Origin of the sequence: Acinetobacter sp. YH12254 (genome assembly GCF_013417415.1) — a bacterium.
Classification (GTDB): Bacteria; Pseudomonadota; Gammaproteobacteria; order Pseudomonadales; family Moraxellaceae; genus Acinetobacter; species Acinetobacter pseudolwoffii.
Map to the genome: position 1 here is coordinate 57672 of NZ_VPEB01000009.1, position 57671 is coordinate 115342.

The 57671-nt window shown below is 43.9% G+C and carries 50 protein-coding genes and 8 tRNA genes (2 of these 58 cut by a window edge); 38 read left to right on the top strand and 20 right to left on the bottom strand.

The window, feature by feature from the left end:
* The 3 genes in view from FTV29_RS08620 to FTV29_RS08630 are tightly spaced (at most 33 nt apart) and all read left to right on the top strand, a layout consistent with a single transcriptional unit that may run on beyond the window.
* Positions 1-304 carry the 3' portion of a hypothetical protein gene (locus FTV29_RS08620; protein WP_180075368.1) on the top strand. It extends 419 nt beyond the left edge of the window, so the window shows 304 of its 723 coding nt (coding positions 420-723); its start codon lies off the left edge, out of view; it ends in the stop codon at positions 302-304.
* Positions 305-337: 33 nt separating this feature from the next.
* Positions 338-2623, top strand: coding sequence for a DUF6160 family protein (locus FTV29_RS08625; protein ID WP_180075369.1), 2286 nt, complete (start codon positions 338-340; stop codon positions 2621-2623).
* A 16-nt stretch (positions 2624-2639) separates the two neighbouring features.
* Positions 2640-3926, top strand: a complete 1287-nt coding sequence (locus FTV29_RS08630) for a hypothetical protein (RefSeq protein ID WP_159516130.1) — start codon at positions 2640-2642, stop codon at positions 3924-3926.
* Between the two features lie 57 nt (positions 3927-3983).
* Here the strand turns inward: FTV29_RS08630 and FTV29_RS08635 are convergent, their stop codons facing one another.
* The 4 genes from FTV29_RS08635 to FTV29_RS08650 form a co-directional block, all read right to left on the bottom strand.
* Positions 3984-5699, bottom strand: a complete 1716-nt coding sequence (locus FTV29_RS08635; protein ID WP_159138278.1) for a proline--tRNA ligase — start codon at positions 5697-5699, stop codon at positions 3984-3986.
* A gap of 96 nt (positions 5700-5795) precedes the next feature.
* Entirely contained in the window at positions 5796-8903 is a 3108-nt protein-coding gene (locus tag FTV29_RS08640; protein WP_005169687.1) for an efflux RND transporter permease subunit, read from the bottom strand.
* Between the two features lie 24 nt (positions 8904-8927).
* Positions 8928-10055, bottom strand: a complete 1128-nt coding sequence (locus FTV29_RS08645; protein WP_180075370.1) for an efflux RND transporter periplasmic adaptor subunit — start codon at positions 10053-10055, stop codon at positions 8928-8930.
* A gap of 51 nt (positions 10056-10106) precedes the next feature.
* Entirely contained in the window at positions 10107-10754 is a 648-nt protein-coding gene (locus tag FTV29_RS08650; protein ID WP_180075371.1) for a hypothetical protein, read from the bottom strand.
* A gap of 287 nt (positions 10755-11041) precedes the next feature.
* On the opposite strand from FTV29_RS08650, the gene pilG reads away from it, so the two are divergent.
* From pilG to FTV29_RS08680, 6 genes are all read left to right on the top strand, one after another.
* Positions 11042-11425 (top strand): twitching motility response regulator PilG, encoded by a 384-nt coding sequence (pilG, locus tag FTV29_RS08655; protein WP_005097851.1) that lies wholly within the window; start codon positions 11042-11044, stop codon positions 11423-11425.
* Between the two features lie 25 nt (positions 11426-11450).
* Positions 11451-11819: a response regulator gene (locus FTV29_RS08660; protein ID WP_005097847.1), complete on the top strand. Its 369-nt coding sequence runs from the start codon at positions 11451-11453 to the stop codon at positions 11817-11819.
* Positions 11820-11824: 5 nt separating this feature from the next.
* Entirely contained in the window at positions 11825-12361 is a 537-nt protein-coding gene (locus FTV29_RS08665) for a chemotaxis protein CheW (protein WP_005097846.1), read from the top strand.
* 46 nt (positions 12362-12407) lie between these two features.
* Positions 12408-14480, top strand: coding sequence for a methyl-accepting chemotaxis protein (locus tag FTV29_RS08670; protein WP_005097845.1), 2073 nt, complete (start codon positions 12408-12410; stop codon positions 14478-14480).
* A 168-nt stretch (positions 14481-14648) separates the two neighbouring features.
* Positions 14649-19094 carry an Hpt domain-containing protein gene (locus tag FTV29_RS08675; RefSeq protein ID WP_180075372.1) on the top strand — a complete coding sequence of 1482 codons (4446 nt, stop codon included), beginning with the start codon at positions 14649-14651 and terminating at the stop codon, positions 19092-19094.
* Positions 19095-19097: 3 nt separating this feature from the next.
* A complete protein-coding gene (locus FTV29_RS08680) occupies positions 19098-19556 on the top strand; it encodes a hypothetical protein (protein WP_005169706.1) in 459 nt (152 codons plus the stop codon).
* 65 nt (positions 19557-19621) lie between these two features.
* On the opposite strand, the gene dapE is transcribed toward FTV29_RS08680, so the two are convergent.
* From dapE to FTV29_RS08695, 3 genes are all read right to left on the bottom strand, one after another.
* Positions 19622-20758 (bottom strand): succinyl-diaminopimelate desuccinylase, encoded by a 1137-nt coding sequence (dapE, locus tag FTV29_RS08685; RefSeq protein WP_180075373.1) that lies wholly within the window; start codon positions 20756-20758, stop codon positions 19622-19624.
* Between the two features lie 121 nt (positions 20759-20879).
* Positions 20880-21032 (bottom strand): entericidin A/B family lipoprotein, encoded by a 153-nt coding sequence (locus tag FTV29_RS08690; RefSeq protein ID WP_004280704.1) that lies wholly within the window; start codon positions 21030-21032, stop codon positions 20880-20882.
* Between the two features lie 112 nt (positions 21033-21144).
* On the bottom strand, positions 21145-22020 hold the full coding sequence (locus FTV29_RS08695; protein WP_180075374.1) for a DUF1853 family protein: 876 nt from the start codon (positions 22018-22020) through the stop codon (positions 21145-21147).
* A gap of 87 nt (positions 22021-22107) precedes the next feature.
* Here FTV29_RS08695 and FTV29_RS08700 point away from each other — a divergent pair, with 87 nt between their 5' ends.
* From FTV29_RS08700 to FTV29_RS08750, 11 genes are all read left to right on the top strand, one after another.
* Positions 22108-22566, top strand: coding sequence for a YbaN family protein (locus FTV29_RS08700; RefSeq protein WP_180075375.1), 459 nt, complete (start codon positions 22108-22110; stop codon positions 22564-22566).
* The gene (gene elsL, locus FTV29_RS08705) at positions 22563-23096 is read left to right on the top strand and encodes a cell wall-recycling L,D-carboxypeptidase ElsL (protein ID WP_180075376.1); all 534 of its coding nucleotides are present in this window, start codon (positions 22563-22565) and stop codon (positions 23094-23096) included. Before FTV29_RS08700 ends, elsL begins: the two co-directional genes overlap by 4 nt.
* Before the next feature lie 496 nt (positions 23097-23592).
* Positions 23593-23668, top strand: a tRNA-Val gene (locus tag FTV29_RS08710).
* A gap of 28 nt (positions 23669-23696) precedes the next feature.
* Positions 23697-23773: transfer RNA gene (locus tag FTV29_RS08715), tRNA-Asp, on the top strand.
* 48 nt (positions 23774-23821) lie between these two features.
* Positions 23822-23898: transfer RNA gene (locus tag FTV29_RS08720), tRNA-Asp, on the top strand.
* Positions 23899-23919: 21 nt separating this feature from the next.
* A tRNA-Val gene (locus FTV29_RS08725) sits at positions 23920-23995 on the top strand.
* Between the two features lie 14 nt (positions 23996-24009).
* Positions 24010-24086, top strand: a tRNA-Asp gene (locus FTV29_RS08730).
* Between the two features lie 70 nt (positions 24087-24156).
* Positions 24157-24232: transfer RNA gene (locus tag FTV29_RS08735), tRNA-Val, on the top strand.
* A gap of 12 nt (positions 24233-24244) precedes the next feature.
* A tRNA-Asp gene (locus FTV29_RS08740) sits at positions 24245-24321 on the top strand.
* 99 nt (positions 24322-24420) lie between these two features.
* A tRNA-Val gene (locus FTV29_RS08745) sits at positions 24421-24496 on the top strand.
* Positions 24497-24567: 71 nt separating this feature from the next.
* On the top strand, positions 24568-25026 hold the full coding sequence (locus FTV29_RS08750; RefSeq protein WP_005097833.1) for a DUF2750 domain-containing protein: 459 nt from the start codon (positions 24568-24570) through the stop codon (positions 25024-25026).
* A 24-nt stretch (positions 25027-25050) separates the two neighbouring features.
* On the opposite strand, the gene FTV29_RS08755 is transcribed toward FTV29_RS08750, so the two are convergent.
* From FTV29_RS08755 to yccS, 4 genes are all read right to left on the bottom strand, one after another.
* The gene (locus FTV29_RS08755; protein WP_005097832.1) at positions 25051-25845 is read right to left on the bottom strand and encodes a YdcF family protein; all 795 of its coding nucleotides are present in this window, start codon (positions 25843-25845) and stop codon (positions 25051-25053) included.
* Between the two features lie 95 nt (positions 25846-25940).
* The gene (locus FTV29_RS08760) at positions 25941-28520 is read right to left on the bottom strand and encodes a sulfite reductase flavoprotein subunit alpha (protein WP_180075377.1); all 2580 of its coding nucleotides are present in this window, start codon (positions 28518-28520) and stop codon (positions 25941-25943) included.
* Between the two features lie 170 nt (positions 28521-28690).
* Positions 28691-29251, bottom strand: a complete 561-nt coding sequence (locus FTV29_RS08765; RefSeq protein WP_005169724.1) for a YcxB family protein — start codon at positions 29249-29251, stop codon at positions 28691-28693.
* An 85-nt stretch (positions 29252-29336) separates the two neighbouring features.
* Positions 29337-31511, bottom strand: coding sequence for a YccS family putative transporter (gene yccS, locus FTV29_RS08770; protein WP_180075378.1), 2175 nt, complete (start codon positions 31509-31511; stop codon positions 29337-29339).
* Positions 31512-31650: 139 nt separating this feature from the next.
* Between yccS and FTV29_RS08775 the strand changes: the two genes are divergently transcribed.
* Entirely contained in the window at positions 31651-32868 is a 1218-nt protein-coding gene (locus tag FTV29_RS08775) for a multidrug effflux MFS transporter (protein WP_100355565.1), read from the top strand.
* Between the two features lie 79 nt (positions 32869-32947).
* Here FTV29_RS08775 and FTV29_RS08780 read toward each other — a convergent pair whose 3' ends face one another.
* A complete protein-coding gene (locus FTV29_RS08780; RefSeq protein ID WP_005097826.1) occupies positions 32948-33655 on the bottom strand; it encodes a nitroreductase in 708 nt (235 codons plus the stop codon).
* 913 nt (positions 33656-34568) lie between these two features.
* Between FTV29_RS08780 and gltS the strand changes: the two genes are divergently transcribed.
* Together gltS and FTV29_RS08790 are read left to right on the top strand one after the other, a co-directional pair.
* Positions 34569-35807, top strand: coding sequence for a sodium/glutamate symporter (gene gltS, locus FTV29_RS08785; RefSeq protein ID WP_180075379.1), 1239 nt, complete (start codon positions 34569-34571; stop codon positions 35805-35807).
* A 45-nt stretch (positions 35808-35852) separates the two neighbouring features.
* Complete coding sequence (locus tag FTV29_RS08790; protein ID WP_180075380.1) at positions 35853-37328, top strand: sodium:alanine symporter family protein; 1476 nt, start codon at positions 35853-35855, stop codon at positions 37326-37328.
* 54 nt (positions 37329-37382) lie between these two features.
* Here FTV29_RS08790 and chrA read toward each other — a convergent pair whose 3' ends face one another.
* Positions 37383-38588: a chromate efflux transporter gene (chrA, locus tag FTV29_RS08795; protein ID WP_180075381.1), complete on the bottom strand. Its 1206-nt coding sequence runs from the start codon at positions 38586-38588 to the stop codon at positions 37383-37385.
* Positions 38589-38710: 122 nt separating this feature from the next.
* Between chrA and FTV29_RS08800 the strand changes: the two genes are divergently transcribed.
* From FTV29_RS08800 to FTV29_RS08830, 7 genes are all read left to right on the top strand, one after another.
* A complete protein-coding gene (locus tag FTV29_RS08800; protein ID WP_005169741.1) occupies positions 38711-39715 on the top strand; it encodes a patatin-like phospholipase family protein in 1005 nt (334 codons plus the stop codon).
* A gap of 345 nt (positions 39716-40060) precedes the next feature.
* A complete protein-coding gene (locus FTV29_RS08805) occupies positions 40061-40237 on the top strand; it encodes a hypothetical protein (protein WP_005169744.1) in 177 nt (58 codons plus the stop codon).
* A gap of 289 nt (positions 40238-40526) precedes the next feature.
* On the top strand, positions 40527-41048 hold the full coding sequence (locus FTV29_RS08810) for an acyl-CoA thioesterase (RefSeq protein ID WP_004280680.1): 522 nt from the start codon (positions 40527-40529) through the stop codon (positions 41046-41048).
* Positions 41049-41545: 497 nt separating this feature from the next.
* On the top strand, positions 41546-42109 hold the full coding sequence (locus FTV29_RS08815) for a TetR/AcrR family transcriptional regulator (protein ID WP_005169748.1): 564 nt from the start codon (positions 41546-41548) through the stop codon (positions 42107-42109).
* 31 nt (positions 42110-42140) lie between these two features.
* On the top strand, positions 42141-43340 hold the full coding sequence (locus tag FTV29_RS08820) for an MFS transporter (RefSeq protein ID WP_159138263.1): 1200 nt from the start codon (positions 42141-42143) through the stop codon (positions 43338-43340).
* A gap of 1 nt (position 43341) precedes the next feature.
* Complete coding sequence (locus FTV29_RS08825; protein ID WP_180001662.1) at positions 43342-44235, top strand: LysR substrate-binding domain-containing protein; 894 nt, start codon at positions 43342-43344, stop codon at positions 44233-44235.
* Positions 44236-44368: 133 nt separating this feature from the next.
* Entirely contained in the window at positions 44369-44983 is a 615-nt protein-coding gene (locus FTV29_RS08830) for a glutathione S-transferase family protein (RefSeq protein WP_180075398.1), read from the top strand.
* An 82-nt stretch (positions 44984-45065) separates the two neighbouring features.
* Here the strand turns inward: FTV29_RS08830 and FTV29_RS08835 are convergent, their stop codons facing one another.
* A complete protein-coding gene (locus FTV29_RS08835; RefSeq protein ID WP_180075382.1) occupies positions 45066-46670 on the bottom strand; it encodes a bifunctional 3-(3-hydroxy-phenyl)propionate/3-hydroxycinnamic acid hydroxylase in 1605 nt (534 codons plus the stop codon).
* Between the two features lie 348 nt (positions 46671-47018).
* A complete protein-coding gene (locus FTV29_RS08840) occupies positions 47019-47249 on the bottom strand; it encodes a hypothetical protein (RefSeq protein ID WP_180075383.1) in 231 nt (76 codons plus the stop codon).
* Between the two features lie 389 nt (positions 47250-47638).
* Between FTV29_RS08840 and FTV29_RS08845 the strand changes: the two genes are divergently transcribed.
* From FTV29_RS08845 to FTV29_RS08865, 5 genes are all read left to right on the top strand, one after another.
* Complete coding sequence (locus FTV29_RS08845) at positions 47639-48646, top strand: GTP-binding protein (protein ID WP_180075384.1); 1008 nt, start codon at positions 47639-47641, stop codon at positions 48644-48646.
* A gap of 101 nt (positions 48647-48747) precedes the next feature.
* Positions 48748-49278: a YaeQ family protein gene (locus FTV29_RS08850; RefSeq protein ID WP_005169770.1), complete on the top strand. Its 531-nt coding sequence runs from the start codon at positions 48748-48750 to the stop codon at positions 49276-49278.
* Positions 49279-49363: 85 nt separating this feature from the next.
* Positions 49364-49987 (top strand): MgtC/SapB family protein, encoded by a 624-nt coding sequence (locus FTV29_RS08855; RefSeq protein ID WP_005097799.1) that lies wholly within the window; start codon positions 49364-49366, stop codon positions 49985-49987.
* 84 nt (positions 49988-50071) lie between these two features.
* Positions 50072-50410 (top strand): FKBP-type peptidyl-prolyl cis-trans isomerase, encoded by a 339-nt coding sequence (locus FTV29_RS08860; protein WP_180075385.1) that lies wholly within the window; start codon positions 50072-50074, stop codon positions 50408-50410.
* A 229-nt stretch (positions 50411-50639) separates the two neighbouring features.
* Complete coding sequence (locus FTV29_RS08865; protein WP_180075386.1) at positions 50640-52442, top strand: diguanylate cyclase; 1803 nt, start codon at positions 50640-50642, stop codon at positions 52440-52442.
* Here FTV29_RS08865 and FTV29_RS08870 read toward each other — a convergent pair.
* A complete protein-coding gene (locus FTV29_RS08870; protein WP_081273089.1) occupies positions 52439-52906 on the bottom strand; it encodes a GNAT family N-acetyltransferase in 468 nt (155 codons plus the stop codon). The two genes, FTV29_RS08865 and FTV29_RS08870, sit on opposite strands and share 4 nt — an antisense overlap.
* A gap of 371 nt (positions 52907-53277) precedes the next feature.
* On the opposite strand from FTV29_RS08870, the gene FTV29_RS08875 reads away from it, so the two are divergent.
* Positions 53278-53763 (top strand): hypothetical protein, encoded by a 486-nt coding sequence (locus FTV29_RS08875; RefSeq protein WP_180075387.1) that lies wholly within the window; start codon positions 53278-53280, stop codon positions 53761-53763.
* Between the two features lie 53 nt (positions 53764-53816).
* Here FTV29_RS08875 and FTV29_RS08880 read toward each other — a convergent pair whose 3' ends face one another.
* Positions 53817-54701 carry an alpha/beta fold hydrolase gene (locus FTV29_RS08880; protein WP_180075388.1) on the bottom strand — a complete coding sequence of 295 codons (885 nt, stop codon included), beginning with the start codon at positions 54699-54701 and terminating at the stop codon, positions 53817-53819.
* A gap of 170 nt (positions 54702-54871) precedes the next feature.
* On the opposite strand from FTV29_RS08880, the gene FTV29_RS08885 reads away from it, so the two are divergent.
* Positions 54872-55147, top strand: a complete 276-nt coding sequence (locus FTV29_RS08885; RefSeq protein WP_005097790.1) for a hypothetical protein — start codon at positions 54872-54874, stop codon at positions 55145-55147.
* A 147-nt stretch (positions 55148-55294) separates the two neighbouring features.
* Complete coding sequence (locus FTV29_RS08890) at positions 55295-55792, top strand: DUF2505 family protein (RefSeq protein ID WP_005097789.1); 498 nt, start codon at positions 55295-55297, stop codon at positions 55790-55792.
* A gap of 280 nt (positions 55793-56072) precedes the next feature.
* Here the strand turns inward: FTV29_RS08890 and FTV29_RS08895 are convergent, their stop codons facing one another.
* From FTV29_RS08895 to adeK, 3 genes are all read right to left on the bottom strand, one after another.
* Positions 56073-56591 carry a YbjQ family protein gene (locus FTV29_RS08895; RefSeq protein WP_005097787.1) on the bottom strand — a complete coding sequence of 173 codons (519 nt, stop codon included), beginning with the start codon at positions 56589-56591 and terminating at the stop codon, positions 56073-56075.
* Positions 56592-56594: 3 nt separating this feature from the next.
* Positions 56595-56951 carry a YbjQ family protein gene (locus FTV29_RS08900; RefSeq protein WP_005097785.1) on the bottom strand — a complete coding sequence of 119 codons (357 nt, stop codon included), beginning with the start codon at positions 56949-56951 and terminating at the stop codon, positions 56595-56597.
* 106 nt (positions 56952-57057) lie between these two features.
* Positions 57058-57671, bottom strand: partial view of a multidrug efflux RND transporter AdeIJK outer membrane channel subunit AdeK gene (gene adeK, locus FTV29_RS08905; protein ID WP_180075389.1) — the final stretch only. The gene runs 859 nt beyond the window's last position; 614 of the gene's 1473 nt are visible here — the last part of the coding sequence; its start codon lies off the right edge, out of view; it ends in the stop codon at positions 57058-57060.

The following is a 57671-nucleotide window of genomic DNA, read 5'->3' on the forward strand; positions in this document are numbered from 1 at the left end:
CAGCTTTTATGATGACAAACCTTTGAAAATCAGAAACTTGGGTTTCAGTACAGTGTCGATTGAAACGGGTACAGGGGGTGGTGCACTAGAAGGTTATGCCAATACAGGTACTTATGACACTTATACAGCACGCACCTATAATACCGAAGGCGGTTTTTCTACCTCGACACAAGATGTGCCTTCATTTGATAAGGGGGCTGAAAAAGGTTTTATGGGATTGAATATTCATGGAAATCTGCATATGTCCGGTAATTTGAAAATATTTGGTTATAACTGTACAGGTGGGGCACAAAGTCGTTGTTAATTGCAGCGTCAAGTACAGCATAAGGATATAAAAATGAAAAAAACAACAATAAAGTTGAAGTTACTAACAGTATGCATGTGTCTTATACAGCAAGCTTATGCACTTGAAACCATTGAAGAGCAGGAATTGAGCGAAGTCACTGGACAAGATGGTATGGTGATTACTCATGAAATTTCTAAAGCCAACATTGCTCAAGTCAATTGGTATGATCCCAATCCAGATGCCAGTACTAAAATGGGTTTAGGTCTACATAATGTTGAAATTATTGGAAAAGATAATAAGCCAATTATTAGTCAACTTGAAATAGATGTAGGTGCTACTTCACAAGGGGCAGGACTTCGGCTTGCTGCAAGTGTTTCACCATTTCAAGCCACTGCAGATTTAAAACTGGTAAAGACAGCCTGTACGACCAATCCATGTAGCCAGTCTGCGAATAGTATTCGGACTGCTGGCGTACAATCTAGTCAAAGTCTAGGTGCATTAGGGATTAGTACCTCTACGCCGCTTAGTGTTCTATTACAAACTACTGCAGGTTTATTTAATAAAGAGGCAATTGCCAGTATTGACTTTCAACTTAAAAATGCCACCATTAGTCATAAATTAGGTGAAAATAGCCTGATTTTAAATGACTTTAACTTTAATTTTGCGGGTCAAGGCTATATGTACATTGACCCCAATGAAGGTGTTGTACTCACTACCCGAAATGGCAATCAAGACCATTACGTGGATTTAAAACGTGTTGAAGATACCACTGATATTGCTATTGGCCGGGTTAATCCGACCAATCCTGGCGTTAATATTGACTTGCGTTATAACACGCCAAATAACGAACGTAAAAATATTATGCGTCTTGGGGCTTCAGGTGCGGTGACCAATGCCAGATTATCCATGAATGCCGATCAAACCCAGATTGGTACTTTTGATGTAAGTAACAAGTTAAATGGTGTTTTACAGCGTCAAGACAAAACTGCAGCAGGATATAGCGATCTGGTGGGTGAAGGGGGGTTGCATCTGGGCTTATCTGCCGACTTTACTGGTGCTGCTAGTGGTCACCCAAGCAACATCGTGCCTACCGTGCTTGAAATTGGTCATACTGGCCATGGAAGCTATGCAGTCCAATTCTCCAATATTAGGCCCCTGACAACACGGAATGCTGATGAAAATTTACATGGTAAAAATGCCTATATCGATTTTGGTGATATTTATATAAATACTATTACGGCTAAAAGTCTCGATTTTATCATCAATGAAAATATGCGAAAAACCTTGGGGCATAGTAGTGATGTACTGAAACAGACATTGAGTACAGCAGGAGATGGAGAGGATTTTGCTTTTATTGCAGTACGAGGAATGGACTTTCAGGCAATTGCTGCGAAAGCACGTTTTATTTCAGATAACTCCTTGACAGAACTTGGTGGGGATGGCGGTTCATGGGGGATTGGTATTCCTATTTATAATTTAAATGCCAATGTCGCGTTGTCTGGAACAACTTATGGAACAGATAATAAGCAGGCAATTGCTTATAACATCATGGCCTCTACTGAAGGATACGGGGTCGACAAGAAAACCGGTTTGCCAAGTACAACTTCAATTATATTGATTGATGGTCAGGACGGTGTACAGGGTGAAGCTGTTAACTATTATGCAGGCTTTAGAAATATCGATGCTTTGATTAAATCTGAAGGGATTATTGGCTATGAAGATGAAGGGATTTATATTCGTGCCGATAAATTACTGATTGCAGCAAAAGCAGAGCTCGCAATGGGGCAATTACCAGGATCTAAATATAACTGTAGCACTGCATCAGTCAGTAAATGCGGAGGCTATGTGCCTCACGATAACTTTTCTAAACGTGATGATGTACTGACCAATATTGCCTTTAAGCTCGATGGAAATGGTGAGCTTCTGATTATTCCTGGGGTAGATCCAACCGCAAGTTCACCAGATACCAACTTTTTGTCATTTGATGCAAACTTTAAATTTAGGCCACTCACATCAGAAGAAAGTGCAGATAAAGCTAATCTGGGTAGCTACTTCAGTATCTCCAATGAAGATATTGATTTAACAACAGAAGCATTAAACGTTTCTTCGATCAACTTTAACCGGATGGAAGGTCATTTGGGTGTTAATGGGAAAGTTCGTGTCAGTGCTGATACCGTAACGTTGGATAATCAGGTCAAACTCAATTATGAAAATAATATCGCGACACCATTTAAAACCAATTTTGCGATGGCGACCAATGGCAATATGCAAAACATGGCAAGTATTGCACTGACTGGTGGCACTATTCGTAGCACGCTGGGAATCACACCACGCTAAATTCAGGATGAGAAAAATGAAAAAAATAATATTAAAGAGTCTAGTTGCGGCGATGGTGGGATTGAGTGGTCATGTATCTGCATTAACCTCATTAGAAGATCAGGAGCTTTCAAATATTAATGGACAAGCTTTATTGTCAATGGAGGTTCAGGCCGGATTTAACCAAGTTGATAATTTGGGAGAGGCATATGACCAGAGAAATATCTCATTTTATAAATTGGGTCTAGAAGCTGAAATGGAAATTAATGCCAATATTAAAAAACTGCAACTTGGTTGTGGAGGAATTAATGGTGCAACTGGTTGTGATATTGATATTGATCATATTTCCTTAAGTGGTAATTCTGCAAATGGAATGGATCGTGCTGCGACCTCTGCTTTGATTACTAATCCTTTTGTTCAATTTGCTATAAAAAATCCAAATCAGGCATCTACACGTGAAGTTTTGGGTTTCCGTTTAAGTGCAGAAAAGATTTCAGGTCTACTGACTATGGGTACAGAAAATACGGCCACACCAAATGGTATTAATAGTTTTAGTGGATATATGAAGACTAAAGAAGCCAAAGGAACAGCTGTAACTAATCCAAGAACAATGACCTATGCATCAACTGGCAATAAATATATTGAAGGTGCTGTTACGGGAACAATATTGGGGCAGGATCTGGAACTTCATTATAAATCGAATGATTATACTTTTAATTTAACAAGTACCAATGCGCCATTTGTGATTCCAGCCACTATAGTTTCAGGAACACGAATGAGTGAAGTTAAATTAAAGGGGACTGGTACAGTTGACAGAATTGATTTTAGTGGCCCATTAAAGGCCATTTTAAAGCCACTGGATTTATTTGAGCTTACACTGGATAAACAAATTACAGGCTATATGACAGGCCTTAGAACAGATATTACAGTGGATCAAGATCTTGGCTTAATCCATGCATTGTATTTGAATAACCCAGCATCTTTATCATTACAATCGCAAAAAATACTTTGGCCGGGTGCTGCCGTTGCTGCTAATCAAGGTTGGTGGATGGCAATCGAGGATGAGGTAAATCTTGGTGATATTAGTCCAAATAAAGGTGTGGATATTACTAATGCGGTATTAGCACAAACCATTGCAGGGATTAATCATGATTTAACATCAAAACCCAGAGCATGTGGAAGTCTTTTGAATTGTGTATTTGATGGAGCTTTAGATGTGAAAGAAATTAAAAACCCGGCACTTCTTGATTTTCCTTTGAAAAATTTAGAGCTTAAAGGCCAGAACTTTCAACCGAACTGCTTCGGTGGACATAAATTCTGTTAAGTTAAAAAGAATAAAAAATCCCGCACTTGACGGGATTTTTTTATTAAGAAAGCAAAATTATTTCGCGATTTTAGCCAACAACTCTTCTTTGGAAATATTTACAGATTCAGCATCACGGCGACCTTTATATTCAAAAGTACCTGCATCCAAGCCTTTTTCACCAATCACAATACGGTGTGGAATACCGGTCAACTCAAGGTCAGAAAATTTAACGCCTGGACGTTCGTTACGATCATCTAGAATTACGTCATAACCCGCAGCAGTGAGTTCAGCATAAAGCGCTTCAGCTGCTTCTACTGTGCGTGGTGATTTATGTGCATTCATCGGTACAATGGCCACTTCAAACGGGGCAATGGCAGTTGGCCAAATAATGCCTTTCTCGTCAAAGTTTTGTTCAATGGCAGACGCAACCACACGTGTTACCCCAATACCATAGCAACCCATGGTCACAGTGAATGGTTTGCCATCTTCACCCAAGACTTTACAGCCCAATGCTTCAGAGTATTTCTGACCCAACTGGAAGATATGACCCACTTCGATACCACGTTTGATTTGCAGTGTACCTTTGCCATCTGGAGAAGGGTCACCTTCAACTACATTACGCAAGTCATAAACTTCAGTGAACTGTGCATCACGTTCCCAGTTTATGCCGGTTGCATGCTTGTCAGCTGTATTAGCACCTGCAACAAAGTCAGACAATACTGATGCTGCACGGTCAACAATGACGGTGACACCTTTTTCAACCAGACCTTGTGGGCCTACAAAACCAGCTGTCAAGCCAAGTGCTGCGATTTGCTCTTCGGTTGCAAAAGTGAGTGGAGCTGCAATTTGTGCATGCTTCTCGGCTTTAATTTCATTCAGTTCGTGATCGCCACGAAGGAATAAAGCAACCACAGGAACAGAACCATCCTCTTTTGCAATGCCTTGAACAAGCAATGCTTTTACTGAGTGAGCTGGATCCGTGCCCAAGAAGGCAGATACATCCGCAATGGTTTTTTGATTTGGCGTATCAACCAGTTTAAGTTCTTGAGTTGGTGCCGCACGTTCGCCGACCAGAACGGCTTCAGCCATTTCAATATTGGCGGCGTAGTCTGATTCGGTCGAAAATGCGATATCATCTTCACCGCTTGAAGCCAGTACATGGAATTCGTGTGAACCTGAACCACCAATCGAACCGGTATCTGCTTGAACCGGACGGAAATCTAAACCAAGACGAGTAAAGATTTTGCAGTAGGCTGCATACATGTCGTCGTAGGTTTGTTGCAATGATTCCTGATTGGCATGGAAAGAGTAGGCATCTTTCATGATGAATTCACGTGAACGCATTACCCCAAAACGCGGACGAATTTCGTCACGGAATTTGGTTTGCACCTGATAGAAGTTGGCAGGGAGCTGCTTATAACTTTTTAGTTCATTGCGTGCTAAATCAGTGATGACTTCTTCATGGGTTGGACCCAGTACAAACGGGTTACCGTGGCGGTCATTGAAACGTAACAGTTCAGGACCGTATTGTACATAACGACCTGATTCTTCCCATAAAGACGCAGGTTGAGTCACCGGCATATAGACCTGAAGTGAACCGACCTTGTCCATTTCTTCGCGAACGATCGCTTCAACTTTATTTAATACGCGAACGCCCATCGGCAGCCAGGTGTACAGACCTGAAGCCAACTTACGAATCATACCGGCACGAAGCATCAACTGATGGGAAATAACCTCAGCATCGTTCGGGGTTTCTCTTAACGTTGCAAATAAAAAGCGACTCGCGCGCATGGAAACTGTCCTAAAAAATTAAGCGTTAAAGCAGAGATTATACAATAAAAAATGAGATGAGCATTTGGGAATGTCACCTCATTGTGTTGCATTAAATTATGCCATGATTTTACGCATCTGACGCAGCATAAAATTCTTAAAGTCATCCAGGTAAGTAAAGATCACGGGGACAACCACCAAAGTGAGCAGGGTTGAGGTGATCACCCCGCCAATCACGGCATGGGCCATCGGCGCACTTTGTTCACCGCCTTCACCCAGCCCTAAGGATAAGGGCACCATACCCATGACCATGGCGCTGGTGGTCATTAAAATGGGACGCAGTCGGGTTTTCCCCGCGGCAATAATCGCATCATAACGCTCTTCACCGCGATCCATGGCTTTTTTAATAAAGTCGATCAGCAGAATCGCATTCTTGGTCACCAGTCCCATTAGCATGATAATCCCGATAATCGAAAACAGGTTCATGGTGGAATTAAACAGGAACAGCGCCAGGAACACACCAATCAAGGATAATGGCAAGGAGGCCATAATCGCCGCAGGATGGATAAAGCTATTAAACTGTGAACCCAGCACAATGTAGATAAACACAATCGACAGGGTGATGGCGGTCAGGGCATAGCCTGCGGATTCTGCCATATCGGCATTTGAACCTTGGGTATCAAAGCTATAACCTGGCGGCATATCAAAATTGGCTTGTAGCCGGCTGATATCCGTGCCGATATCTCCTGTAGGACGACCAGCGGTATTGGCTTCTATCAGAACTTCACGTGCCAGATCACGGCGGTTAATTTGTGAAGCACCGAGTTTTTCTTCAAACTTGGCCACACTCGAAAGTGGAATCAGAATCGGCTGATGATTGGCATCGGTTTTATTTGAAGTGATATACATGTTCTGTAAATCACGTGGCAAGCTGCGCTGGTCTTCCGTCAGGCGCAAATTCACATCATAAGTTTCGCCTTTTTCATCCTGCCAGGTGGTGACATCATCACCGGCAATCAGTGGACGAACCACATTGGCAATCTGATTCACGGATAATCCTAAATCACTGGCCAAGACACGATTGATCTGCACGCCGAGTGTCGGCTTGGGTTCTTTCAGTGAGGTTTCCAAATCGACAATACCGTCAATCTTGGCAATCTCTGTCATAAAACGATCGGAAATTTTTTGCAGTTCATCCAGGTCGGGGCCCTTGATCGAGATCATAATTGGCTTTTGACCACCCGAAACGGTTTCATCGGCAGATGCAACCGAGGTAATACTGATCCCGGCAACCGATTGCAGGCGTTGTCGAAACTCATTGTTGAGCTCGGTCAGGCTTTTTTCGCGTTCGATCCGTGGTGTCACGGTCACTCGCAGGCTGACGTGGTTTTTACCACGGTCAGTTACACCATTAATTACGCCATAAGTTGCTTTAACATCAGGGTGTTGACGGATAATCTGATCGACTTGTTGCAGTTTGGCTTGTGAGTATTCAAGCGAAGAATCTACCGGTGTTTCAAACTTAATGCGGATTTCGCCTTTGTCAGGAACCGGTACAAATTCGGTGCCAATCAGTTTCGATAATCCCAAGGCACCAAATAATGAAGCTACGGCAATCATTAAGGTAATGAATCTGAAGCGCAGCGCCAGTTTGAGCAGCTTTTCATAGACATGGCTTAAATTGTCCAGCTTGCCAGAAATCCAGCTAAAGAAACGTTTCACCCGTCCGGGTCTTTTATTTGGATCTTTTTTCTTTTCGGCCCAATGTGCAGAAAGCATCGGATCTAAAGTAAAACTAACAAACATCGAAATCAGCACAGCCACACTAACTGTAACCCCGAACTGATAAAAGAAACGACCAATAATCCCGCCCATAAAGGCCACCGGCAGAAACACGGCGACAATGGTCAGGGTGGTGGCCAGAACAGCTAAACCAATTTCTTTGGTGCCATCCAGTGCGGCAGTCACATGATCTTTGCCCATGTCGGCATGCCGGACAATATTTTCTCGCACTACAATCGCATCATCAATCAACAGGCCAATACTCAAGGATAACGCCAGCAAGGTCATCATGTTGATACTGAAGCCAAAGGCCCAGATGAAGGTCAAAGTACCTAATAATGCAATCGGCAGAGTTAAACCGGTAATCACAGTGGAGCGGAATGAACCAAGGAATAGCAGAACAATCAGCACGGCAAGTACCGCACCTTCAATAATGGTGCGGGCTACATCGCCAATGGTGCCACGGATACTTTTGGAAGAATCCACCACCACTTGCAAGGTCGTCCCCTGAGGAAGCTGGGTCTCAATACTTTCTAAAGTTTTGTAAGTTCTATCGACGACCTCAATCACGTTAGAGTCCGAGCTACGCAGGATATCAATCGCAACTGCGGTTTTGCCATTTAAAAAGGCAGCAGATTCTAGTTCTGCCTGACTGTCTTGGATCTCTGCGACTTGTCTCAGGAAAATTGGTACGCCATTTTTATTGGCAATGATGAGATCGCCGAAGGCCAAGGGATGCAGCACTTTAGAATTGATCTCAATCACCAGTTCCGAGTTGCCAGATTTGAGTGTGCCGCCTGGAACTTCAATATTTTCAGCCTTTAAGGTATTGATGACACTGTCTACACCAAGGCCAAAAGCTTGCAGTTTTTGTGGTTCTACCTGAATCCGGATCTGGCGCTGTGCATCGCCGAGTAAATTCACCGTTCCCACGCCAGCAACTGTGCGCAGTTGGGGTACAATTCGCTGATCCAGATAAGAACTGAGTGCTTTGATATCCATGTTATTGGATTCAAATACGATCGACATGACCGCATTTGCGGTTGGATCATAACGTTCGACAATCGGATCCTGAATTTCATCACGAAATTCAGCAGTTACCGAGGCAATTTTATCCCGCACATCCTGAGCGGCTGTGGTAGAAGGTACATCTAGGTTGAATTCAGTCGTGATCATCGACAGGCCTTCACTGGACTGTGAAATCACCTGTTTTAAACCAGAAATGGTATTGATCTGATCTTCGAGTTTCTTGGTTATTTCTGACTCGACCGTTTCTGGAGAAGCACCCGGGTAGTTGGTATACACCACCACAAAGGGAAAATCGACATCGGGAAATTCTTCAACGCCCATCCGCTGCCAGGAAGCCAGTCCCAATACCATCAGACAGAACATCATCATGATGGTGAAAACTGGATACTTCACACTAATTCGGGTAAACCACATGTCAATGATCCTGTGTGAGGCGCTTTAGTTCGAGCGAAGTGTGACAGTTTTTTGTAGATCGGCTTCGCTAAATTTAATTCGGCTGACCTGATCGGTGCTTTCCAATCCTTTGACCACTGCAATATTGTCGTTATAGCGCTGTTCCAGTATCTGCACATTGGCCTTGATAAGTTTATTCTGGCGAATCACCCAGACATAGGGTTTGTTCTGGATATCCTGCAGCGTATCTAGGGGAATAATCTGCCCACTGATTTGGCGTGAACTCAAAATATTGCCTTCTACAAAGGAACCGATACTTAAAGAGGGAATTGTTTCATTCGGCGTAGCAAAGAATTCGATCTGGCGACTGGCCTGATCGGCGATCGGGGAAATCCGGCTCATCACTGCAGTGAGCCGATTGGGATTGCCTTGAATGCTGTATTCGACTTGACTGCCTAGCCTTAAGTTTGATTGTAGGTCACTAGGCACGCGTGCCTGAATTTCCAGCTGTTTAGGATCGACAATTTCAAACAGGGTTTGTCCAATCGCCACGGTTTGGCCAGGTTCCACCTGACGCTGGGTAATCACGCCACTGATCGGACTGGTCATGGTTCCGTCACGATCTGCTTTCTCGGCAATATCGACATTGGCTTGCTGGGAACGTACATTTTCCAGCTGTGCCTGATAATCGACCTGACTCTGTTCATATTCTACTTTTGAAATAAAGCCCTGATCGAGTAGACGCTTTTTACGTTGCATCATGTTTCGAGCCTGATTGGCCTGAGCTTGGGTAGAGGCCAGATTGGCACGTGCCTGTGCCAGTCGGGCAGCATTGTCCTGATTGTTTAGCCGTACCAGCACCTGACCTTTGGAGACGGTCTGACCGACTTGGGCATTGACACTGGTGGCGGTGGCAGACACCTGTGCCTGAATACTGCTTTGATTGACAGCCCGAATCGTGCCGGTAAATGCTGTTTTTTGAACTGAGTTGCCGGACTGTACTGCAATCAGGTCTTGAGGAATGACTTCAATGGATTTGGGTGTTTCGGCTTGCTGTACGGGTTCATTTTTATCACAAGCCACTAATAACATATTTAAGCAAAGTGCACTCATGATTAGGATAGAGCGCGGAGAAGGCATATTTAAACCATGAGCATGTGGTGCAGTTTGCATAAGAGTCCTTACAGCTTATTGTGGTTTAAAACCAAAACAAGCTATCTGTATTTATTCAAGTGCTTTTAAACGGGCGATAATTTTGTCGTATTCTGCTTCCAGATTTCGATAGCGACTTTGTAAAGATTGAATATTTTCTTTTTGGGAAATGAGATTTTTATGATTACTCTCAAGTGTGGTTTTCAGGTGTGCCGGTGGAGCCTTACCTTTACGTAAATATTCACGTTCTTGGCGTACAAACATCACTCGATCTTTTTGCAATTGCTTCATTTGTTCTTGCTGAAAATCAATTTGCTTTTTTAACTGTAGCAGACTGTCATTTTTTTTCTGTAAGGCGGTCTGACTATTGTTGTACGCTCGCTTCAGTCTATTGTCTTCAGCGATCCGCTTGGCCTGTTGAGCACGTTGGGGAGCCTGTCTGATATCGGCTTCGGCATTATAAGGACGAGCACGTTTAATGACCTGCATATTCTGGTCAAGCGCTTCATAACCGTAACGGATATGATTGGGCGTCACATTAGTGCTGATATTGGCCACGCCTTTACTATCATAATAGCGGTACCAAGTGGCCTTTTGCTGGATTTGGTTATTGTTGGCACAAGCTAAGGTCACCTGTAATAGTAACAGCACAGCAACAATGAATTGACCAGTCATTTTATTTTTATCAATGACAGCAAGTTTTTCTGAAAACTGACCCATCATTGGCTCCCTAAATTTAAAGTTGACTAAATTACTTATTTTAAAGTAATAATCTTGTTATATTAGACTTAAATTTACGAATTAAAAACTACCGTTAGTCAAAAAAAAAACATCGGCGCGGGTAAAATGTGAAGCTGTTGTTAAAAATAACTGATTTTGTCTACTTGTGTAGAAAATGTTCGTTGATAATACAAGTGACTTTATGTTAAAAATGTTTATCGATCGTAATAAAATAATCCTATGAGCCTTATGGCATAATAGTTTCTAAAATGGGAAGGGTTAAACAAATGGACGATAAATTCCAAAATCTAAAAGTTATGGTTATTGATGACTCAAAGACCATTCGTCGTACCGCGGAAACTCTTCTTCAGCGCGAAGGTTATGAAGTGATTACTGCCGTCGACGGATTTGAAGCTTTGTCAAAAATTGCCGAAGCAAATCCAGATATCGTGTTTGTCGACATCATGATGCCGCGTCTAGATGGCTATCAAACTTGCGCGTTAATTAAAAATTCTCAGAATTACCAGAATATTCCTGTGATTATGCTATCAAGTAAAGATGGTTTATTTGATCAGGCCAAAGGTCGTGTTGTGGGTTCAGATGAATACCTGACCAAACCTTTTAGTAAAGATGAATTGCTGAACGCAATCCGTAACCATATTAGTGCTTAATATTTGATTTTTTTGGGGAATTGGCATGGCACGTATCCTAATTGTGGATGACTCACCGACAGAAACTTTTCGCTTTAGAGAAATTCTTTCTAAACATGGCTTTGAGGTGATTGAAGCAGCCAATGGGGCCGATGGCGTCACCATGGCACAGGCTGAATTGCCTGATCTGGTCCTGATGGACGTTGTGATGCCGGGCGTAAACGGATTCCAGGCGACCCGTCAGATTGCGCGTGGGGCGACCACCAAACACATTCCAATTGTGATTGTCAGTACCAAAGATCAGGCCACTGACCGCGTGTGGGGCAAGCGTCAGGGTGCAGCAGACTATCTAACAAAACCAGTAGATGAAAAACAATTAATAGAAGTAATTAAGCAACACCTCAATGCAGGATAAGCTCTATGGCAGCAAATGGATTTATCGAATTGCTTCGCATTGCGAAACGGGGAAATAAAAACTACGTTTCCAATGACAATGAAGTGAACCGATGGTCGGGCATTGCTTTTGAGATGATGGGGCAATATTTTGTTGCTCCGCTGGGGGAAGTATCAGAAGTGATTTATCCCCCAAAATATACGCCGGTACCCAAGACACAAGCATGGGTGTTGGGTCTGGCGAATATCCGGGGAAGACTGTTATCCGTTTCTGATCTTACTCAATACGTATCAGGGCATAGCAGTCAGTTTTCACCGACTCAAAAAGTATTGTGCATCAACCATAATGACCAGTATGTCGGTTTGGTCGTAGATCAAGTTTTGGGTATACAACATTTCAATAAGAAAAGTTTCTTTTCGAAGAAATCTGAATTAGATGAAAACTTACAAGAATACTGTCAAGGATTTTTTCATCAGCACAACCAGCAGTGGCATGTGTTCTTATTCAGTCGTCTGTTGCAAAATCCAAATTTTATGAACGCATCTATAAAATTTATAAATTAAATGTCGCGCACGAAAGTGATCAAGGCGTCAACCGGGGAGAGGCTGCATGGGCTTTAAACTTAAAAAGAAAAATACAGGTGAAAGCACTGGCCGCAAAGGCGGTAATGCTTTTTTCACTAAGATTCAATCGCAAATAGATCAATTATCACGTGTATTTGGTGATAGTGAAAAGTCAAAACCGCTGATCTATGGGGCAGCAGGCTGTCTTTTAGCCGCACTGATCACTTTATTATATCTTTTTTATAGTGTGCCACGTAGCAACGAACTCACTCAAAGTCTGGGTGATTTACGTCTCCTCTCGCAAACGATTTCGCGCCAAGCAACTGAAGCAACCGCTTCGGGTACACCGGAGGCAATGAAAAACCTAACTGACTCGCAAAAATCTTTTGCTGAGAACCTTGAAACAGTTAAAAATATTCATTCAGATAATGAGGCGCTACAAGCTGTTGATAAACAGTGGACAGAAGTTTCTAGCGGTATTGATCTGATTACCTCGCAACAAAAAATCATTAACCAGTTATACGACACCAACATTGCCATTGGTGAAGCAATTCCCGGGATTCAGGCGGAATATAACTTGATGGTTGACCAGATGGCGCGTCAAGATATGCCATCGAGCCAGGTGGTGATTGCCAAGAACCAGGTATTTATTGCAGAACGTATTTTACGTTCAATCAGTCTGGTATTGACGGGTAGTGATGGCTCTCGTGAATCGGCGGATGACTTTAGTGCCGATACCGAAACTTTCGGCTCTTATTTAAATGCACAATTGAATGGTTCTGTTGAACTGGGCGTACAGCGTATTGCTGATCCAGCAATGCGTGAATCTCTAGAAGGTATTAAGGCTGAATATGATGAAGTACTCGAATCAGCATCAGCAATTATTCTGAAGAACTCGACTGAAATTGTAAAAGTTCGTCAGGCCGCTGCATCTATTTTTGCCCAGTCTGATGTGCTTTTAGATAACCTGAACAAATTATCAGGTAACTCAGGTCTTAAAACCGTTATTCCAGCCATCCTGTTGATTGCCTTGTTACTTGGTTTCTTGCTTTGTGTATTCAAATTGCTTTCTTTACGTGGTGTATCGGATAAGCAGCGTGTAGGCCGTTTACAAGAAGAATATGACCGTAACCAGAATGCGATTTTACGTTTACTGGATGAAATCGCCGATCTTGCAGATGGTGATTTACGTTCATACGCAACAGTATCGGAAGACTTTACCGGTGCGATTGCCGACTCGATTAACTTTGCAATCGACCAGTTACGTGACCTGGTATCGCGTATTACTGAAACTTCGCAAGAAGTTGCGCAATATACCGCGACCACACAGGGCATTACCAACCAGTTGGCTGAAGCTTCTGAACATCAGGCTCAGGAAATTGCCGGTGCTTCTGCGGCAATTAACGAAATGGCCATGTCGATTGACCAGGTATCTGCCAACGCCGATGAATCTGCTGTGGTAGCAGACCGTTCGGTACAAATTGCTGCAAATGGTGCGGATGTCGTACAACGCTCGATTGAGGGGATGGACACGATTCGTGAACAGATTCAGGAAACCTCAAAACGTATTAAACGTCTGGGTGAATCTTCTCAGGAAATTGGTAACATCGTTGCCTTGATTAACGATATTGCCGACCAAACCAACATTTTGGCATTGAACGCAGCCATTCAGGCGTCGATGGCGGGTGAAGCCGGTCGTGGTTTCGCAGTTGTAGCCGATGAAGTACAGCGTCTTGCAGAGCGTTCTGCGTCTGCAACCAAGCAGATTGAAGGCCTGGTAAAAACCATTCAGACCGATACCAACGAAGCGGTTATTTCGATGGAGCAAACTACAGCCGAGGTTGTACGTGGTGCGAACTTGTCTAAAGATGCCGGTGTGGCACTGGATGAGATTCAAACCGTATCGAATAACCTGGCGAAACTGATTGCGAACATTTCCGATGCAGCGAAACTGCAGTCTGCATCTGCAGGTCATATTGCGACCACGATGAATGTCGTACAGGAAATTACTTCGCAAACCACCAGTGCCACCTTCGATACAGCACGTTCGGTATCTGAACTGGCAAATATGGCCGATGCATTACGTGAATCTGTAGCTGACTTTAAACTACCAGAATAAAGTTAGCGATGATGGGGAGAATGTGCCTTGATTACGATTGAGGCACATTCAAAAAATACAGATAAAGCCTCGACAAGATGTACTTAACCTCAAACATTAGGTATTGCGTGACGGTCACAATTAAGTTTGAGCGCCCTTCTTGGCGGCATAACGTAAGAAGCATAAGCTATGAAAGAAATATTAAAAAATTTAGTTGAAACGACAACGCTTCCTGAAGATAGTTATCTTGATCAAGATGCAGAAATTCTTGAAATTTTTGTTGAGGAAATCGAAGAAATCTTCGTTGAGTTAAATGCTTTATTTCCAGAATGGCTGGTCAATCCAGATCATCAGGAAAATCTGAAGACCATTCGCCGTCATTTTCATACCCTGAAAGGTTCAGGTCGTATGGTGGGTGCAAAATCGGCAGGGGAAATGGCCTGGGCAGTTGAAGATACCCTGAACCGGGTCTTGTCCGGTTCAATTCAGCTGACAGCGATGGTGCAAAAATTTGCCCAAGCGGTACTGAATGTCTATCAATATGCTTTATATCCAAAATTCAAACATGTACAGGAAATCGATCTCGACCTGCGTCCAATGCTGCTGTTGGGACAACAATTACAACAAAACCTTTCACCTGAACCTGCGCTAGAAGAATTATTAGCATTGGCCGATCATTTGACTGCCGAAGGTCAGACCACAGGGCTGGAAATTGCAGATCATGACCTAAGTGAATCTGCTGCTATTATCGAAACAGCGCCGGTAGAAGTAGCGGTTCGCACTGATATTGAAGAAACCGTGGCCATCTTCATTGAAGAAGCCGAAGAGCATCTGGAAACGATTGCCACCTTCCTGCGTACTGAAGATGAAAAATCACAAGATTATAATGCCCTGATTCGTGCCATTCATACCTTGCGTGGCAGTTCATCGATGGCGCAGATTGAACAGATTTTTGAAGCCAGCTCTAAAGTTGAACAGTTATTTAAGACCTTGTTACAAGATGAAATTGTCTCGACCTCAAAAGAAACAGCCTTACTGATTCAATATGCCGAATTTATCAGTGATTATGTGCATTTATTAGGTCAGGGGGATACCGAAAAACTAGATGCGGTCTATGCCACTTTTGAAGCAGTCTGGAGTGATTATGGCTTTGCGGTCATTGAATCAGATGCGGTTCAAACCCAAGGTCTGGTGTCCAAACTGGTTGAACTGGATATTGACCTGTTGCTCGATGCTGAGTTTGAATTCGATAAACGCGCACAAGTCGATTATCCGGAATATATCCAGGCACTGAGTCAACAGGCTGCAGAATTACTGGCGCATACTGATAGCCGCGCGGCCAAAGGAATTCATGAATTCACGGCAGATCTGAAATCGGCTTATGATGCCCTGCTTAAAAAGCCGGTGCTGTTAAACAGCAATTATGCTTATGAACTGTTTGCACAGGCACATCAGGAATTTATTCATTTATTTGATACCCTGGCTGCAGGACAGCGCGTCATTCTAAATGATGACATTCAAAAAACTTTAAGTGAACTGTCGGCATTTGTACAACAGGATCTTGAGATCTTTGCTGAAGAGACTGAAAAGTCAGGCGTTGAGCCGACCACAGATATTATCCCAACGGCTGACACCTTAACCACAGGCAGCGTAGATTTCGCTGCCTTGAGCCAGCGTATTGCAGCCGATCGTCAACAGCGCGAGAGTGCTGAAACCAACCGTGATTTCGATGAAGAACTGTTAGGTATCTTTCTGGAAGAAGCCGATGAATTGCTGGCAGGTATTGATGAAGATCTGAATACCTGGAGCAAAAAACAGGATGATACGACTTCACTGAACAATCTGATGCGTCATTTGCATACCTTAAAAGGTGGTGCAAACATGATTGCGGCTTCGCATATCGGTTTGATTGCCCATGAACTGGAAAGTATTTATGAACGGGTGATCCGTCAGCAGATTGCCGTAACACCTGCTTTAATCCAGATTGTCCGTCTGGTACAGGATAACGTGTCCGACCGTATTCAGTCCATTCGAGATGATGGCATTGATTATCCGGCGACAGAAGCGGTGGCAATTTTACAAAATATTCAGGCACTACTTTCTGGGCAAACGCTGGCTGCTGTTGAAAGCACAACTGCTGAATTCAACGTGACCGCGTTAGAGATGCTATCGACTCCTGAAGTGCCATTCGAAGAATCAGTGGCGACAGAACAGCCTGCAACTGATCTGGCTGAAACAGAAAAATTAGTTGAAACCCCTGGATTTACTGAAAATCAAGTTGAACGCTCTGAAGAAGATGAGCTGAAATCAATCGTTGAAGAAACCTTCCTCGAAGAGTCTGAAGAAATTCTGGCCAATGCAGAGAAGCTGCTCAATCAATGGTTTGATCAGCGTAGTGACCGTAGTTTATTACTTCAGTTACAACGTGCTGCCCACAGTATTAAAGGTGGTGCACGCATGATTGAAACTGAAGAGGTGGCCAGCATTGCCTATGAACTGGAAACCACTTTCGAGCAGTTTGCAGTTTATCAATTTAACTCGAATGCCTATGATGGCTTATTGCAGAAAACACTGGCCTGGTTAAAACAGGCAATTTTCCAGCGCGACTATAGCGGTTTTGAGCAGCTTCAAAGCAGTCTGAAAAAGATTGCTTATGTGGACGTCACTGCGCAATTGCCTGAGCGTTTGGCAAAAACAGAACATCTGGTGGTCAGCACCGACTTTAGTTTTGTTGAGGGTGATGGTACTGAACCGCCACAGATGATGGGTGAGTGGGCGAATACAGGCAGTAGCGATAGCAATAACGAGATGATTCGTATCTCTGCTGATCTGGTCGAGAAGATGATTGACCTGTCGGGTGAGAACTCGATTAACCGTTCGCGGATCGAGATGGATCTGGGTCAGCTTGGCAATACCCTGAACGAGATGGAACTGGCGATCAAACGACTTGCCGACCAGTTGCGTCGAATGGAAGGCGAGCTTGAATCACAGATTATTGCCAAGCATGGTTCAGAAAATTCGCGCTATGCCGACTTCGATCCGCTGGAAATGGACCAGTATTCATCGTTGAACCAGTTATCTAAATCTCTGGCAGAATCGGCATCGGATCTGGTCGATTTCAAGAGCACCTTGGCCGACAAGATTCGTGAAACTGAAGGTTTATTATTACAACAATCGCGTATTCAGGCCGAGATTCAGGAAAGCCTGATGCGTACCCGTCTGGTGCCGTTTGACCGGATGTTGCCGCGTTTACAACGTATTGTGCGTCAAACCTCAACCACCTTGAACCGTCCTGCCGAACTGATTGTGCAGAATACTGAAGGTGAATTGGATCGTAATATTCTGGAACGTCTGGTTACGCCATTTGAACATATGTTGCGTAATGCGATTGACCACGGTCTGGAAGATACCGCAGATCGTCTGGCATTGAACAAGCCGGAAGTGGGTTCTATTGTATTGAACATCAGCCGTCAAGGAACCGATGTCATCGTTTCTTTCAGTGATGATGGCAAGGGGATCGATGCGGAGAAAATTCGTGAGAAAGCCCTCAGTCTGGATCTGATCAAAGCCGACCAGCCGATTGATCAGGATGAAATACTACAATATATCTTCCATCCTGGTTTCACTACCGCAAAAGCAGTCACCCAGATTTCTGGTCGTGGCGTTGGTCTGGACGTGGTACAAAGTGAAATCAAGTTGCTCGGTGGTCATGTTTCGGTCAGCTCGGAACTGGGTAAGGGCACGGTCTTTACGATTCGCGTACCGACGACAGTGGCCGTTAGTGATGCCTTGATGGTGAAAGCGGGCGATCAGCAATATGCAATTTCTCTGGCGCAGATTGACCGAATCGTGCGGATTGCGCCGACCACATTGGAAACTTACTTTAACAGTAAAGACGATTACTTCAAGATTGATGGTGAAAACTACAAGCTGCGTTATCTGTCTGAATTTGTCGGTACTCAGCCGATTCCACGTCTGAATAATGTCGGTCATTCATTGCCGGTGCTTCTGATTAAAGGCAACAGTGGCCAAACCATTGCCTTGCTGGTCGATCAACTGGTGGGTTCACGTGCACAGATTGTGGTGAAACCGATTGGACAGCAGTTTGCCAACATCGGGGTAGTGGCGGGTGCTACGATTCTGGGTGATGGTCAGGTCTGTCTGATTCTCGATGGCCAGAATATTGCGCGTCAGATTCAGGCGACACAGCGTGTGAAACAGATGCATGATCAGCGTGATGGTTCGCGTCATTCCAATGCACGTCGTCTGGTGATGATTGTCGATGACTCGGTGACAGTACGTAAGGTAACTTCGCGTCTGCTTGAACGTCAGGGCTATGACATTGTGACCGCCAAAGATGGTGTAGATGCGATCGAGCAGCTAGAAAATGTCAGACCGGATCTGATGCTGCTGGATATCGAAATGCCACGTATGGATGGTTTTGAAGTCACCAACCTGATTCGTCACCATGATATTCACCGTGACTTGCCGATTATCATGATTACGTCGCGTACTGGTGAGAAACATCGTGAACGTGCATTCAGTCTGGGCGTGACCCACTATATGGGTAAACCGTTCCAGGAAGCTGAACTGCTGGCCAATATTCAACAATTAATTGCCGAAAAACAGGGGTAATCGATGAGTCAGAGCAATTCGACGAGCAAGATGGCTGATCAGATTAGCCAGCAGGAACTTCAGCATCTGATTACGGTATCGACCGGATTTATTGATGCCTATATTATTGACTGTCATGGCAAAGATCCGATGTTATTGCCACAAAACATTGTGCTGTCAGCGCTGGACAGCACTACCCAGGTCAAGACAGTGGAATGGCATGAAGCACAATTGCCAGTCTATGCCATCAATGAGCCTTCACGTCAACATGGCGTGGCACTGGTGATTGAAGGTGATGAGATCAATCAGCGTTTTGCCCTAATGTGCAATGAAATGCCGAAAACCATCCGGATTCGTATTTCTGAAGTGGTCGATGTCGATCAGCCGGTGAATGACCCTGCAATTTTCCAATATGTACGAATGAATGAACAGCTGTTCCATATTCCGAATATGACGAATATTCAGGCTACAATCGGGCTGTAATGCAAACTATCAAATATCAAAAAGGAACTCCATGGAGTTCCTTTTTTATTGCGTTATGAATTTACTTAATTGGCGAGTAAATTTACCAAAATCTGTTCATAAATTTCAGCCAGTGGCTCCAGATCGGCAATATCAACATGCTCATTGATCTGATGAATGGTGGCATTCAATACGCCAAGTTCCAGTACCTGTGCGCCTGTAGGTGCAATAAAGCGGCCATCCGAGGTTCCACCAGAAGTAGAAAGCTCGGTTTCAGTGCCTGTGACATTTAGAATAGCGGTTTTAGCTGCATTGACCAGCTCGCCGACCGGGGTCAGAAATGGCAAGCCAGATAAAGTCCAGGAAATATCATAATCCACACCGTGACGATCCAGAATTTCCACAGTACGTGCTTTAAGTTCTTCGGCAGTCACTTCAGTTGAATAACGGAAGTTAAATAGCAGATTCATGCTACCCGGAACAACATTGGTTGCGCCTGTACCTGAATTGATATTGGAAATCTGGAAAGTGGTTGCCGGGAAATATTCATTGCCATGGTCCCAGACGGTGTCACACAGCTCGGTAATCGCTTTAGAGGCGCTATGAATCGGGTTTACTGCCAGATGCGGATATGCCACATGGCCTTGTTTGCCTGTTACCGTGAGATTGGCATTTAAAGAACCGCGACGGCCATTCTTGACAATATCCCCCAGTTTATGGGTACTTGACGGTTCACCGACCAGACACCAGGTAATTTTTTCATTACGCGCTTCCAGGGTTTCAATGACCTTGACTGTACCATTAATTGATGGGCCTTCTTCATCTGACGTAATCAGGTAAGCAATTGAACCTTTATGATTTGGGTATTTTTCTACAAAACGTTCTGTCGCTACGATCATAGCTGCCAAAGCCGTTTTCATGTCGGCACTGCCACGACCATAAAGTTTACCTTCACGGATTTCGGGTAAAAATGGATCTGAGTTCCAGTCATCCAGGTTGCCCGTTGGCACCACATCGGTATGGCCAGCGAAACAGAAGACCGGACCTTCTGTGCCTTTGCGTGCCCAGATATTATCGACATCTTCAAAACGCATGGATTCAATATTGAAACCAATCTTTTTTAAACGTTCCGCCATAATATTCTGGCAGTCATGATCAATGGGGGTGACAGAAGGCTGACGTAATAGTTGTAGGCTTAAATCGAGAGTAGCGGAAGAGCTCATGCGGTTTTCAACAGTCGATAATTTTCTCGGCTCTATAATAGGCGAATATCGGCTTGAATGTGAACGATCGATATAAAAAAACCCTATCTGAGATAGGGTTCTATGAGCATTTAAGAAAAAACTAGTTTTGACGGATTTCGTCAGAGGTTTTTTCAGCAGTATTGGTTACCGCATCGCCCGCCTTAGACACGTCTTTGCCCATACCTTTTACGGTGTTACAGCCAGTTAATACAAAAGCCATCATTAATGAAGCAGCAAGAATTTTTTTCATCATCATCTCCGTATAATCAATAATAAAATTATTATGATGTGGAACTTAGAGTAGAAAATATACGCACTAAAAAATATGTGGTTTTCATAGTGCTTCGGTTAATAAATGTAATGCTTTATAGGGGCTTATGTGATGGATACTGGCTTAGTACCGGTTGGCGATACATATAGAAGTCATTGCGATCGATTTTTTTATAGAGACCATCCGTCCACCAGGTCGCAGTCAAACTGCTTGGCTGGGCTTGCGGATAAATCCATTCATGCCGCTGCAGGCGATAGAACGCGTCTTGTGCAGCAGGAATATGCTGTCCCCATAGACCTAGGCGACGCTTGGTATTAATCCAGGTGGGAATAGGCTGGTCAGCATGATGGGTCGGCAGATACAACTGTCCCTTCATCACACAAAAACGTTTTTGAATAGAATGTGCTAAAGCTTCATCAAATTGGAACTGTTTTTGTGTGAAATGGTTCATTTTTCTGATTAAGGTATCGGTGCGGTTCAAACCGTACCAATGCGGCAGACTAAAATCTGCTTCGGCCAGATAATATTTCAGGGCAATTTCCCAGTGTTCAACCAGTCCGGTATCGGTATTAAGGACTAGGAAATCCAGTTCACCCAAGGTTTTTGCACCCTCAATTTGCTGAATACTATGACCGAGTAGCCGATAGGGATGATAAGCATCGTCGAGTAACCAGAACCAGACCAGCATTTCAAAGCGCAGCCCCAAACGCGTGCTTTTCAGTTGCTGCAAAAACTCGATTAATTCTTCTGGATGCTGATCGAGAAATTCCAAACGTGGATGATACTGGCTAAGATATTGCTGCCAAGTCTGGCTGTCATGCAGCTCAAAGCGATGTATGAGTTCAAGCTCCTCGGGAATACCGGACAGAATATTCGGACTGCCGACAGCAAATGCCAGTTGCCGTACCAGAGGATGTTGATAACGATGCCATGCTTCTACAAGATTTTGGTTTAAACTGGAAAAAGACATGGTACAACCTGTGAAAAGTGCAGAAATACAACGGACAGTATCGGAAAACGCTTTATACTACCTGAATTCTGCGGTTAGGGTTGATGTATGAAAGTGTTGTTTTGGCGGAGTCTGGTGGTGCTGTTTGTGATCCTGGGCTTTATCGGTGCAATCCTGCCGGGTATGCCAACAACGGTCTTTTTGATTCTGGCTGCTTGGGCGGCATCTAAAGGTTGGTCACAAATGGATAACTGGTTATTGAACCATCCCAAATATGGCTCGACTTTAAGAGATTGGCGTGCACATGGTACTGTACCGCGTAAGGCCAAATGGCTGGCCAGTATCATGATGCTGATCAGCGGGATTATCATGCTGTTTACTACCGCACCCTTGGCAGTAAAAGCCTTTACCAATATCACCATGCTGATTGTGGCCATCTGGTTATGGCGACGTCCTGAACCGGATCAGGTGATGCTTCATCAAGAAACGATTCATACTGAAAAAACAGAGATAAAGTTAAAGAAAACAGAGTCAAATAAAGTAGATTCAGAGAATAACAAGTCATGAGTACCTTGCATCTGGATCAAGCAGATATCCTGATTGATCTCGCCCAACAAAAGCTGTATCTGCCACGTCTAAACAAGCAATATCTGATTTCCACTGGTAAAAATGGCATTGGTGAAACTGAAAATAGTGGCAAGACCCCACGTGGCTGGCACAAGATCGCTGAAAAGTTTGGTCAGAATGCACCTTTAAACAGTGTATTTATTGCACGTCAGGCGACGGGTGAAATTCATGATGCTGAACTGGCAGCAGAGTTTCCGCAACGTGACTGGATCTTGACCCGTATTTTATGGTTGAGTGGGCTTGAAGCCGGTTTTAATCAAGGCGAGGGCTGCGATACCTATCAACGTTATATCTATATTCATGGCACGCCAGAAACAGAAATGATGGGAGAGCCACTTTCTCATGGCTGTATTCGTATGCGTAATCTGGAGGTCGCTGAACTCTTTGACCTGGTGGGTGAGAATGCCTTGGTGTATATCTCGGAACATGCATTAGATTCAAAAATGCTGAAGGGTGTGCATACTGAATAATGAATCGATCTTTAATGTCATGTGAAAATGATTTTGTTTTTACGGGCGGGATGAGATGATTTAATACAGTTTAAGACATTTATTAATCTGATCCAGATCCTATTTTTACAGCATGAAACGGGTTGAATCATCGTCTAAAGCTAAACTTTATCGCTATTTTTCACATAAAAATAAATGACAGTTGAAAGATTACATGAACACAACGCCGAGTAATTTTAAAGCTTTGTATAATTCTTGATCGGAACTAAAGCATACTGCCTGAGTGAGTCTGAAATCTCGCAAGAGAAGACAGGAAATTTTGTTGTGATTTTCATTTTGGAAATTAAAAAATTTCGGTAGAGACTTAAAAAATAAACAAAAAGTGTTGTTTTTTTTAACAAACAACCTATTTTTTAATCACTCACACCTAAAAAGTGGAAAACATTCCGAAAAGCGTTTGACAGGCTGTGCAGATTCTCTATAATGCACCCATCAAACGATGATAGACGTTTAGAAAGGGCGCTTAGCTCAGTTGGTAGAGCGTCTGCCTTACAAGCAGAATGTCGGCGGTTCGATCCCGTCAGCGCCCACCAAGCTCTTTCATGTTGAGACCTTATAGTTGCAGCGGTAGTTCAGTTGGTTAGAATACCGGCCTGTCACGCCGGGGGTCGCGGGTTCGAGCCCCGTCCGCTGCGCCACTTTAAGATCTTGATTCTCGTTTGCCACAATAGCGACATTGTGTAAATGCAGCGGTAGTTCAGTTGGTTAGAATATCGGCCTGTCACGCCGAGGGTCGCGGGTTCGAGTCCCGTCCGCTGCGCCATTTATACAATAGACCTTTTGAGGGCGCTTAGCTCAGTTGGTAGAGCGTCTGCCTTACAAGCAGAATGTCGGCGGTTCGATCCCGTCAGCGCCCACCATAATCTTTTGCGATGCAGCGGTAGTTCAGTTGGTTAGAATACCGGCCTGTCACGCCGGGGGTCGCGGGTTCGAGCCCCGTCCGCTGCGCCATTTCAAAAGAAATTAAATTTAGGTCCCTGAGCTTAAATTTGATTAAACTAAAGATTGACACTCTTTATCAGGGCGCTTAGCTCAGTTGGTAGAGCGTCTGCCTTACAAGCAGAATGTCGGCGGTTCGATCCCGTCAGCGCCCACCAGATTCTTACGATGCAGCGGTAGTTCAGTTGGTTAGAATACCGGCCTGTCACGCCGGGGGTCGCGGGTTCGAGCCCCGTCCGCTGCGCCATCCTAAGATGAGAAGCTTGGATTCCTGAGATCTGAGTGTTCAATATACCAAGACATTCCTTGTCTTGCGTCATTAAAAACAACGCTGTTGTTTTTCTCAGGGCGCTTAGCTCAGTTGGTAGAGCGTCTGCCTTACAAGCAGAATGTCGGCGGTTCGATCCCGTCAGCGCCCACCATATCTTTCTTGCCTAAACACTGAACATTTCATAGAATTTGAAGTCTATAATAATTTGAAGGTTTCACGACGATGAGAAATCCATATCAGCGCAAGGCAGCGACCAAATCTCAAACTACATACGACCCCCAACACCTTTATAAACAGTATATTGAATCGATTGTCGCGAATGCCGGCATTTTTGCGCTTTATCAGGATGGCTGGGCTTTGTGTGCGACCCCTACTGGACAGCGTGCATTTGCTTGCTGGCACAGTAAAGGTCTGGCTCGTCTGCTGATTAAAGACAATTGGGTGAATTACGATATTCAGGAAATTGGTCTCAAGGATTTTGTAGAGAAAGTGATTCCGTTTTTACGTCAGGAAAGTACCATTGTGTCTCTTGATCTGACGCCAGAAGGGCAGAATATTCTGGTGGCACCGGAAAAATTATTACTGGATATCAAAAATTATCTGTATCAGATCTATGTGCAAAAGCCGGAACTTTTTAAAAATCCGGATATGCCTTTGCCAAGACACATTCGTTTAAATTAATTTTCTTGTTGTTAAATAGCTTGTTTATTGGAACAGTGAATATTCATTCAGCAGCCAGCCATTAATCAACGCAAAATATTCACGTAGCCATGAATGGTAGCGAGCATTCTGAGGAGTGCTGGCACTCAGACTGATTACTTGCTGATAGCCCTGATGTCTGGCAATAGCACGGGCACGCGGGCTATGAAAATCATTGGTCACAATCACAATGGGCTCATTTCGGCCAATATTCTGTTGTTGCAAGATCGCCTGAGAATATTGCAGGTTCTGTTGGGTGCTTCTGCTTTGATCTTCTACGCGAATCGGGTTTTTGAGCTGCGGATAGGTCGTATGAATATAATGTTGCATGACTTCAGCTTCGCTTTGTCTTTCCCGGAAATTTCGTCCTCCGGTCATAATCATCAACGTATCTGGATATTGTTCTGCATATTTTGCTGCAGTATCCAGACGATTTTTTAAGATGGGTGAGGGTTGACCCTGGTTAATCCCACTACCTAATACCAGAATCGCTGTAGCCGGTTGTGCAGGAATATTCGAGTTGATCGACATCTGGATATAAGCGAAAAAAATCGCAACACTGATCATCCAGAGTAAAAATCCGCCCCAGAGACTGTTCCAGAACAATGTTCTGAGTCGAGAATTTTGTTTCCAGCGCTGAATAGATGAAAAAAGCAGAGCATACAGGATCAGTGCCACACCAATGATGATAGACAGCATGATACCAAAATGCCTTTGATCCTGATTCAGTAACCAGACGCTATTGATACAGAGGATCAAGCCAAAGATCAGACTGAGACTTCGTTTAAGTTGATTGAGCATCCAAGTTTCCTTTTTTCTTATTCATATTTTTCTTATTACTTTTGTATTTTCAAAAACCGGGCTATTGCGCCCGGTTTTTAGTATATCAGTTCATCTTAATATACATCACGGCGATAACGGCCATCCAGACGTAATTGATCGAGCAGCGTTTCACCAAGTATCTCGGTCAGGGCCTGATCGACATCACTGGCCATGCCATTGATGCTACCACAGACATAAATCACTGCGCCTTGGGCAACCCAGGTTTTCAGCTCTTCAGCCTGTTCCCGTAATTTATGATGCACATAGACTTTTTCCTGCTGGTCACGAGAGAACGCAAGATCCAGCCGTTTCAGGGTTCCCATTTGCAACCAGGCCTGAATGGTTTCTGCAAAGAAAAAATCATGTTCACGCTGACGTTCACCGAAGATCAGCCAGTTTTGGGTGTATTCCTGACGGTTACGGGAGCTGAGCAGACTCATTAAACCAGCAATACCGGTACCATTCCCAATACAAATGATCGGACGGTTATCATCAATCAGGTGGAACGATTCGTTGCTGCGAATGCGTAGCGCAATCGGTGCATTGAGTGCGGCATGCTGGGTTAACCAGCCTGAACCCAGACCTAGATTTCCATTCGCATCAGCTTGCTGACGTACCACCAGACGCAGGACTTGCTGACTTGGAATGCTGGCAATCGAGTATTCACGTGATGCCAAAGCCGGTAATTGTTTGAGGAGCTGATCCAGTGAATCAAAAGGTTCAGCCTGAGTCAGATCACGATCCCAAAGCGCGCGCTCAATGCTTTGCTGCATAGAAGGCACTTGTGTACCGGCAGCAATATTGTGTTGTTGCATAAATGCCTGAATACGTTCCGGACTGTTAGCTGGCTGAATCTCGGCAATATCACCTGCTTGCCAGATTGCTTCATGCTCAGGAATCAGTTCGATATTAAAGGCAGGAGCGCCCAGACTACCTGGATTGAGGATTTCACGTTGAGTCAGTGTCCACTGATCAAAGGTTTTATCGATACCCATGGCTTGCAGTTCAAGGCGAGTTACTTGTGCTAGTGCAGTATTCCATTGCTGGATGTGCTCATTATTGGCATTATCCACTTCAATGGTAGTGAATAACTGCTGGGCACCATTTTGCTGCAACCACTGGTCAATACGGTGACCAAAACTGCAATAGCTATCCGGATATTCTTGAGAACCGAGCGCCAACACCGCATAATTTAAATGCCGCAAATCAGCTTTGCCAGACAGGATTTTTTTCTCAAAAGAAGAGGCCAGATCAGGTGCTTCACCTGTGCCATAAGTACTGGCAACAAATAATACCTGCTCAGTTTGCTGTAAATCGGCAAGCGTCAGTTGTTGTACCGCTTTTACTGTTGCCGGTTGACGTGCTTCCTGCAGGGCAGTTGCTGTACGCCAAGCCAGTTGTTCTGAGACACCTGTTTGTGATGCATAAGCAATTAGCCAAGGTTTGGCATTTTCATCTAAGTCAACTGGAGTGACACCCTGACGCGCTGCCAGCGTTAAGCGCTTCTGTTTACGACGTTTCAGATACAGCATCCAGCCTGTCACAAAGAATAATGGCATTAACAAGGCTGCGACCATGGCAAAGAACTGGTAGATCGGGCCGAAGAAGCTGCCACGATGCACCGGTAACATGCTGCTCATGATCTTTTCATTGAGCTTTTTATCTTCATAGAGCTCAACTTCGGTAAATTCGGCTGTCTGGTAATTATAAGTGGCACTGTTCCGCGCACGTTCATGTTGGGCAACCGGATCGACAAAGCTGAGCTGCATGCTGCCGTCGGGTTTTTTGGGAAGATTAAAGGTTACTGTGGAATATTTATCTGAAAATTCAGTATTAAAGCCAGTCCAGCTCAAATCTAGCGCGCGGCCAATCTGTTCTGGATTCATGCCTTCTTCGCGTCCTTCACCACGTGGGCCGCGTTCGCCACCTTGACGTCCTTCACCACGATTATTGCCCGCATTGGCTTGCATGGTAGGCTGTGGACGTTCAACGCCGAGAACTTTAAACATCCCGCTACGCCACCAGTCATAGGACCAGTACAGGCCGGTACAAGCCAGAATCAGGTAGAAAATCACCACCCAGGTTCCCACAACAGCATGCAGATCCCAGATAAAATTACGGCCTTTCAGCTTGGGTTTTACAAAGAACCATTGCTTGATCGAATGACGCTTTGGCCAGCGCAGGTAAAGACCGGACAAGACGAAAAAGATCAGCATTAAAGTACAAGCACCGGTAATCTGTTTGCCGACCGGGCCAACCGTTAAATTACGATGCAGTTGCTGAATAAACTGGAAAAATTCCCGACCCTTAATTTCAGGCAAAACTTCGGCAGTATAGGGATTGATCAGGATGTTATGACCACGCCGTGCTCCCTCTTTGGCAATATTTACAGTACTTGAAGCACTTGGATCTTGTGCCACGCTAATACTGTTAATCTTCATCTCTGGAGTGGTATTTTGAAAATGCTGATACAGCTGAGCAGGCGTAAGTTTGTCACCTTGCTGAACCTGAACCGTATAACTGTCGTTATTTATCCATTTTAAGATTTGTTGTTCATAGGAATAAATTGCGCCAGTGACGCCCATCAAAGAGAGGATTAAACCTGCTGTAATCCCCAGAAACCAGTGGATTTGGAAAAATGTTTTTTTAAACATGGTCGTCAGATTAAGGGTGAGCTTTATAAAAGTGGCCAAATTATAACTGAACTTTAATACTGAATTATAAGTGTTGAGGATAATATTTATTCTCATTATCATTTATTGTTTTAGGATTAAAAAAACCTCCATGCCGGGGCAGGAGGTTTTTTGTTGAAACGTGTACAAGTTTAGATTTGTTTGGCTGCGCCAACTTCTGCTTCTAGATGCTTACGAATCGTGTTAAAAGAAAAGTTTTTGCTGTCCAGACGTTTAGGCAGGATATAAGCACCTTGCTGGCCTTTTACCTTGAAATTGACCAACATGAATTCTGGTGTGTTGTACCATTCATAAATGTCTTTCCAGCTGATCGCACCCACACCTTCCTGCATGCCCATTTTCTGACGCATGATGATACCGTGCGGTTGTACGCCCAGACGAACACCTTTGATTTCCTGTACCGGAAATTCATTCATCTTGCGTTTAACATACCATTCCAGACCAAAGGTACGGATCAGGTAATACAACACCACACAGGCAATCGCCACCCAGCAGAACACGGTTGAATAGTTCTTGAGAAGCAGAAGGCCCAGAATAGAAAGTGCAACAACAGCACCCATGATCAGCCATGCTTTCATGCCAATTTTATTGGTACTACGCCAGATCACCAGCTGAGCATGACGCTGCTCGGCTTCTGAAATTTCATAGTTCACAGGCTGTAGGGTATAAGCGTATAAATTTTTCGCGGTCATAGTGAAACTAGCAGATTTAAAACTGTAAAAAGTTTATCATTAATTGTACCAATTCAGTGAGTATATTGTTCCAAAATCATCCAAATTATAATGAACCGAGTTCTGTTGCCTGTTCATCACGCTCATGACTCAAACTTTGTTTCAATTGGCTCAACTGGTTTAAAATACTGAACATTAAAGACAGCTGCTGCAAAATGATCAGAGATTTCTGATCTTGTTCCTGATCATGTGACAGGCGCTGACGAATATGGACGATCATATTTTGCGCCCTTAAATCGGGCGTTTCGTCTCGTAATAATGCACCGCGAATGTTCTCTAATGCATTATCCAGTAAATTCAGAATGTCCTGATCCTCAATTCTTCCCCGGTGCGCACCCAGCGCGGCGATATAACTGATAAAGGTATGGTTCAGACACAGGAACTCAAAGGCCAGCGATTTTTGTACCGGATCAATATCCGGTTCAGTGGCCAGGGTCGAAATGAGTGAAGCCACCTCTGCATCGGTATTGTGGGCAGCACGGCGCACAATCCGATATTTCAGGCCATTATTACGCCCCGATTTATATTGCTCGATCACTTCACTTAAATAGTCCGCTTCTGCCTGCAAGCTGCGTTTGATACTGCGCGGCAAACGTCTGAACTTCCAGTCCGGGAAAATAAAGCTGACCCCGAACCAGGCAATGGCACAGCCAATCAGGGTATCAATCATCCGCGGGATAGCCGCAGCAAAGCCCATACCATCCAGATTGAAGTTGATCAAGGCAAGAATCGTGATAAAGGCCGTGGCTTGGGCATACTGTTTACTACGCAATTCAAAGAACAAGATCCCGCTGAACACCAGCAGTAATAATTGTCCTTCGACAGAAGGTACAAAATATAAAATGGCATAACCGAAAATAATACCGACCAAGGTACCGACAATCCGCAGACGTAAACGCCGCTTGGTGGCGTTAAAGTTTGGCTGGCTGACAAACAGTGCAGTTAATAAAATCCAGTAACCATATTCAATATTGCTGACCTGTACAAAGATATAGCTGATCAGCAGCACAATCGACAGGCGGATGGCATGCCGGAACAGCACCGATTCTGGAGTGAGATGCTGTTTAATTCGAACCTTGATGTCGTCCCAGCCTTTCAGGTCATCATCTCTGAGCTGGTTTTCAATATGTTTAAAACGCTCGGCTTTGATACTTTGCTCGGTTTCCAGGTTACGTAACTGGGCATCAATCGATTTCAGGTTCTGAAATAGTGAAAATAAAGCATTAATCCAGACCTGATCATAATGCTGATCCTGACGTAATTTCTCCAGAGACAGCCGAAGATTGTCAAAAGCATGCTTGAAGCGTTTGTTATGTACATAAGGCTTGCGCAGCAGCAAACTTTCACTCAGGTCCTTGCAGGCTTTGCCCTGAATCGACATGATGCGCTGAAAGCGGAACAGGATGTCGCTGTGCTGGAAAATCTTGGCCAGTTTCTGATAATCAATATGGGCTGAATCGGCACGTTCATGAATATCCTGCGCCACAAAATAATATTGCAGACTGCGACGGGTATCTTTTTGCCCACGGTCGCCTTTTAGACGGGTCAAGAGCGCCGTTTTCATTTCGTTAAAAATGGCAATCAGTTTGCCATTTTCAAGAGAAAGATCAATCATGCTCTGCTGATAACTGGTCGGGGTCATGTCCACATCAAACAGATTGGACTTGGCATATAAAAAGTCACCAAGCGAAGCATAAGAGGTGGCAAGCTTGTCTTGTGCCAACCGGGCAGGGAAAGTCAGGAAACTGATGGTCGACAGCAGACCGTACCACATCGCGCCGATGACCAATAAACCAGCCTGTTTATACCATTCATCAAACAGCTCCACCCCAAGCATGGAATAAACGGAAATCACCAGACAGCCGTAGGAAATCGTGGCATATCGTCGCCCTAGTGAACCCAGCAAAATCAGGGCAATACAGGACACAATTAAGGCCAAGGCAAACAGCAAGGGATAAGGAAAAAGCAGATATACGCCCACTGCCGTAATAAAGAAGCCAATGTAGGTATACAGCAGATTGAGAATACGCACCGAAAAGCGGTCATCAATATCGCTTAAACCGGCTGCGACCACACCTAAAGTCAGAGGAATCGTCATCAATTGTTGCCCCATAAAATAGGGAACAAAGGCGGTACCTGCAAATGCCGTCATCATACGCAGGTTATACATCAAGGTCGTATTATAGGTGGTTTGCTTGAGACGAGTGAGCCAAGATTTCAAAGGTCGTCCTTTATACTGCAGTCTTACAGGTGAATCTGAATATGCCAATGAAAAATAGTAGGTTTATAAAATTTCATTTCAAGTTAAATCATACTATGCACTGTGTTAACTTGTCTGCATATTAGCGCTTTAAATCTTCATGCTTATGCCATCGAATAAAATAGTACAACCACCTTATGCCATGTCCTGGATTGTTTTGCTAGCGGCACTGAGTGCGCTCGGACCTTTATCCATTGATATGTATCTTTCTGCCTTGCCGGCGATGGCAGCAGATTTTGGCGTCAGTACCCAAATGGTCTCGAATAGCTTGCCGGCTTACTTCTTCGGTCTGGCTGTGGGGCAACTGATTTATGGGCCGATCAGTGACCGGATTGGGCGTAAACCACCGCTGTATTTTGGGCTGTGTTTATACATTGTGGCAAGTCTGCTGTGTGTGTTTGCACAGGATGAATGGAGTCTGATCGCTGCACGGATTCTGCAGGCCTTGGGTGGTTGTGTCGGGGTGGTCATGGCTCGTGCGGCCATTCGTGATCGTCTGGATATGCATTCAGCAGCTCAGGCTTTTGCCAGCATGATGATTGTGACCGCGATTGCACCCATTCTCGCGCCGAGTCTGGGGGCCTGGGTGTTGATGTTTTATGAATGGAATGTGATTTTTTTGGTGCTGATGGGCTGCGGTCTGCTGAGTCTGGCCTGTGTACATTTTCTCTTTAAAGAAACTCTGGAACCAGAACGCCGTCTCAAGCTGAACGTTCAACAGGTTCTAAGTTTGTACCGTAGCATTTTTCAGGATCAAAGCTTTCGACATCCGCTTTATGCCGGCTGTTTTTCCAGTGCGGTGATGTTCTGTTATATCAGTGCATCTTCGGCCATTTTGATGGATCGTTATCAACTGACTGAGCAGCAGTTTGCCTATGCCTTTGGTGCCAATGCTGTCGGGATCATGTTATTTTCGACCTTGAATAAACGTCTGGCTGGGCGTTTCTCGATATTGCAACGCCTTAAAATCGGCATTGTTCTACAGTTAGTGGGTGTTTTCGTTTTAGTATTGCTTGGCTATCTGGATGTAGATTCTATTGCATTGGTCTTGCTGGGCATGTTTGTCGTGGTGGCGTCGATCGGTTTTACTGGCCCGAATGCTATGGCATTGGCTATGGCGAAGCAGGGTGCACGTGCAGGAACTGCTAGCGCGATTATGGGCAGTATGCAATTTGTCTGTGGCTTATTGGGCGGGCTTTTACTAAATTTTCTGGTTTGGAATGCTTTATTAAATATGGCATTGATTATGCTGGTTTTTGTTTGTATTGCCGTCTGGGCAATTTGTCAACTTGAGCTGCCAGTATTCAAACATGAATAAATGCCTGATCTGGCTCTGGCCAGATAAAATCTAAAGATCTGAAAATAAGGCCAAGTCGATAGACTCAGCCTTGATTCAATCACTCATCAATAAATACAGCGAATTCTTCTACCGGGACACGCGGCGTAATAAAGCTGTTAATGATCTGCTCTGGATCGGCATAGCCCAAGGCCATGCCACAGACCAGTTCTTCATGTTCAGGTGCACCGACCAGATCGAGTACGATGGGATGGAAATGATTCCAGGCGGCCTGCGGGCAAGTGTCCAGACCGCGGGCTTTTGCTGCAATCATGACATTCTGGATCATCATCGAAATATCCATTTTCGAACCAATGGCCAAAGAGCGATGTACGGTAAAAAACAGTCCCACCGGTGCATCAAATAATTCAAAATTACGCAGCTGCTGCCGTGCCATTTTTTCTTTTTCGCCTTTTTGAATATTCAGCAAACCATATAAGCCCCAACCATTTTCACGACGACGTTCAATAAACGGCGAGAGCCATTGTTCAGGATAATAGGCAAAGGTTTCTTGGTATTGTTCCGCCAGCTCGGGATTGGCATAGATTTGCATTTGGGCCTGACAGACGCGTTCTACCAGTTCATCGCGTTTTTTACCTGTCACAACATAGACTTTCCAAGGTTGGGTATTGGTGCCCGAAGGTGCGCGGCTGGCCACAGTTAAAATCTGTTTCAAGATGTCTGTACTGACCGGCGTATTTAAAAAAGCGCGCACCGAATGGCGAGAGGTGATCGTTTGATCTACAGCATGAACAAGTTTTTGATCCATTTTGATGTCCAATCGAATATCCATATGAAGTTTTGAATGACTATAAACTAAACAAACAGTAGGGTGGACAGAAAAATTAAATCGCGGGCCAGAATGGAAAAAGTATTTATCAGTGAAACAAAAGATTGATATCTAGCTTGATGTTTTAAATAGCCTCAGTCAAATAGTCAGGACATTGGTTAAAAAGCTTTGATGAAATTAAAAATTAGCTTAAAACTCGGATGCTTGAAACATTTGAACATACTAATTGCCTGCACAGATGAAGTGGATTGGGATAGAAAAGCACGTTAATTCCATTGAAATTTCTTGGTTTGATAAAGTTTTAAGTAAGAGATTAATATTTTTTTTCGATAACTAGAGAGTTTGACCCTCATCTAAAAACCCTAGACTAATAATTATTTTTTATAGATTGATTAACTATTCTTAATAAAAAACAATAAAACTTTATACAAAGAAACAGCATAATATGCAGCTTTTCATCTTAATCCATGCGCTTTGGGAAAATTCAAGGTCGGCATGCACAAGATTTATTTTAAATAACGCTATTCCAAGTGGCTTGAATTAAGCTAGTCAGGTTAAAAGCGCTCACTAAACCTTGGTGTTTTTTGAGAAGTAGAACACAGTCTTATAGATCTGACTCTCCTGTTAAATTTGTATGCTTATACCATTCATTGACAGCAATAGAGCTTGAATCAAAGCTGTATTTTGGCTTTTATAAATCTCTCATTTGTTGAATATGATCGTGATGATGATATTCATAAGTTTGAAAGAGATGGTGGATCATTTTGTTATTTTAAAAGCATTAGATGAGATCAGAATATTTTAGGTCGAAATCGATGAGAGATCTAAAGCTCGGTATCTCTGCATCACTTTTAGAATGATAAAAAATCAACATTATCTTGGGCAAGAAATTATGGATTTTACTTTTAACGCATTTTATACCTTGATTGCCGCAGTTATTGTTTTGTTACTCGGCCGATTCCTGGTTAATAAAATCGATTTTTTAAAGCGCTACAATATTCCTGAGCCGGTCGCAGGCGGTTTAGTTGCTGCAATTATCTCGTTGCTGGTGCATGCACTGTGGGGATATAGCATCACCACCAGTGCAGAATTACAAACCAGCTTTATGCTGATTTTCTTTGCTTCGATTGGTCTGAGTGCCAACTTTTCCAAGTTGCGTGAAGGCGGGATCGGTCTGGTTATTTTCCTGTTTGCTGTTTCGGCTTTCATTATTTTGCAAAATGCAGTCGGCATGAGTCTGGCCACCTTGCTCGGTATTGACCCATTGATTGGCCTGATTGCAGGTTCAATTACCTTAACCGGTGGTCATGGTACTGCAGGTGCATGGGGCGAGATTTTTGAGGTTGAACATGGCATTCAGGGGGCGCTTGCACTGGGGATGGCCAGTGCTACTTTTGGTCTGATTATCGGTGGGATTATTGGTGGTCCTTTAGCAAAATTGCTGATTAACCGTCATAATCTCGCAATTGCACGTACGGATCAACAAATCGAAAAGCGTGATAGCACGCCAATGGATATCAACTCGACCGAATATATTCCATTTGAATATCCGCATCAGGTGCGTTTAATTACCGCAGATAATGCAATCACGACTTTGGGTCTATTTGCAGGCTGTTTGGCTTTTGCAGAGTTTATGACGGGTTTCAGTAAAGGTACTGCATTTGAACTGCCAACATTCGTGTGGGCATTGGCGGGTGGTGTCATCCTGCGTAATGTACTGGAAGGTATTTTCAAAGTTCAGATTTTCGATCGTGCGATTGATGTGTTCGGTAATGCTTCATTGTCGCTGTACTTGGCGATGGCATTGTTATCATTGAAATTATGGCAATTGGCTGACCTTGCAGGACCACTGATGGTAATTCTGGGTGCACAGACCATCACCATGGCTTTGTATGCCGGTTTTGTAACTTTCCGCCTGATGGGCAAGAACTATGATGCTGCGGTACTTGCAGCAGGTCATTGTGGTTTCGGTATGGGTGCAACTCCAACAGCGGTTGCCAATATGCAGGCGATTACCAATATGTATGGTGCGTCGCATAAGGCCTTCCTGATCGTTCCATTATGTGGGGCGTTCTTCGTTGACTTAATCAATGCTACTGTTATTCAGATGATTTTGAAGTTTTTTGCATAATTTTTATGCCTGATACGATGAGTCATAGGCTCATAAGGATATGACATGAATGATCAGTTAAATGAAACCTTGCTTGGCTGGATTAATGCCCTGAATGGTCCTTTATGGGACTTTCTGGTGGTGTTTCTGGTTGCTGTCGGTATTTTCTATACGGTAGCGACGGGTGCAGTACAAATTCGTTTGTTCTGGCACAGCATGAAAGTCATGAAAGGCAGCCGTGGCAAGGTTCAGGATGCGCACGGCATTACCCCGTTTCAGGCCTTTGTGACTGGTCTTGCAAGCCGGGTCGGGGTGGGTAATGTCGCCGGTGTTGCGATTGCCATTGCAATTGGCGGTCCCGGAGCCGTGTTCTGGATGTGGTTTACTGCCTTTTTAGGCATGAGTTCTGCATTTGTCGAATCTTCTCTGGCGCAGCTGTTTAAAGTGCGGGATAACCAGAACCAGCAATTCCGTGGTGGGCCTGCGTATTATATTACTCAAGGCCTGAAGCAGAAATGGTTAGGGATTAGCTTTGCGATTGCACTCATCACCACCTATGGTTTCGTATTTAATGCGGTTCAGGCCAATGCGATTAGCGGGGCAACCTCTCATGCCTGGGGCTGGGATCAGGCGAACCTGATGCTGCCATTGGGTGGACTGGATATTGAAATTTCCTGGGTTGGCCTGTTTCTGGTGGTCATTACCGCCATGATCATTTTTGGCGGAATTAAACGGATTGCGAAAGTCGCTGAAAGTTTTGTGCCCTTTATGGCGGTGCTGTATCTGGCAGTTGCCTTATATATTGCCGTAATCAACTACGATGTCTTGCCTTCTATCTTCCAGCTCATTTTCAGTAAAGCTTTTGAGTTTGAAGCGGCCGCAGGTGGTTTCTTCGGTGCAATGATCTCGATGGCCATGATGATGGGGATCAAGCGTGGTCTGTTCTCGAACGAAGCCGGTATGGGTTCTGCGCCGAATGCTGCAGCAGCCTCGGATGTGAAGCATCCGGTCGATCAGGGGCTAGTACAAATGCTCGGGGTCTTTGTGGATACCTTTGTGGTGTGTTCATGTACCGCGATTATTATTCTGGTTTCTGGTCTGTATGAAAATGCAGGTTTTGAAGGCGTGACCCTAACGCAAATGGCACTGGAAAGCCAGATTGGTGCCTGGGGGGATGACTTCCTGGCCCTGATCCTGTTCCTGTTTGCCTATTCTTCGATTATTGGTAACTATGCCTATGCCGAAGGAAACGTGCAGTTCATCAATAACAATCGCCGGGTGATGCTGATCTTCCGGATTTTTGTGTTGATCATGGTCTATTTCGGTTCTGTCGCCAGTGTGCCATTGATCTGGAATATGGCAGACCTGTTTATGGGCATCATGGCAAGTATTAACTTGATTGCGATTCTGTTGCTGATGCCATTCTTGCTCATGCTACTCAAAGACTATACCGGTCAGTTGAAGCGTGGCGTGAAAGAACCTGAGTTTAAACTGGATAATCATCCTAAGTTTAAAGACAAGGTCAAATCTGATATCTGGTAACCCTGCAAAGCAAAAAGCCCTGATCGTTCAGGGCTTTTTTATGGCTGGAGTATTTTAAAAGAAATTCAAATAACTTTGATAAAGGATAAAACCCAGAATCAGGCTGCACCAGACTGGTAATTTTGAACGGAGTAAAGCAATCATTACCACAACGAACAGCAGGTCGGAGATACTGTTAAAATAACGTTGTGACAGATTCAGGAGCAAAGCCAGTAACAAACCCACTACCGCTGCATTAATTCCCATCACGGCCTGATGAATCAGCCGTTGCTGCAGCAGCCATGACCAGTAGGGCAAGGTGGCAAAGATCAGAAAAAATGAGGGTAAAAAGATTGCACAGGTCGCTAAAAGTACATTCAGCCAGAGATAGGGCGTCCACGGCAGCACAGCGCCAATATAACTAGCAAAACTGAATAGTGGCCCGGGCATGAGCTGGGCAAATGCATAGCCAAGATCAAAAGATTGCGCATTCACTATGCCAGTCGCGACAAAATCCTGATGGAGTAAGGGCAAAATCACATGACCACCACCAAAAACCAGCGAACCGGTCTGATAAAAATCACTCAGGAATTGTAGGCCCGACCCATTCGATAGTTTATCCGCTAGGGGCAGCAGCATAAATGGCAAGATAAATGCCAGTAACCAATAGGGCGCAGCGGCAGATCGAATATAAGGCGAGCTGATTGCCGTTTTGTTAATTTCTTTGGGTTTCAAATCTGATTGATAAAAATGTCCCGCCAAAAGTCCACAGACTGCGCCCAGCATAATCACCAAAATCTGGTTAAAACTCACTGAAACGACTATCAGTAATGCGACAGATAGGATTAAGACCGCATATTGCCAGGCCGTTTTACAGAAGCTTCTCAGCATTTGCCAGAAAGCCCAGGCGATTACAGAAAATACAATTAACTGGATGGTATGAAAGCTGTTTGAGTTTAAAATATGAAAATAGCTTTGACCCAATAACGCCACCAAGGTCATCAGAATAACCGAGGGCAGGGTAAAACCCAGCCATGCGATCACGGCACCAGTATAGCCCCGTTGCAGATAACCGATCGACAGGCCCACCTGACTGCTGCTCGGTCCGGGTAAAAGTTGCGCCAAAGCGACCAGTTGACTGTATTGGGTGTCATTTAGCCACTGCAGTTGTGTCACAAATTTTCGGTGAAAAAACACCAAATGTGCTGCCGGACCGCCAAATGAAATGCAACCCAGTTGCAGGAAAATCAGGAAAATCCGATACAGTGAAATGACTGACATAGCATGAAGGGGAAAATGAAGACAAACTACCCGAACTGTATGACAATTTTACGAAATTCTACAGATTATTTAAGCAGGTGTTTATACACTATGCTGCTTTAGTTAATGAGGACATTCTCTACATGCAGAAATATGTGTTGAGTATTGTGGCACTGGGTGCATTCGGCCTGAGTGGTTGTCAAACCACACCGATGACAGTCCAGTCAGCTACCAATCATCTACAACCTGCTGCGCAACGTGGAGAAGCTCAGGCACGTCCGAATCAAATTGATTTTGAAAAGATCAAGCAAACTGAACAGCGTCCGGTCATTGCTCTCGTTTTAGGCAGTGGTGGTGCGCGTGGCTATGCACATATCGGTGCGCTCGAAGTACTGGAACAGGCCGGTATTCGTCCGGATTTTATTGTTGGAACCAGTGCGGGCAGCATCGTCGGATCTATTTATGCCAGTGGTAAACCGGCGATTGAGCTGCGCAATATTGCCTTGAGCATGCGAGCAACCGATGTACGCGATATCAAACTGGATCGAAAAGGTTTTTTTGATGGCAAAAAAGTAGAAGACTATGTCAATTTACAAGTCGATCAAACTCCACTAGAAGCCATGAAAATCCCGATGTTTGTGGTGGCCACAGCACTAAAAGAAGGCAAGAAAGTCGTTTTTAATTATGGCAATACTGGACAGGCAGTACGTGCTTCAGTGTCGATTCCGAGTATGTTTATTCCAACAATAATTGAAGAAAAAGAATATGTCGATGGCGGGCTGGTCAGCCCGGTACCGGTGAATGTGGCACGTGAGCTGGGAGCAGATATTGTGATTGCGGTTGATATTCTGGCACAGCCTATTCATACGGAAACCAGTAATGTCTGGGGACTGTTTAACCAGAATATTAATATTATGCAGCAACACTTGGCACAAGAAGAATTAAAGCATGCCGATGTGGTGATCCAGCCCGATTTACGGGAAAAAGGACATATCTTTGATGTACGTGGCAGAGAATTAACCATGCAGGCCGGCATTGATGCTGCACAGTTAAAACTGATGGATATTTCTCTCGCTTATCAAAAATATAATTATGCTCGCGGCCATCATATTCCGCTCTTTGTGGCTCAGGAACAGCAGCAGCCCTAAAGCATATTGCGGTTAAATTTTTTTGTTCATTTTTTATGAGATCGAACCAGGTAGGCAAAGCTATTGCATCCCTATGCTTTCCAGATTCTGATCTTAACACTGGCTGATCGTTATAAAAGATTAAATCATTGTTTCTGCATATGAATTGGCCAGAATTTTCAGGAGAGATAAGCTTTATTTTGACTATAAGTTGTTGAATTATAAATTATATTTTTTTTGGAATAAGTGTTGCTTTTCTAAGTCGAAATTTTAATATTATTATTCCTATACTTAAGTTGATCAAATATTTAAATATTGTTCATGACAGAATGTGCTTTGAAAGATTAATGAATAGATGTAACGACAATGAATCAGATTAAAATTGGACATCAGGTCAAGTTGGCGCAATTTGAACACTATATTTTTACAGTGACAGCTGCACATCAAGATGGTTCTTTCACGGTCACTACCACACTGGATGGTCAGCAAATTCTCAGCTATGAAAATGTCGCCCAGGAAATGTTAAAACCACTCATGCGCTAAATCAGTAATGATTTATCCAACATCTTGAATTATTTTTTGCAAAATGAGAGCGGCCCGAAAAAAACTTGAGCTGAGTAAGCAGATGCTTTGGATCAATAAGTGTTTATTTGTTTGGAACTTAGCTTCTTGCTGAGCCTTGAGATCTGTTAAATATATTTTTTTCTGTATGAGTGCAGTTTCTATATCAATAATTATGATGCTTCATTTGCCGAATTGAACATTTTATTCATGTTAAAAACGCTATAATAATAAGCGATAACCTTGTCATTCAAAGAGTTCAAAGAAAACGATGGCCCCTTTAGATCAAATTGCAGCAGTGTCAGATGACCAGTCAGAGTTAACGATGTCAGTTCTCATGACGCCAGATATGGCAAATTTTTCAGGAAATGTTCATGGTGGAACCATTCTGAAATTACTGGATCAGGTGGCGTATGCATGTGCGAGTCGCTATTCGGGCAGTTATGTCGTGACCTTATCGGTAGACAAGGTGAACTTTAAGGAACCAATTCATGTGGGTGAGCTGGTAACTTTCTTGGCCAGTGTCAACCATGTTGGTCGCACCTCGATGGAAATCGGGATTCGTGTAGAAGCGCAGAATATTCAAAAAAGAACGGTACGCCATACCAATAGCTGTTATTTCACTATGGTGGCCGTAGATGAAAATGGCAAACCGAAACAGATTCCGGCTTTGAACCTGGACAATGACTGGAAACGTTGCCGTTTTGAAGCAGCCGAACAGCGTAAAGTCGCGCGTTTGCAAGAGAATCATCATCCTTCATGCAGTATTTATAAAAAGACTGCACAGAGTTAAGCGGTGATTTAAAAACATCTTCATAAGAGTAATGCCAGTCAGTTAACCAATTGACTGGCATTTTCTTTTTTAAATTGAGGATTATATGTGATAGGTGGAAAAGTCATCCGCAACTGTTTGAGGCATGAGGTGTATTGCACCGCAAGATTAAAAAAATGATGGTCTCCATGACAAATTGACGAGTCGAGGGTGGCTGACGAGTTTTGCGGTGAGGAATATGACTGCAAGATGCCTTCCTTGCGAAGTTCCGCTGCTCATTTGAATGAAACCAAAGTAACAAATGATATTGAAAATATTTGATTTAAAACCTTCAGACTCCATCATGAACGACTAAGCAGTTAAAGCGTCTATTTTTAAATTCTTTAACTGATCAGCATGACTTTATAAGAGAGTCTTTTTTGCCTTAATTTCAGTTTATGTCTGGAGCTTTATCGTTTTTTGCTCTAATATAAAACGATACGTATCGTATCGATTGTGTTTGAAGATAAGTAGACTTTATGAATCATGACGAAAAAAGCTCACGACGACAGCAATGTATTTTGCAAGCGGTTGCCGATGCATTGGCAGAGGGAGAGTATCATCAACTGACTATTGAGGCTGTTGCAGCACGAGCTGGGGTGGGAAAATCTACGATTTATCGCTGGTGGAAGCATAAATCGGAGCTGGTGCTAGATACCTTCAAACAGCATACGGTCTCAGTTTTTGAGCCTGATCCTGCAAATGACCTGAAAAGTAATCTGATTCGACAGCTAAGCTTGTTGTCTCAGGCGCTCAACCATCCGATTGGTCGGGCTTTACTGGTGGTAATCGCCAATCATCGTGAACTGGCCGGTGAATTCTTTCAGCAATATTTATTGCCGCGTCGACAGCAGACTCATCAACTGATTCAGCAAGCGATTGAGCGTGGCGAGATTCGCGCGGATTATCCTTTTGATTTAATGCTGGACAGTCTGTACGGCCCGATCCATTACCAGATTATTTTTTTCAATCGTATGCCGGATGAAAATTACATCCGGGCGCTGGTTGGGTTAGTGCTGCATCCTGTTGTAATTCAAGCCTGAGCCTGGTCTATTTTTCTTAAAGTTGGTTTTTATGTCTCTCAGCCCCGAGCGTTTATGGAATCGCTCATTTATCTTGTGCTTATGCAATAACTTTTTTCTGTTTGTTTATTATTTTGCCTTACTGACCATCTTGCCGATTTACATCATGAAAGATTTGGGGGGCTCAGTCAAAGAAGCGGGTCTGGCACTGACCTTGTTTCTGGCATCATCAATTGCAGTTCGGCCTTTTTCCGGCATGATCATCGAAAAACTGGGCAAGAAAATCTCGATGCGCGGTGCAGGCGTGATTTTTGCGCTGTTTGCCTTTGGCTATTTGCTCATTGATAGCTTGTGGTCACTGTTGCTGGTGCGATTTCTACATGGCATTTGGTTCAGTATTTTGACCACGGTGGCGGTTCCGGTGGCCAATGAATTTATTCCAGAACAGCGTAAAGGCGAGGGCATGGGCTATTTTGTCATGTCGACCAATCTGGGGGTGGTATTTGGCCCATTGCTGGCCTTGACCGTCATTCAATTCACCAGCTTTAAAAGCTTATTTGGGATTCTGGCTATTATTATTTCTCTGGGACTGATTTTCTGCTGGATGCTGAAAATTACCGAACTGCCAAAATCAAGACGGATCGGCACAGGAAAAACCAAATTGAGTCTACAAGATATATTGGAAGTGAAAGTCCTGGCGGTAAGCTGTGTGGCGTTGCTGACGGCATTTGCTTATTCGGGCATCATGAGTTTTATCACGGCATTTAGTGAAAGCAAGCAGCTTTTGGCTTATACCAGCGTATTTTTTATTGTATTTGCGGCTTCGATGCTGTTGGTACGGCCGTGGGTCGGGAAAATCTATGATCGTAAGGGACCAAGTGCTGTCATTTATCCTTCCTTTATTTTCTTTGCGATTGGCCTAGTCATGGTGAGTCTGATATCCAATCAATGGACGCTCTGGTTATCAGCGGTCTTTGTGGGGATCGGTTATGGTTCATTATTTCCATGTCTGCAGACACTCGCAATTCAATCTGTCGATAAGCAGCGTATGGGACATGCGATTTCAACCTTCTTTACCCTGTTTGATCTGGGTTTGGCGGTAGGTTCCGTGGTGATGGGCCTATTGATTGCCTATTGGGGCTTTGAAGCGATGTATGTGTCGAGTGCTGCACTCGTCATTGTGACGATCTTGGTTTATCGTCAGTATGTGGCCAAAAGACCAATACACGTACCGGAAAATCAGGAAGCATAAAATGGAATTAAGACATTTACGTTATTTTGTCACTGTGGCCGAGGAACTGAATTTTACCCGGGCTGCGGAAAAATTGAATACTGTACAGCCTTCCTTAAGTCAGCAAATCAAGGATCTGGAGCGTGAGGTAGGCGTACAGTTACTGGAGCGAAATAACCGTAAGGTCAACCTGACCGAGGCCGGACAGGTTTTTTTAAAAGAAGCTTTGCTCAGTCTGGAACATGCAGAACGTGCGATCCACGCTGCCAGACAGATTGCCAATGCACATCAGGATCAGCTGAATATCGGATTTGTACCGGTTGCGGAAATGAAAGTCTTTCCCTATATCATGCCCAATATCCGCGCACATTTTCCTGAACTGAAAGCACTATTTCATAGTTTGACTGACGCTGAGCAGTTTAGTGCTTTAAGAAAAGGCCATATTGATATTGCTTTTACCCGCTATCCGGGACAGTCGAGCGAGTTTGATTCGATCCGGATTTTTGATGAACCTTTAACCCTGATTGTGCCTAAAGATTCTCCGGTTGCGACCCTGCCACATGTCAGTATTAAGAGCTTTGAAAATCAGGATTTTGTCATTAGTGATGAACAGGCTTCACCACAATTGCATCGAATTATTCAAGACTTTTTTAAACAGTCCAAATTGAAGGTCAATGTGGTGCAGCATTCGACCAATATCCTGCTCAATGTCAATCTGGTCGGAATGGGCGTGGGCTGGAGTCTGGTACCAGCCTATGTGATTCCATTACTCGGCGATAATATCGTGGTCAAAAAGACCCTTGAACCTTTGCCCATGATTGGGCTATATGCCAATTATCGTAAAGACCAAAAACATGTGGTGATTGATCTGATTTTAAAAGTCTTAAAAGAAAAGTTTTGTGTCGATCTTTTTTAAGATTTGCATCTTTGGTATGCCTATATTTTAAAAGCTGTGCGACAGAAATGATCTGTAGCACATCTACGTAAATTGACACAGAAAACCGTTTTATACTGAAGCTCTAAAAATAAAAAATGGTTAAAGCAATATGATGAAGCTCTATAACAATCCGCAATCACGGGGCCTGACCCTGTTGCCCTTATTGAAAGAATTGCAGATTGAAGACCAGATTGAGCAGGTGGAAGTGTCCTATGAATATATGCATCAAGCTGAATATTTACAGATTAATCCGATAGGAAAAGTTCCCTGTCTGGTCGATCAGGAGATTGTCATTTCAGAAATGGCCGCCATTTTTATCTATCTGGCAGATAAGTATTCCGACCAAGGCTTGGCACCTGCTTTGGATGATCCCAAGCGTGGGGCATATTTAAAATGGATATTGTTCTGTCATGGACCCTTCATCGAATATATCGATCTAAAAAATTTGCAGGTCTCGCCAGAAAATATTGAAAAGAACCGCAGAAGTTTAAGTTTCGGGAATGAAGCTGCAGTATTTGATTTTCTGAAACAGGGCATAAGCCAGGCCAATCCCTATTTGCTGGGTGAAGAATTTTCCGCAGCAGACTTATATGCTGCCTATTGTTTGATCTTTGCGATCTCTGCGAAAATTTTACCGCCATTTGACGAGTTCAGACCCTATTTGCAGCAGATGGCCTCTCGTGATTCCCTGAAAGACATGCCGTGGTTTCAAGACTACCGAGTTTAGTTCATCGTTCTGTATCACTTGATCTGGATATCTCATCACAATAAAAAACCACGCCGAAGCGTGGTAAAAAATGACCTTAAAATTATTTCAGGTACAGTTTTTTAAACAGTTGCTGACTGGTGTTTTCCAGTGATTGTGGAATGGCCAGTGCGGCCACAAAACGGTCAGGACGCAAGATCACCACTGAATCGGAAGTATTACCAAACCAGGAGCGAATTTCTGTGCCGCTATCACCAATGGTGATGACATCTTCAAACTGTTGGCGCTGGGTATTTTGTAACTGTACTGCCGGAATGACCTGAATAAATTTCACACCGAGTGTTTTCCACTGTTGCAGTGTCTCTGGACTCAGGCCCCATTTTGGATCGACACCCCAGGCAATAATGGCAAAATCATTGCCAATCACTTCATCCAGTAACACTGTTTCACCTGATGCAAGCTGAACTTGAGGCTGAATGAACATCTTGCCAATTGGAGAATTTTTGGCGCCGTTGCTCAAAAGCACACCATCATGATATTTCGGCATCGGTTTAAAGCGCATTTCCAGCAGGTACTGTTTGATCGGCTTGATATAGTTCAGGGCATAGGCGATACCGTCACGGACAAAACCTTGCCACTTTTTTGGTGGTGCCAATACATGACCGGCCATCACGGAAAGATCAATCATGGCTTTGGCATGGTCTTTACGTTCAATCTGATACGAATCCAGAAGTTCTGGGCCGGTTTTGCCTTGAACCACTAGTGCGACTTTCCAGGCCAGGTTAAAGGCATCCCGCATACCGCTGTTATAACCCTGACCTTGCCAGACGGGCATAATGTGCGCAGCATCACCTGCCAGTAAAATGCGGTCTACCCGGAATTTGTCCGCAATACGGGCATTATGCGTATAAACACGCTGACGGATCACTTCGATGCCATCGGTACTTGGAAGCACTTTGGCCAGTAATTTGGCAATATTTTCCGGTTTGCTGAGTTCTTCCTGAGTTTCACCCGGCATAACCATAAATTCAAAACGGCGAATTCCATGGGGCAATGCGGCGGATACATAAGGACGTACCGGATCACAACACAGGTAAATATGCGGTGTCGCAAGCGGATCATTTTCAAGATCGATTACGATCCACTGATTTGGTGCAGTTTCACCCTCAAAAGCAATGCCCAGATTACGGCGTACATAAGAGTTACCGCCATCACAGGCAATCAGGTACTGGGCACGGACTGTTTCTGTATTCCCTTGTTCATTTTGCAGGTTAAGCGTTACACCCTCGGCATCCTGACTAAACTGGGTCAATTGACGTGAGAACAGCACCTGCGTATTTTCATATTGTTTTAAGCCCTGAAGCAGAACCTGATCGACTTGTGGCTGAATAAAGGCATTACGGCGTGAAAATCCAAATTCACGGGTTAAAGGTTGAATATCTGCAAAACAGCGACCCTTAGGTGTTAAAAAGCGCATAGCATGATTGGGCGTGGTATGGGGCAAGACTTGATCGACCAAACCTAAGGATTGAATGGTACGCAAAGATTCATCATCGATCCCAATGGCACGTGGATAATCAATCAAACTATCCAGTTGCTCGACCATCGTGACGCTCACGCCTTGCTTGCTCAGATAGTTGGCAATGGTTAAGCCTACAGGCCCAGCGCCGAGGATTGCTACATCAGTGCTGTAATTGGTATTGCTCATAGTGAATGTCCATTCAATCGACTTGCATTTCAATCTATTAAGGGACAGTTCTGAGCTGTAAACAAGTTAGGCGATAGTAGTTGAGCTATATGAATAATATTAATCTTAAGTGGATTTTTATTATTTAAATAATTGAATTTAAATGATAAATTTAAAATAATTCAATAGTCATTCTCAATCCTGTGATCAGTTTTAACTATGATGGGCATTTAAATCTAGTCAATAAAAATGCTGAACCCGCAGCAAGCATGATTCAGCATCGATCAATATGAGGCAGTACAGGCTAAGCCTACTGGAGAAATACTGCCCTGATATTTTCTTTGATCATTTAACCCGTCGTTAAATCACTTAACGTGCTGCAGGTTGTGCAGGTGTTGCGCTTTCTGCTGCAGCTTCAGGTGCAGCTGGTTGTTCTGCATTTGCGCCAGCAACCGGAGCATTTGACTCAGGCAATTCCTGGGTACTGACAATCACTTTTTCTTCAGTGTTTGTATTTGCGTTTGTTGTTTCAGTCGCGGCAAAGCTGGAGGCTGCAGCAGCAGTAAGCGTTGTTGCAAGTAAGATTTGTGCATATTTCATTTTTGGCATCCTTTATTTATGTCATGTAATTTGCCGAGCTGACCATCACATCAATTCGACAGGAGTTCATCCTAAGCACTGAAATTTTGATGAGCAAATCAATTAACAAAAGCGACACGGAGTGAATAACTCAGCATATACACAATGCAGAAAGTTGTTTAATTACTGTTAATTATGCAGTGTTCTATTTAATGAAAATGTATATGAATGTTTCAAAAAGCTGAATTTTAAATATGAATAAACATCAGAATTCTTTATCTGGGATAATTCTCTTAACTTATAAACTGATGGTTTCAAGTCGCCATTGGGCAAGAAAATGTTTCTACAACCATGCTGTGCCCTATAATACAGGGCATGATCTTGTCTATTTAATCTCTTGAGAACCGATTTTGAAAATTCTGTCCGCAGCACAGCCGATTCCTGTCCATATCATTTCTGGATTTTTGGGGGCGGGTAAAACCACACTGCTTAAACATTTATTACAGCAGAAACCTGAACAGGAAATCTGGGCCGTACTGATGAATGAGTTCGGTCAGATCGGGGTCGACCAGCAGTTATTGCCACAAGATTCAGGCTATGCGGTAAAGGAATTACTGGGTGGCTGCCTATGTTGTAGTAGTCAGTTGCCGATGCAGATTGCCTTGTCACGTTTACTGTCCGAAGTGAAACCGGATCGGCTGTTTATCGAGCCGACCGGATTGGGGCATCCCGGGCAACTCCTGGAACAGTTGACCGAACCGCATTGGCATAGCCATTTAAACATGCAGGCCTTGGTCACGGTGGTCGATGGTTCACGTTTGCATGACCGGGACTGGACTCAGCAAAACCTGTATGCAGACCAGCTTAAGGCCGCGCAGATTGTGGTGATTTCCCATACAGATTTAATGACAGCCGAAGATCATGCTGCGCTTATGCAGCTTCAGGCGGAATATCAAGTCTATGCCCAGCAGTGGTTGTGCACAGAGCAGGGACAGCTGAGTATTGAGCAGATTAAACAGGATTATCAAGATTCTGTACGTCAGCTCCAGCCTTTATTAAAACAGCAACAGATCAATCCTTCCCTAGAGGCACCCGTGCTGATTCAGCAGCTGCCTTATCATTATGTGGAAAGCGCGCAGGGCTATCAGGTTGCGGGCTGGAAGTTGCCGAAACGCTGGCAATTTCATTTTTATGATTTGCTCGACTTGCTGTGTGAACAAAAAGACTGGCTCAGAATCAAAGGAATTTTTAATACCGATCAGGGCTGGAAAAGCTTTAATTTCAATCCGGAGCAGTTTAATTATCAGTCGGTTGAGGCAGGTATTGATAACCGGATCGAAGTGATTTATCAACAGTCACGGGATTGGCTGGCGTTTGAAACTGCCTTGATGCAATGCCGTATTGATCCGGAAAAATAATAGTACTGTTGCTAAGGCGCTGAATGAGTTATTGACCTAAATCTGTTCAGCAAAATACTGCTAAATCTTATATGCTAGGCGCCAAATTTGAGGATTGTGTTATGGCGTTAAAAGCGACGATTTATAAGGTTGATTTGAATATTGCAGATATGGATACGCACCGTTATGCAGATTATCAGTTGACGATGGCGCTGCATCCTTCAGAAACTATTGAACGCCTGATGGTGCGTATTCTGGCGTATGCGCGTTATGCCGATGAAGCGCTGGAATTTACCAAGGATCTGTTTGAAACCGATGAGCCGGCCTTGTGGGAAAAAGACCTCACTGGTCAATTGGTGAAATGGATTGAAGTCGGTAGCCCGGATGAAGATAAAGTCAAAAAAGCCAGTGCGCGTTGTAAGCAAGTGGCTGTGGTGACCTATGGTTCTGCGGTAGATGAATGGTATAAGCGCAGCAGCAAATTAAAGACGTTAAAGAATGTGGAGGTGTGGAAATTATCGACTACAACCACCGATGCATTGCCACAATTATGTGCACGCACCATGCAGTTACAGCTCAATGTGATGGATGGTGAATGGACTCTGATTGGCGATCAGGGGCAGGTGCTGGTCGAGTGGGAACAGTTACAATAAGGACGCATAAGGATGCACGTCTGGACTTGTATCCTGTCGCTTAAATTGCGTATACCTGAGGGATAAAAATACTCAGGGTTATGTCATGTACCATGAACTTTATGATTTACTGCTGGCCGTCGCGATCGGAGCCATTATTGGTGCAGAACGTGAATATCATAGTAAATCTGCCGGACTGCGTACCATGATCATGGTCAGTCTCAGCTCCTGTCTGTTTACTATCATTTCCCTGAAAATAGGTGTGGAAAATCCTGACCGGCTGGCGGCCAATGTCCTGACGGGGCTAGGCTTTTTAGGGGCAGGGGTCATTCTCAAAGATGAGAACCGTATTTCAGGAATTACCACGGCCACCACCATCTGGATGACTGCAGCACTGGGCATGGCAGCCGGTGCGGGTTATGAAATCCTGAGTATCTGGGCCACTTTAATGGTCATGGTGGTGCTGGTTCTACTGATGTATGTACAGCGCGGGATCGAGTCGCTGAATCAGGAACGTAATTACGAAATTGTCTGTCCTTTTGAGAAACATGAGCTCAACCATTATGAATCGCTTTTCAAACAATATAAGCTAAAAGTCATGCATTCTTCACAGCGCAAGGTTGAGCAGCAGATTAGCGGAAGATGGGTGCTGATGGGATCGGCCAAAAACCATCAAAAACTCACCCTGCATTTACTCAATGATCAGAATATTCAGGAACTCAGCTTTTAATCCATCAAGGACTAAAGCCTAAAAAAATCAATCAATCCGGTTTATACTGGGTTTTGAATTTATGCCAATCTCAGGTAAATAAGCATGATTAACGAACTTGAAATTATTGATTTAAAAGTAGGCGAAGGGAAAGAGGCGGTAAAAGGCGCGCTGATTACCACACACTATACCGGCTGGCTAGAAGATGGAACCAAGTTTGATTCATCGATTGATCGCGGTAATTATTTTGAAACCGTGATCGGAACAGGCCGTGTGATCAAAGGTTGGGATCAGGGCATTTTGGGCATGAAAGTGGGCGGTAAACGTAAACTGCTGGTGCCGGCACATTTGGCCTATGGCGAACGTAAAATGGGCAAAGTGATTCCAGCCAATTCAGACCTGATTTTTGAAATTGAACTGTTTGATGTAAAAATACGTGATTAATTCATTGAAATAAGATTCATTCAGTATCATGAGTGAATGCTGATCGGGAGAAGTCTCAGTATTGGGGGCTTCTTCCGATAAACTACAAAAAAATATTTGAACTCCCTGATATTCCAAGTAGATTATAAGAAGAATAAAGCTCTTTTTCAGGAAACTACTGTCTTTGCAAAACGTGATAAGGAATGTCTATTTTGTAATGTGGGTTTGGGCCATAAGCTGGGGCATCTTGATGAGCACTTCAGTATCTGCCCAGATCGCTGCCACATCCCCCGGGGTGCAGCAGCAGTTCCGTGATCATATCTCTGAAATTCATTTTAGCGAACACAGCAGCAGCCCTTTGCAGGGGAAATGGTTATTTTATCCGAGCCAGTTTATTGTCCAGCCAAGTTCCGTACTGTTATCAAAAACAGTGGAATTGCCGGCTTCTTTTAAAATACTGACCAACTCAAATATTGGTTATGGCACATTTATTAGCCATTATAAAATTCCTAAAGAATTTATCGGACGCCGGATTGCCATTCGGATTCCTGCTCAATATGGCGCTTATCGGGTCTATGTAAATGGCGAGTTTATTGTCCGGCTTGGGCAAATCAGTAAAACACCTGAACAGCAGATCACTGAAAAAGCCCCCCGGATTGGCTATTTCGTTGCAGACAGTGAATACATTACCTTAAGCATTCAGGCCTCGAATTACACTCATTTGCATGGAGGGCTGGAACGCCCAATGCAGATTGGGGTCGCAGGTACAGTCAATCGTCAATTCCAGCAGTTGATGATGAGTATTGCCATGGCCTGTGGCGCAGTACTCGGGGTGGGTGTTTTCAATATCCTGTTTTCAATATTTCGAGGATCGAAAGAGCGTAATAGCAAAAGCATTTTTGTGTTTGGCTGTTTTATTATCTTTCTGGCCCTGCATAATATGTTTTCAGCGCCCTATGCCTATTCGGTATTTACCAATATCGACTGGTTATGGGGAACACGTTTAGAGTATCTGTTTACGTTTCTGGCGGTATTGTTTTTCCTCAGTTATATGCATCTGTTTAATCAGCGCTATTTAAAACCGCTGATTTATTATATTGCGATCGTCTTATTGATTTTGAATATCAGTGTGACGCTATTTTCTACCCCCGAGTTATTTGAACGTCTTGCGCTCTATAGTGCGATTTATGGTCTGGTGATTATTGGGAATTTCATGTACGGGTTTTATCAGACCCTACGTGATAAGCAACCGTATTCACGCCTGAATCTGTTTGCCATTATTTTCTTGTGTCTGACATTTTTAAATGACTATCTCTTGCTGATTAATGTTATTCAAACCACACATTTGTCTTTCATTTCCACCAGTTTATATGCCTTGTTGATTATGTTTCAGCAGTCTAGACACTATGCGCATCAAACTTATCAGACGGAACAGCTAAATCTTAACCTCATCGAGCTCAACAGTTCGCTTGATCAAAAAGTCAAAGAACGTACCCAGCAACTGCATCAACTGAATGCCAAACTGGAACATCAGATGAAGATTGATGCGCTGACCGGTGCTTTTAACCGGCGTGCTTTAAATAGTGAAATCCAGCAGAAGTTTTTGCAAAGCCAGCAACATTCACATGCCACACTGCTTTTTGCCATGCTGGATGTTGATTATTTTAAAAATTATAATGATCATTATGGCCATTTAAAGGGTGATGAGATTCTACAAAACCTGGTTAAGGTGATTCAGGCCAGCTTGCCTCAATCGGGTTATCTGGCGCGTTATGGCGGGGAGGAATTTGCCATTCTGCTTGGTGATATACCGATTCAGGTTGCCCTGCAATATCTGGAACGTGTCATTCAGCAGGTTCGGGAACAACAATTTGAACATCTAAACCGGCCGGATGGCAAAGCCTGGATCACGGTCAGTGTGGGCGCTGCTTGGATAAGCCCACAACATCAATATACCGATATTCATGCCTTGATGAAAGCCGCAGATGTGCAGCTGTATCTGGCTAAACAGACCGGGCGTGATCAATTAAACTTTGAGCAGGGTGCAGATTAAAAAACGTATTTATACAGATATGATCCATCATCTTGTGAATGTGCAGGGCTGGAATCAAATCCACATCGCTGATAATAGCTGAGGGCTGTTTGAGTCGACTTGACTGCAATCTGATAGATTTTTTTCTCTACTAATGCTGCATGCATTTGATTAAATAATTCGGTGCCAAATCCAAGCCTCTGGCAATGTGGGGCGACATAATGCATCCGGATTTCTCCAGTATCACTGACCAATAAAAACCCGACTACTTTGTCGTGCACAAGGCAAACCCAACAATCGTTATAAAGCATATCGACAATCAGGCTGGCATGATCAAATTTTTCCAGCCAGCTTTGGATGCGACTGTCCTCACGTTGATGATCTAAAACACAAGATTGAATACTGTCATGAATCACCTGAATAATTTGAGGTATATCCTGAATCTTCCCTTCACGAATCACCATGTTATTCATTTTCTCGAACATTTACAGGAAGGCTTCATTGGAAGAGAAATGCAGGTTGAAACAAAATAACAATCTTGTAGTTTTTTGAGAGGATTTTCTTAAAAACCAGTAGGTGAAGATAACTTATGTTGCTGATCTGTCGGTTTTGTTTATCTGATTTTCTAGAATCAACGTTTCTCAGGAGCGGGTGCTCAAATTTACAGCAAGCTTTACTAGAATCGCCGTGCTTACTTTAAATCCCCATAAAATCGAGTCAAGGATGCCATCATAGAAATAGTGCAGGAGTTTGCACTGTCTAAAAAATAGACGTATGCTAGGTGTTAGGCCATTATTCAAATGAATATGAAGTGCTCGGTAATAAAAATAAAATCAGCCACACGAGATGATCTACTATGTTTAAATTGTTGCTCTTGCTGTGTATTTTTTTGCTGTTCAATACTGCCTGGATCGTGGGGCGGAAAATTTATAAAACCCAGTCTTATCTCTCTGCGCAGCGTGCAGAAAAACCTGAACAAATTGCTAGTATTTCAGAACATGTCATGACCACGCATGAGGAACAGGTGCATCTGGTTGATGCTTATGAACTGGAACTGTTTGATGATGTGGCTCAGCTGTTTTTTCAGCGTCATGTAGCTATTCAGGACAGAGCACAGGCAGAGCAGTTACAGCAGGAAATCTTGCAAAAAATGCCCATGCAAAGCAGTACACAAATTCGTCAGATGGATTTAGGGGAGTGGTCGATTTTCTGGAATTTTTACCATCAGTCACTGGAATATTATGTCGGCCGCTATGGCGTGTTTTATACGCATGTCGACCGTTTTGGCCAAGAGCATCGTCAGGAAATTCGTACCGATCTTTTACAGTCAGATTGTGCTTGATCTCTCTGCTCAGGAAGCTTGTAAGTTTTGCAGGAGACGATAGGCGTTAAACATCAAGCTGCATATTTAAGCCGATGTAATTCGGAAAAGGTATTTAAGGCATCTTGCCAGATTTTTTCTGCCCCCTGACGGAAATAGCCCATATGACCAATGTCCTTTAAACCATAATCTTCAGCTTTAAGATCAATATAATGCACGTTTGCCTGACGGTAATATTGCATAAAAGCATGTCTGGAATTAGGCAGGGCCCAGGCATCATCGAGAGCAGCAACCGCATAAATCGGAGTACTTACCGCAGCATAACGTATGTGTAAGTCTTTCAAATCCGGATCGGCAAAGAAATAGGTCGGATATTTGCACCACTTACGCCACTGACGATAGACATCACGTGGCAAGTCTGCACCCATGTTAAATTTGCTCCATGGCAAATAGCCGGTGATTGCTACGAGTGGAGGGAAAACAATATTCCAGATCATCTGAACCTTGATTTTTTCCTTGAGCGGCATATAACCATGCCAGCCGGCGCCTGTGCCATAACAGTACATCGCTTCGATGCGGTCATGATGTTTACACAGACCTAATGCCTGACCTCCATAGGAATGGCCAATCATATAAATATCCAGTTCTGTCCGGCCCAAATATTCAATTGCCGCACTCAGGTCATATTCTCCCCAGTCCAGATAAGACATTTTAAAGCCTTTGAGCTGTTTCGGTGCGGAAGCGGCCACCCCTCGATAATCGAAGGTCAGCACCTGAAAACCGGCATGAGTTGCATATTCTGCAAAACGGCGATAAAACGCTTGCGGTACTCCCGTCGCACAGGCAACGACAATATTGGCCTTCGCCACAGACGGTGTACGGTAGAGTTTGCCACTTAAGCTATAACCATCTTCTGCCAGAAACTGGACACTTTCTACCTGCATTTTTCCCTGCACCATGAGTATATCCTTCGTTATATTGGATGAGATCTTGTTTTTTGTGCGCTAGCTTATGTTTAATCCAATAATGGGCCAGATGTCAAAACTCGGCAGTCGTATAGCGAGAAGAACCCTTTAAACATATATGAAGATCGCTGCGCTATCATCATGTCTAAACAGGGGGAAATAGTATGATTATTGATTTTCAGCAGGCGCAATTACAGAAGTTTATGGCTCTGGCAATGAAGATCGAAGCGCAGCCTGAACTGTATGTGCAGTTTGATTCGGTTTCAGACTTTTATAAAGCAGACTGGTTGCAGGATTTTCCAAACGGAACCACATGGTATGTGTCCGGTTTAGACGATGGCGCCGATGAATTTCATGTCGTGATTGACTATGCTACAGCGCAGCTACAGATCAGTTGTGGCCAGACACAGTTGTCTGCAAAACTATCTTGCACAGATTGACCGAATTGCCGCTATTTCCCGATAAAAGAATAATGACAGATGCTATAAAGTTGATATAAATTGCAGAATCATCTCTGTGTTTGGTTTTATTTGCGATAGTCCGGAGTGACCTAAGCGAATAATGCAATAAAAATAAGGAAAAATAGCATGGCACATCAGTTCACTGTGAAAGCAATTATCAATGGCGTGTCTATTGATGAATTTAAACGTCTGGCCAATGATATTCGTTTGCATGAGGCAGTCTGTCATCGAATTCCTGCACAAAATTTAGAAATTCTGGTCTCGGAAAAGCAGGGGCATATGTATACCTTGAAACGTGCCTATAATCTGGATGTCAACATCCCGGATATGGCAAAAAAATTACTCAAGGATGCATTCCGTTTGCAGCGTACCGATATCAGCGATCTGAATCAAATGACATCGACGGTACAACTCGGGGCAAATTTACCGATCGAGGCGACCTGTCAGCGTGCAGTCACTGGAGATGAAGACCAGATCCAGTTTCAGCTCAACTGGACAGTAAAGGTCAAAGTGCCGTTGCTCGGCGGTATGCTGGAAAAGCATGCAGAAGGCGAGATTCGTAAATTTAGTGAAATTGAACTCAGTATCGTTGAAGATGAATTACGCAAGAGCCTAACAGCCTGAATTAGTGCACCCATCTCGTTCACCAATATTTAAAAAGGGCACTTTTAAGCTGGGTGGTGGCGGTCAATTCGGCAATGTATAGCCATTTAGCTTGCTGCCGTTCTCTAAGCAATGCGGCTTAAGACGTAGAAAAATAATAAGGCAATACAGATGGGATTGAGTGCCGTTTGATCGACTGAAGAAACGGCATCATATTATTTGTATTTATGCCGCTAACTTTGAGCTTAATCACTTCTTCTATGATATTGCATCGCCAGTCGATAAGCGAGTTGATCCACATTCAGTAATTATCTGCGCGTACTGCGCAACATGAGCTAACCATCTGCATGCTATTGTTTGTATAGATATTTTTGATTGGTGAAACAGATTGCTGAATTGCAGTGCCATAAGCAAAGACTTCGACCATACCGCCTTGCATGCCCAGTTCCGTAGTGCTCAGCCGAATCCCCATAATCTGGGTGGCTCCGATTCTTTCAGCTTCAAGTTTTAAACGTACAATCGCCTCACGCCGTGCCCGCTCTACCACGCTTTCATAGCTGGTCAAACGACCTCCCAACATGTTCTGCACATTGGCAATTGCGTATTTAAAATAATCATGGGAAATGACCACATTACTGCTGATCATCTGTCCGGAATGTTCAGATAAGATAAAGCGGCTGTTGTTGACCTGGATATAAGCCAGTCGTTGTTCCTGTTCGTCTAGATAACGAAAATGTTTGCGTTCATTATAACGACCAAAGCCAAAACCGACGCTAAACAGAATGACAAAAATGACGATCTGAAAAATTAAACCGTCCATGAATTATTCTGCCTGTGGAAAAGGGTCGGGTAATTTTGGCATGACTGGATCAACAATGACCGCCGTTCCATAGACAAACAGTTCAGAGGCGCCTTGGGCAATATTGGAGGTCGAGAAACGAATACCGACAATCGCATTGGCACCCATGCTACGGGCTTTTTCAACCATCCGGTTCATCGCTTCCTGACGGGATTCTTCCAGCAGCTCGGTATAAGCAGTAAGCTCACCCCCGACAATATTTTTCAGGCCAGCGAGTAAATCACGCCCGACATGTTTGCTGCGTACCGTACTGCCATAAACCACATCAATTTGTTGGCGAATAGTATGTCCCGGTACAGATTCCAGATTGCTAAGTAACATGCGTATGTTTTCTAAATAAATTGCTAGTCTATGACAATAGGAAAACTGCTTTGAAAATGCAATAAAAAAGCCCACCGAAGTGAGCTTTTCTTTTTCTATTTTAAATCTATTTCGCCTGCTGTTCTACTGCGCGGCGTTGTTCAGTCACGGACGGCTGATTCGACAGGGTATCCGTAGTATTGACTTTTAAGCCTCCACCGAGGGTCTTGTAGACTTCAACCTGATTGTTCAAGTTGGCCTGTTCAAGCAAGAGCAAGCCTTGTTCTGCGGCATAAGAGGCGCGCTGTGCATCCAGTACCGTCAGATAGCTGTCAATCCCGGCGCGAAAACGTGCCTGCGACAAGCGATAGGTGGTATTGGTGGCTTCTACCAGACGGCGCTGTGCAGCAATTCGATCACCAATGTTTTGGCGAACTGCTAGCGCATCATTTACTTCACGAAAAGCGGCTTGAATCGACTTTTCGTAATCTGATAATGCAATTTGCTGATCGGTTTCAGAAATCTGGATATTGGCCTGACGGGTACCCCAATCGAAAATTGGAATATCCAGACTTGGGCCAAAGGACCAGCCAAAACTGCCTGATTTAAACAGATCGCCTAAATCGGTCGATGCATAACCTGCTGAACCGGTCAAACTGATGGTCGGGAACAGGCGTGCGCGTGCTGCTGCAATATTGGCACCCGCTGCAGACAGACGATACTCGGCAGCGCGTACATCTG

What these genes read in the sequence shown, in the direction of transcription:
- FTV29_RS08625 (WP_180075369.1), top strand. Translation starts at nt 338, where the DNA reads ATGAAAAAAACAACAATAAAGTTGAAGTTACTAACAGTATGCATGTGT.
- FTV29_RS08630 (WP_159516130.1), top strand. Translation starts at nt 2,640, where the DNA reads ATGAAAAAAATAATATTAAAGAGTCTAGTTGCGGCGATGGTGGGATTG.
- FTV29_RS08635 (WP_159138278.1), bottom strand. Translation starts at nt 5,699, where the DNA reads ATGCGCGCGAGTCGCTTTTTATTTGCAACGTTAAGAGAAACCCCGAAC.
- FTV29_RS08640 (WP_005169687.1), bottom strand. Translation starts at nt 8,903, where the DNA reads ATGTGGTTTACCCGAATTAGTGTGAAGTATCCAGTTTTCACCATCATG.
- FTV29_RS08645 (WP_180075370.1), bottom strand. Translation starts at nt 10,055, where the DNA reads ATGCAAACTGCACCACATGCTCATGGTTTAAATATGCCTTCTCCGCGC.
- FTV29_RS08650 (WP_180075371.1), bottom strand. Translation starts at nt 10,754, where the DNA reads ATGGGTCAGTTTTCAGAAAAACTTGCTGTCATTGATAAAAATAAAATG.
- pilG (WP_005097851.1), top strand. Translation starts at nt 11,042, where the DNA reads ATGGACGATAAATTCCAAAATCTAAAAGTTATGGTTATTGATGACTCA.
- FTV29_RS08660 (WP_005097847.1), top strand. Translation starts at nt 11,451, where the DNA reads ATGGCACGTATCCTAATTGTGGATGACTCACCGACAGAAACTTTTCGC.
- FTV29_RS08665 (WP_005097846.1), top strand. Translation starts at nt 11,825, where the DNA reads ATGGCAGCAAATGGATTTATCGAATTGCTTCGCATTGCGAAACGGGGA.
- FTV29_RS08670 (WP_005097845.1), top strand. Translation starts at nt 12,408, where the DNA reads ATGGGCTTTAAACTTAAAAAGAAAAATACAGGTGAAAGCACTGGCCGC.
- FTV29_RS08675 (WP_180075372.1), top strand. Translation starts at nt 14,649, where the DNA reads ATGAAAGAAATATTAAAAAATTTAGTTGAAACGACAACGCTTCCTGAA.
- FTV29_RS08680 (WP_005169706.1), top strand. Translation starts at nt 19,098, where the DNA reads ATGAGTCAGAGCAATTCGACGAGCAAGATGGCTGATCAGATTAGCCAG.
- dapE (WP_180075373.1), bottom strand. Translation starts at nt 20,758, where the DNA reads ATGAGCTCTTCCGCTACTCTCGATTTAAGCCTACAACTATTACGTCAG.
- FTV29_RS08690 (WP_004280704.1), bottom strand. Translation starts at nt 21,032, where the DNA reads ATGATGAAAAAAATTCTTGCTGCTTCATTAATGATGGCTTTTGTATTA.
- FTV29_RS08695 (WP_180075374.1), bottom strand. Translation starts at nt 22,020, where the DNA reads ATGTCTTTTTCCAGTTTAAACCAAAATCTTGTAGAAGCATGGCATCGT.
- FTV29_RS08700 (WP_180075375.1), top strand. Translation starts at nt 22,108, where the DNA reads ATGAAAGTGTTGTTTTGGCGGAGTCTGGTGGTGCTGTTTGTGATCCTG.
- elsL (WP_180075376.1), top strand. Translation starts at nt 22,563, where the DNA reads ATGAGTACCTTGCATCTGGATCAAGCAGATATCCTGATTGATCTCGCC.
- FTV29_RS08750 (WP_005097833.1), top strand. Translation starts at nt 24,568, where the DNA reads ATGAGAAATCCATATCAGCGCAAGGCAGCGACCAAATCTCAAACTACA.
- FTV29_RS08755 (WP_005097832.1), bottom strand. Translation starts at nt 25,845, where the DNA reads ATGCTCAATCAACTTAAACGAAGTCTCAGTCTGATCTTTGGCTTGATC.
- FTV29_RS08760 (WP_180075377.1), bottom strand. Translation starts at nt 28,520, where the DNA reads ATGTTTAAAAAAACATTTTTCCAAATCCACTGGTTTCTGGGGATTACA.
- FTV29_RS08765 (WP_005169724.1), bottom strand. Translation starts at nt 29,251, where the DNA reads ATGACCGCGAAAAATTTATACGCTTATACCCTACAGCCTGTGAACTAT.
- FTV29_RS08775 (WP_100355565.1), top strand. Translation starts at nt 31,651, where the DNA reads ATGCTTATGCCATCGAATAAAATAGTACAACCACCTTATGCCATGTCC.
- FTV29_RS08780 (WP_005097826.1), bottom strand. Translation starts at nt 33,655, where the DNA reads ATGGATCAAAAACTTGTTCATGCTGTAGATCAAACGATCACCTCTCGC.
- gltS (WP_180075379.1), top strand. Translation starts at nt 34,569, where the DNA reads ATGGATTTTACTTTTAACGCATTTTATACCTTGATTGCCGCAGTTATT.
- FTV29_RS08790 (WP_180075380.1), top strand. Translation starts at nt 35,853, where the DNA reads ATGAATGATCAGTTAAATGAAACCTTGCTTGGCTGGATTAATGCCCTG.
- chrA (WP_180075381.1), bottom strand. Translation starts at nt 38,588, where the DNA reads ATGTCAGTCATTTCACTGTATCGGATTTTCCTGATTTTCCTGCAACTG.
- FTV29_RS08800 (WP_005169741.1), top strand. Translation starts at nt 38,711, where the DNA reads ATGCAGAAATATGTGTTGAGTATTGTGGCACTGGGTGCATTCGGCCTG.
- FTV29_RS08805 (WP_005169744.1), top strand. Translation starts at nt 40,061, where the DNA reads ATGAATCAGATTAAAATTGGACATCAGGTCAAGTTGGCGCAATTTGAA.
- FTV29_RS08810 (WP_004280680.1), top strand. Translation starts at nt 40,527, where the DNA reads ATGGCCCCTTTAGATCAAATTGCAGCAGTGTCAGATGACCAGTCAGAG.
- FTV29_RS08815 (WP_005169748.1), top strand. Translation starts at nt 41,546, where the DNA reads ATGAATCATGACGAAAAAAGCTCACGACGACAGCAATGTATTTTGCAA.
- FTV29_RS08820 (WP_159138263.1), top strand. Translation starts at nt 42,141, where the DNA reads ATGTCTCTCAGCCCCGAGCGTTTATGGAATCGCTCATTTATCTTGTGC.
- FTV29_RS08825 (WP_180001662.1), top strand. Translation starts at nt 43,342, where the DNA reads ATGGAATTAAGACATTTACGTTATTTTGTCACTGTGGCCGAGGAACTG.
- FTV29_RS08830 (WP_180075398.1), top strand. Translation starts at nt 44,369, where the DNA reads ATGAAGCTCTATAACAATCCGCAATCACGGGGCCTGACCCTGTTGCCC.
- FTV29_RS08835 (WP_180075382.1), bottom strand. Translation starts at nt 46,670, where the DNA reads ATGAGCAATACCAATTACAGCACTGATGTAGCAATCCTCGGCGCTGGG.
- FTV29_RS08840 (WP_180075383.1), bottom strand. Translation starts at nt 47,249, where the DNA reads ATGAAATATGCACAAATCTTACTTGCAACAACGCTTACTGCTGCTGCA.
- FTV29_RS08850 (WP_005169770.1), top strand. Translation starts at nt 48,748, where the DNA reads ATGGCGTTAAAAGCGACGATTTATAAGGTTGATTTGAATATTGCAGAT.
- FTV29_RS08855 (WP_005097799.1), top strand. Translation starts at nt 49,364, where the DNA reads ATGTACCATGAACTTTATGATTTACTGCTGGCCGTCGCGATCGGAGCC.
- FTV29_RS08860 (WP_180075385.1), top strand. Translation starts at nt 50,072, where the DNA reads ATGATTAACGAACTTGAAATTATTGATTTAAAAGTAGGCGAAGGGAAA.
- FTV29_RS08865 (WP_180075386.1), top strand. Translation starts at nt 50,640, where the DNA reads ATGAGCACTTCAGTATCTGCCCAGATCGCTGCCACATCCCCCGGGGTG.
- FTV29_RS08870 (WP_081273089.1), bottom strand. Translation starts at nt 52,906, where the DNA reads ATGTTCGAGAAAATGAATAACATGGTGATTCGTGAAGGGAAGATTCAG.
- FTV29_RS08875 (WP_180075387.1), top strand. Translation starts at nt 53,278, where the DNA reads ATGTTTAAATTGTTGCTCTTGCTGTGTATTTTTTTGCTGTTCAATACT.
- FTV29_RS08880 (WP_180075388.1), bottom strand. Translation starts at nt 54,701, where the DNA reads ATGGTGCAGGGAAAAATGCAGGTAGAAAGTGTCCAGTTTCTGGCAGAA.
- FTV29_RS08885 (WP_005097790.1), top strand. Translation starts at nt 54,872, where the DNA reads ATGATTATTGATTTTCAGCAGGCGCAATTACAGAAGTTTATGGCTCTG.
- FTV29_RS08890 (WP_005097789.1), top strand. Translation starts at nt 55,295, where the DNA reads ATGGCACATCAGTTCACTGTGAAAGCAATTATCAATGGCGTGTCTATT.
- FTV29_RS08895 (WP_005097787.1), bottom strand. Translation starts at nt 56,591, where the DNA reads ATGGACGGTTTAATTTTTCAGATCGTCATTTTTGTCATTCTGTTTAGC.
- FTV29_RS08900 (WP_005097785.1), bottom strand. Translation starts at nt 56,951, where the DNA reads ATGTTACTTAGCAATCTGGAATCTGTACCGGGACATACTATTCGCCAA.